46 protein-coding genes and 5 pseudogenes are annotated in these 51,940 nt (G+C 60.6%); 19 read left to right on the top strand and 32 right to left on the bottom strand.

Translation table 11 applies throughout. The annotated features are described in order from the left end of the window. On the top strand, positions 1–342 hold a 342-nt coding region (locus tag F759_RS43725; protein ID WP_209440526.1), incomplete at its 5' end, for a hypothetical protein. 118 nt (positions 343–460) lie between these two features. On the opposite strand, the gene F759_RS0128825 is transcribed toward F759_RS43725, so the two are convergent. From F759_RS0128825 to F759_RS0128795, 9 genes are all read right to left on the bottom strand, one after another. Beyond that, positions 461–673, bottom strand: coding sequence for a hypothetical protein (locus F759_RS0128825; protein WP_027802910.1), 213 nt, complete (start codon positions 671–673; stop codon positions 461–463). After that, a complete protein-coding gene (locus tag F759_RS44435; protein WP_244438943.1) occupies positions 674–775 on the bottom strand; it encodes a hypothetical protein in 102 nt (33 codons plus the stop codon). Between the two features lie 133 nt (positions 776–908). Beyond that, positions 909–1,313: a hypothetical protein gene (locus tag F759_RS40245; protein ID WP_244438942.1), complete on the bottom strand. Its 405-nt coding sequence runs from the start codon at positions 1,311–1,313 to the stop codon at positions 909–911. 99 nt (positions 1,314–1,412) lie between these two features. Further along, positions 1,413–2,288: a TniB family NTP-binding protein gene (locus tag F759_RS41435; protein WP_244438941.1), complete on the bottom strand. Its 876-nt coding sequence runs from the start codon at positions 2,286–2,288 to the stop codon at positions 1,413–1,415. Next, on the bottom strand, positions 2,236–2,862 hold the full coding sequence (locus F759_RS41430; protein ID WP_244438940.1) for a hypothetical protein: 627 nt from the start codon (positions 2,860–2,862) through the stop codon (positions 2,236–2,238). The genes F759_RS41435 and F759_RS41430 overlap by 53 nt, the downstream gene beginning before the upstream one ends. A gap of 10 nt (positions 2,863–2,872) precedes the next feature. Next, entirely contained in the window at positions 2,873–3,850 is a 978-nt protein-coding gene (locus F759_RS0128810) for an ATP-binding protein (protein WP_027802909.1), read from the bottom strand. 41 nt (positions 3,851–3,891) lie between these two features. Then, entirely contained in the window at positions 3,892–5,877 is a 1,986-nt protein-coding gene (locus F759_RS0128805) for a DDE-type integrase/transposase/recombinase (protein WP_027802908.1), read from the bottom strand. Further along, complete coding sequence (locus tag F759_RS0128800; protein WP_027802907.1) at positions 5,874–6,506, bottom strand: hypothetical protein; 633 nt, start codon at positions 6,504–6,506, stop codon at positions 5,874–5,876. Before F759_RS0128800 ends, F759_RS0128805 begins: the two co-directional genes overlap by 4 nt. A 546-nt stretch (positions 6,507–7,052) precedes the next feature. Next, positions 7,053–7,943 (bottom strand): LysR family transcriptional regulator, encoded by an 891-nt coding sequence (locus F759_RS0128795; protein WP_027802906.1) that lies wholly within the window; start codon positions 7,941–7,943, stop codon positions 7,053–7,055. Between the two features lie 98 nt (positions 7,944–8,041). On the opposite strand from F759_RS0128795, the gene F759_RS0128790 reads away from it, so the two are divergent. From F759_RS0128790 to F759_RS44430, 8 genes and pseudogenes are all read left to right on the top strand, one after another. Beyond that, complete coding sequence (locus tag F759_RS0128790) at positions 8,042–9,595, top strand: AMP-binding protein (protein WP_027802905.1); 1,554 nt, start codon at positions 8,042–8,044, stop codon at positions 9,593–9,595. Positions 9,596–9,606: 11 nt separating this feature from the next. Next, positions 9,607–10,788 carry an acyl-CoA dehydrogenase family protein gene (locus F759_RS0128785; RefSeq protein WP_027802904.1) on the top strand — a complete coding sequence of 394 codons (1,182 nt, stop codon included), beginning with the start codon at positions 9,607–9,609 and terminating at the stop codon, positions 10,786–10,788. Positions 10,789–10,802: 14 nt separating this feature from the next. Then, entirely contained in the window at positions 10,803–11,942 is a 1,140-nt protein-coding gene (locus F759_RS0128780; protein ID WP_244438939.1) for a CaiB/BaiF CoA transferase family protein, read from the top strand. 68 nt (positions 11,943–12,010) lie between these two features. Beyond that, complete coding sequence (locus tag F759_RS0128775) at positions 12,011–13,315, top strand: MFS transporter (RefSeq protein WP_027802902.1); 1,305 nt, start codon at positions 12,011–12,013, stop codon at positions 13,313–13,315. A gap of 102 nt (positions 13,316–13,417) precedes the next feature. Further along, entirely contained in the window at positions 13,418–14,476 is a 1,059-nt protein-coding gene (locus tag F759_RS0128770; RefSeq protein WP_027802901.1) for a porin, read from the top strand. Between the two features lie 60 nt (positions 14,477–14,536). Further along, positions 14,537–14,902: a BON domain-containing protein gene (locus F759_RS0128765; protein WP_036025454.1), complete on the top strand. Its 366-nt coding sequence runs from the start codon at positions 14,537–14,539 to the stop codon at positions 14,900–14,902. 21 nt (positions 14,903–14,923) lie between these two features. Further along, positions 14,924–16,264 carry a serine hydrolase domain-containing protein gene (locus F759_RS38870; RefSeq protein ID WP_084534372.1) on the top strand — a complete coding sequence of 447 codons (1,341 nt, stop codon included), beginning with the start codon at positions 14,924–14,926 and terminating at the stop codon, positions 16,262–16,264. Between the two features lie 92 nt (positions 16,265–16,356). Next, positions 16,357–16,642, top strand: a pseudogene (locus tag F759_RS44430) (aromatic ring-hydroxylating dioxygenase subunit alpha); the annotation flags it as partial. Between the two features lie 200 nt (positions 16,643–16,842). Here F759_RS44430 and F759_RS0128755 read toward each other — a convergent pair. Further along, entirely contained in the window at positions 16,843–17,670 is an 828-nt protein-coding gene (locus F759_RS0128755; RefSeq protein ID WP_027802899.1) for a response regulator transcription factor, read from the bottom strand. Between the two features lie 130 nt (positions 17,671–17,800). Here F759_RS0128755 and F759_RS0128750 point away from each other — a divergent pair, with 130 nt between their 5' ends. From F759_RS0128750 to F759_RS0128740, 3 genes are all read left to right on the top strand, one after another. After that, positions 17,801–18,646: a carbon-nitrogen hydrolase family protein gene (locus F759_RS0128750; RefSeq protein WP_027802898.1), complete on the top strand. Its 846-nt coding sequence runs from the start codon at positions 17,801–17,803 to the stop codon at positions 18,644–18,646. Positions 18,647–18,733: 87 nt separating this feature from the next. Beyond that, a complete protein-coding gene (locus F759_RS0128745) occupies positions 18,734–20,077 on the top strand; it encodes an APC family permease (protein ID WP_027802897.1) in 1,344 nt (447 codons plus the stop codon). A 656-nt stretch (positions 20,078–20,733) separates the two neighbouring features. Then, positions 20,734–21,273 carry a hypothetical protein gene (locus tag F759_RS0128740; RefSeq protein ID WP_027802896.1) on the top strand — a complete coding sequence of 180 codons (540 nt, stop codon included), beginning with the start codon at positions 20,734–20,736 and terminating at the stop codon, positions 21,271–21,273. A 14-nt stretch (positions 21,274–21,287) separates the two neighbouring features. On the opposite strand, the pseudogene F759_RS38865 reads toward F759_RS0128740, so the two are convergent. The 8 genes and pseudogenes from F759_RS38865 to F759_RS38855 all read right to left on the bottom strand — a co-directional run bounded on the left by F759_RS38865 (position 21,288) and on the right by F759_RS38855 (position 30,641). Continuing rightward, a pseudogene (locus F759_RS38865) lies at positions 21,288–22,533 on the bottom strand (acyl-CoA dehydrogenase family protein). Positions 22,534–22,600: 67 nt separating this feature from the next. Next, positions 22,601–23,380 (bottom strand): annotated as a pseudogene (locus F759_RS38860) (SDR family oxidoreductase). 31 nt (positions 23,381–23,411) lie between these two features. Next, a pseudogene (locus F759_RS0128725) lies at positions 23,412–23,714 on the bottom strand (phosphotransferase family protein); the annotation flags it as partial. Between the two features lie 74 nt (positions 23,715–23,788). Next, a complete protein-coding gene (locus F759_RS0128720) occupies positions 23,789–25,240 on the bottom strand; it encodes an aldehyde dehydrogenase (protein WP_027802894.1) in 1,452 nt (483 codons plus the stop codon). Between the two features lie 60 nt (positions 25,241–25,300). After that, the gene (gene mdlC / locus F759_RS0128715) at positions 25,301–26,899 is read right to left on the bottom strand and encodes a benzoylformate decarboxylase (protein WP_027802893.1); all 1,599 of its coding nucleotides are present in this window, start codon (positions 26,897–26,899) and stop codon (positions 25,301–25,303) included. Positions 26,900–26,976: 77 nt separating this feature from the next. Further along, positions 26,977–27,828, bottom strand: a complete 852-nt coding sequence (locus tag F759_RS0128710; protein ID WP_027802892.1) for a dioxygenase family protein — start codon at positions 27,826–27,828, stop codon at positions 26,977–26,979. A 42-nt stretch (positions 27,829–27,870) separates the two neighbouring features. After that, the gene (locus F759_RS0128705; RefSeq protein ID WP_027802891.1) at positions 27,871–28,929 is read right to left on the bottom strand and encodes a maleylacetate reductase; all 1,059 of its coding nucleotides are present in this window, start codon (positions 28,927–28,929) and stop codon (positions 27,871–27,873) included. Then, complete coding sequence (locus F759_RS38855; RefSeq protein WP_152530731.1) at positions 28,926–30,641, bottom strand: FAD-dependent oxidoreductase; 1,716 nt, start codon at positions 30,639–30,641, stop codon at positions 28,926–28,928. The genes F759_RS0128705 and F759_RS38855 overlap by 4 nt, the downstream gene beginning before the upstream one ends. Positions 30,642–30,802: 161 nt before the next feature. Between F759_RS38855 and F759_RS0128695 the strand changes: the two genes are divergently transcribed. Continuing rightward, entirely contained in the window at positions 30,803–31,366 is a 564-nt protein-coding gene (locus F759_RS0128695) for a MarR family winged helix-turn-helix transcriptional regulator (RefSeq protein ID WP_244438938.1), read from the top strand. A gap of 418 nt (positions 31,367–31,784) precedes the next feature. Here F759_RS0128695 and F759_RS0128690 read toward each other — a convergent pair whose 3' ends face one another. The 8 genes from F759_RS0128690 to F759_RS38840 form a co-directional block, all read right to left on the bottom strand. Beyond that, positions 31,785–32,090: a Dabb family protein gene (locus F759_RS0128690; RefSeq protein ID WP_027802889.1), complete on the bottom strand. Its 306-nt coding sequence runs from the start codon at positions 32,088–32,090 to the stop codon at positions 31,785–31,787. A gap of 298 nt (positions 32,091–32,388) precedes the next feature. Further along, positions 32,389–32,823 (bottom strand): GlcG/HbpS family heme-binding protein, encoded by a 435-nt coding sequence (locus F759_RS0128680; RefSeq protein WP_027802887.1) that lies wholly within the window; start codon positions 32,821–32,823, stop codon positions 32,389–32,391. Positions 32,824–33,033: 210 nt separating this feature from the next. Then, entirely contained in the window at positions 33,034–33,780 is a 747-nt protein-coding gene (locus F759_RS0128675) for a cupin domain-containing protein (RefSeq protein WP_027802886.1), read from the bottom strand. Between the two features lie 13 nt (positions 33,781–33,793). Next, positions 33,794–34,606 (bottom strand): 2-keto-4-pentenoate hydratase, encoded by an 813-nt coding sequence (locus tag F759_RS0128670; protein ID WP_036025449.1) that lies wholly within the window; start codon positions 34,604–34,606, stop codon positions 33,794–33,796. Between the two features lie 124 nt (positions 34,607–34,730). Further along, positions 34,731–36,053, bottom strand: coding sequence for a DUF3500 domain-containing protein (locus F759_RS38850; RefSeq protein WP_152530730.1), 1,323 nt, complete (start codon positions 36,051–36,053; stop codon positions 34,731–34,733). Between the two features lie 23 nt (positions 36,054–36,076). Further along, complete coding sequence (locus F759_RS0128660; RefSeq protein WP_027802884.1) at positions 36,077–36,889, bottom strand: fumarylacetoacetate hydrolase family protein; 813 nt, start codon at positions 36,887–36,889, stop codon at positions 36,077–36,079. Positions 36,890–36,910: 21 nt separating this feature from the next. Further along, on the bottom strand, positions 36,911–38,170 hold the full coding sequence (locus F759_RS38845) for a Rieske 2Fe-2S domain-containing protein (protein ID WP_051377490.1): 1,260 nt from the start codon (positions 38,168–38,170) through the stop codon (positions 36,911–36,913). A gap of 40 nt (positions 38,171–38,210) precedes the next feature. Then, the gene (locus tag F759_RS38840) at positions 38,211–39,323 is read right to left on the bottom strand and encodes an LLM class flavin-dependent oxidoreductase (protein WP_051377489.1); all 1,113 of its coding nucleotides are present in this window, start codon (positions 39,321–39,323) and stop codon (positions 38,211–38,213) included. Between the two features lie 655 nt (positions 39,324–39,978). Between F759_RS38840 and F759_RS0128640 the strand changes: the two genes are divergently transcribed. After that, positions 39,979–40,734, top strand: coding sequence for a TetR/AcrR family transcriptional regulator (locus tag F759_RS0128640; protein ID WP_027802883.1), 756 nt, complete (start codon positions 39,979–39,981; stop codon positions 40,732–40,734). A gap of 294 nt (positions 40,735–41,028) precedes the next feature. Here F759_RS0128640 and F759_RS40240 read toward each other — a convergent pair whose 3' ends face one another. Beyond that, the gene (locus F759_RS40240) at positions 41,029–41,904 is read right to left on the bottom strand and encodes an alpha/beta hydrolase (RefSeq protein ID WP_152530729.1); all 876 of its coding nucleotides are present in this window, start codon (positions 41,902–41,904) and stop codon (positions 41,029–41,031) included. Between the two features lie 29 nt (positions 41,905–41,933). After that, positions 41,934–42,890 (bottom strand): SDR family NAD(P)-dependent oxidoreductase, encoded by a 957-nt coding sequence (locus F759_RS38830; protein WP_051377487.1) that lies wholly within the window; start codon positions 42,888–42,890, stop codon positions 41,934–41,936. A 171-nt stretch (positions 42,891–43,061) separates the two neighbouring features. Between F759_RS38830 and F759_RS38825 the strand changes: the two genes are divergently transcribed. The 5 genes from F759_RS38825 (at position 43,062) to F759_RS0128605 (ending at position 46,962) form a co-directional block, all read left to right on the top strand. Then, the gene (locus F759_RS38825; protein ID WP_051377486.1) at positions 43,062–43,622 is read left to right on the top strand and encodes a nuclear transport factor 2 family protein; all 561 of its coding nucleotides are present in this window, start codon (positions 43,062–43,064) and stop codon (positions 43,620–43,622) included. Positions 43,623–43,678: 56 nt separating this feature from the next. Then, positions 43,679–44,644 (top strand): PDR/VanB family oxidoreductase, encoded by a 966-nt coding sequence (locus F759_RS0128620; RefSeq protein WP_027802882.1) that lies wholly within the window; start codon positions 43,679–43,681, stop codon positions 44,642–44,644. Between the two features lie 34 nt (positions 44,645–44,678). Beyond that, positions 44,679–45,329 carry an NAD(P)H-dependent oxidoreductase gene (locus tag F759_RS44425; protein WP_051377484.1) on the top strand — a complete coding sequence of 217 codons (651 nt, stop codon included), beginning with the start codon at positions 44,679–44,681 and terminating at the stop codon, positions 45,327–45,329. A gap of 41 nt (positions 45,330–45,370) precedes the next feature. Continuing rightward, positions 45,371–46,165 carry a class I SAM-dependent methyltransferase gene (locus tag F759_RS40235; RefSeq protein WP_051374121.1) on the top strand — a complete coding sequence of 265 codons (795 nt, stop codon included), beginning with the start codon at positions 45,371–45,373 and terminating at the stop codon, positions 46,163–46,165. 290 nt (positions 46,166–46,455) lie between these two features. Continuing rightward, positions 46,456–46,962 carry a flavin reductase family protein gene (locus tag F759_RS0128605; RefSeq protein WP_244438937.1) on the top strand — a complete coding sequence of 169 codons (507 nt, stop codon included), beginning with the start codon at positions 46,456–46,458 and terminating at the stop codon, positions 46,960–46,962. A 55-nt stretch (positions 46,963–47,017) separates the two neighbouring features. Here the strand turns inward: F759_RS0128605 and F759_RS0128600 are convergent, their stop codons facing one another. The 4 genes and pseudogenes from F759_RS0128600 to F759_RS38810 form a co-directional block, all read right to left on the bottom strand. After that, entirely contained in the window at positions 47,018–47,791 is a 774-nt protein-coding gene (locus tag F759_RS0128600; RefSeq protein ID WP_027802880.1) for a crotonase/enoyl-CoA hydratase family protein, read from the bottom strand. After that, on the bottom strand, positions 47,788–49,947 hold the full coding sequence (locus F759_RS0128595) for a 3-hydroxyacyl-CoA dehydrogenase NAD-binding domain-containing protein (RefSeq protein ID WP_027802879.1): 2,160 nt from the start codon (positions 49,945–49,947) through the stop codon (positions 47,788–47,790). The genes F759_RS0128600 and F759_RS0128595 overlap by 4 nt, the downstream gene beginning before the upstream one ends. Continuing rightward, positions 49,944–51,590: a class I adenylate-forming enzyme family protein gene (locus tag F759_RS0128590; RefSeq protein WP_084534369.1), complete on the bottom strand. Its 1,647-nt coding sequence runs from the start codon at positions 51,588–51,590 to the stop codon at positions 49,944–49,946. The genes F759_RS0128595 and F759_RS0128590 overlap by 4 nt, the downstream gene beginning before the upstream one ends. Beyond that, positions 51,580–51,940, bottom strand: a pseudogene (locus tag F759_RS38810) (acetyl-CoA C-acyltransferase); the annotation flags it as partial. The gene F759_RS0128590 and the pseudogene F759_RS38810, both read right to left, overlap by 11 nt.

Below are 51,940 nucleotides of genomic sequence, written 5' to 3'. Positions count from 1 at the left end.
CGCAGTTTGTACACCCCCGTCGCCACACCCCGCCGTCATCAGCGAAACAGCTACGCTGACTATCGCCGAAATCCTGACATTCATTTGTGTCTCCGTGTCGTTTTATTACTTTCGATAAAGAGGGCAGTGCGGAAGCGCGGCAGGCGCCAGAAGCAAACCAAAGCGATCTTAAGTGAATCTGGGTTTCAGTTAACGATATGTGTCATCGCGAAGACTGTCAACCGCCACGGTGTCGGTGTTAATACCAAGCCCAAGCTGGGCAGCTGGTCGGGCCGGATCCTCGCCATTGAATGTTTTTGTAAGCTTGCTACCGACCAGATCCGTTTGCGAGATCCGCCGTAACCGAACTTAGGCTTCAGCTAGCGTCAAGGGGTCCCAAGGACGCCGTACGGAACGCGTCGCATGATGAGCAACATGCACAAAGTATTGCCGCAAGGGATGCAGCATCAGGTCCTGGGCGTCACCGCGGAATCAGATCGAGTCGCGGTGGGAGCTGGAAGCCGAAGGCGATTGGCACGATGGCAAAAAAGGTATTGTCTATTCGAGAATACATGGATCCGACGCAAATTCCCGCATAGAAATGCATTTGAGACGTGTTATATATCTCGCCGCTTTCCCAGCCGCGAAGATCGCTTCGTTGCGCACGCATCGCCGACTTGGTCACACCGGTCATTTAGCCACAGTCCGCGGGAGTAGGAACTGTGCGTTGACGCTTCATTTCCGCCCAATCGATCAGCGCCGCTATGGACGGTCCGAGCGCAAAACCGGTTTCCATTAGCTCGTATATAACCTTGGGGGGCACCTGCGGATACACCGTTCTCGGACGACGTCATCTTTTTCCAGTTGTTGAAGGTCGTTAATTCTGCTAACGGTGCGCATTAGGGCGCTAGTGTTGTCCGTTAATTTTGCTAGCGCATGTGGCCGGCAACCCGCGACAGGCGTTTTTCGCGGTAACGGCTGATCGCACGATGCGCGGCATCGAGGTGATTCGACAGCCGGAATACGGACGCTGGCACCGTTTCCAAAAGCCTGTGGTGTACGCTACAAAATTCGGCTGTCGGACCAAGCCACTCACGTTTCCAGCGAGGCGCCGACACGTCCGCTTCATTTAGCACAAAGCATCTGAAGCAGAACGGCACGCAGCGGCGATCGGTGAGCCAGCCCGCTGGCGTCTGTATGCGGCTCAACCTGTCGTCATCAAGACGCGCGAGCGTTCCAAATGCTTCCAACGCTGATTGCGAAATCGCCGGGAAAAGTATCCAGCCCGCAGTTCCCAGTACAGGCATCTCCTCCGAAACGCTGATTTCCCACAATGTCCCGACGCTGAGCTGATAGCGCGCCGCAACCCTGCCTAGCCAGCTTCCGAAGCCTCCTCATAAAATGACCTTGGAGCGACCGGTCACCGCGTCGAGCTACTGCGTGATCCGGCAGACATGCTCAAGGTGTGTCATATCGATCAATTCGTCGCCGTTACGAATCGCTAGCTCCACGGCGTTATTCAGCAGCGCAGATATATCACCGGTTAATCCCCCACTCGCGCTCAAGACAAACTGAACGATCTCGCGTCGCGCGAGATCCGACGGCTTGCGCAGCGGCAGCACCCGTTCAAATGCGGCGAGCAGCCGCCGTAGACCGTCGCTTTCGCGCCAGCGGGGGATCTCGAATGGCGTATAACGGCCGATCATCTGGGCATCGGTTTGAAGCGCCAATACCGCGTCGCGTGTTCCGACCAGAACCATGCTGATCTGTAGGTCATTGGCGAGGAACTTGAGAAGATTCAGGGACGCACGCTGTTCCCGATAGCTGCCCGCCAGCAGATGGTGGATCTCGTCGACAACAAGCATGCGTGGTGACACCCGCCTGAGAATGTCACGAGCTAGCCGCTCCAATGACGCCAGACCAGCCGCGGCATTGTGCGGAGCGCCCAGCTCGAAAAGAAGGCCCGAATAAAAGCGATGCTGGTCTGGCGTTGGCGGCATCTGCATGGAAACGACCGAACAACGTTCGACCCCAGTCCTGTCGTCAAATTTGTTGGGATGGGAGCGCCGGAATTTAGCGGTGATTTTGGTCTTGCCGATATTCGTAGAGCGAAGTAAAGTTGTCACCGAAAGCGAAGTAAAGTCGTCAACTTGGCTCTCGCTTACAAACTGACAGTTTTCAGCGCAATTCATGGACGGTTTCGCGGCGACGTCCATTGCAGTTTCTAAGAGGCAGTCAGGCGCCGCAATCATCACGTCAAAGGTTGAATCTGCCTGCCATGCGATTGTGGAAGTGCCGAGTGATGGCAATGCGATGTTCCTTGCGCATCGCCGATGTTTGTGCAAAAGCGGAAGGTGATCGGCTCGAGTAAAGGCCACCGCATTGCGCACAGCGATACGGCGAGCCGACAAGGCTTGCGTTGAGTAAGTAGGGTGTCTCCCGCCCACAATGCTGGCATCGTGTCTCGAGCCTGTGCCCGTGAGCAGGACAGCGGCCCTCACTGGACATTTGATAAGTAACGCTATGATGACCAAGCGATGTGCACTGCCTGCAATGCCTGAAGACCGGGTGATATCGCCCACGCTGGCCGGCGTCAAGCAGTGACGCGTGCAAGACCTTGCCGGGCAGTGGCAGCATGCCCTTCAGACGCCTCATGTCGACGGCATCGCGCAGCGGCTCGACACCTTCGTACGGGTCGATGTCAGCACCCATCAGCCGGACGAGCGCATGTCCAGGCAGTCTGTTTGCACGTGCAAGCCTCCACAGGATCGAGACGATTGATTCGCCCGGCAGCAGCCACCTGACATCGAATATGTAGCCGAGTGCCGGAGTCAGTCGTCGCTCATCGAGGCTGAGGATCGGAAAACGCGGAGCGATGAGCAAGGGTACCCTCCTACGCGTGAACAAGCACGCGGCCGGTTGCATGGCGCGACTGGACATAGCCGGAACGTCGCACGGCATGGGCCCATAACGATGGATCAGGGCAATATCCCGGAGCGTCGCGGAGTTCGCTGTCCTTGAGTACGACTTCGACAGCCCTTGCGAAAGATTCCATGGGGATCTCGAGCCGTCCAGGGAGCGTCGCCTTGTGATGTGCGGCCTCGAAGGCGGTCCACAGCACGAGCGCATCGCTCACAAGTCGATAACCCGCATCGAACGCCTGCGGCACATAGAATCTCGTGAAACTCCATTGTGTGCCCTCGGGATAAGCGGTCTGATCATAGCCGTTCAGACATGTGGCGACATCTTCGGCATTGCGAATGCCATGGAAGGAAAGTTCTTCGACCATCAGGCGCGCGACGATCTGGGTCTTGCCAGCGATCTGCAGGGCGCTCTTTTGCGCCAGCAACTCCTGTTGACCCACGAGAAACGTGAACACCTTGATCTGCTGGCGGTCCAGTGCATCGTGTACATCTCGCAACCACTCGTATTCGTTCTCGTTGTAGCGTTGAGCTTCATCGCAGAAAAGTAGAACTGTACCGCTGCCGGCGCGCGCTGCGGCTTCCCTGATCCGCAGCGAGAGGCGCATGCGCTTTGCCGGGTTCGTGCCCGCGTTCGGATCATGATCGCCGACGGCTTCGAGCAGGTTCGAAAAGAAGGGACCTTCTGCATGCCGAGGCTTGTGCTCACACCGGGCGTGATAGCTTGTTACTTTCGGATGCTCCCGTGACAGCAGCAAACGCACGTACTCAATCGCGCGCGTCTTGCCAATTCTCGGAGCACCATAGACCAGCGCGCCAGTCACCCGGTATCGAAGACAGCTCACCACAAGTTCGTAGAATGATTCGATAGCCGGTGTGGCGATCCGGTAGTTTCCGGTAACAAGCGGGTGCAGCGAAGGATCAACCGGACGTGGAATCTGAAGCGACATGCCCTCCTCCCTTGAATGTGAGCTGTCAGTCAAACTACCGATCAGAAAGTCTGCCCCGTCCCAATGCCAAGCGTGCGCGGGCGTACCGCCTCGGTGGGCTGTTCATCTTCGACGGCGTTGGTCAGGCCCATCGTTGGCGGTGGTAGCGTTGCTTGGATCGGGTCCGGTTCCGACGGCCCTGTCGGTGTCTTGGCCGTTGGCGCGTTGGCGAGGAGGCGCAGCGTACGCGCTGCGTCAGAGGCCGCCTTGCGTGACCTGCCCGCTGCTGCTACTTTGGCTCGTACGTAGGCGTCAATCGGATCTTCAGCCGCCATATGCCCTGACCTCCGGCTACTCCTCGCCTTGAGGATCTCCTTGCGCAAGGTCACGTTGTGCGGCATGACTCGCCACGCACCCTGGGCGTGAAGGACACCGAGCTCGCTGCCGTCTGCGAAGAATGCCCGAACGCAGCGCAGGTCGTCGGCGTTGACGTAGACGCGAAGTGGTTTTCCGATCAGTTGGGCACTGCCGGCAAGCGTCATGTTGGTGTAGCGCACGCCAAGCAGGTTAATGTGTGGACGGACACCAAGCGCAAGATAACCCCGCACGCGACAGTGCTGCGCGGACTGCATCAGACATAACGTGCGTCGGCGGACTTCCGGCAACCACGCCAGCAATTGACCCCTCTCGCGGACAAAGAACTCCATCGCTTCGAGGGGCGTCGCGCCATTCAGTCCGATATGAGACGTGCCATGGTAGGTCGCAATCGAATAAGCCATTAGCTCGTCGAGTTCATCGAGCGACACGAACAGGCGGAGATTTCCCTTTGGGTCCGCCAGCGCGCGACGAAGATCACGAGGATGCGAACCCGTATAACCTGGGAGGCGCGAGGACAGCGTGCTGGCGACCGTACCAAAGAAGCGCTCAACGTACGGGCGCTCGTCCGGACTGCGCTTCGGTCCCGCGCTAACGACGCAGCCAACGAACCCGCATAGTGCAGTCAGCGTTTCGCTGGCGAGGTTCGCCTTGGCATTGTCAAGGCGGATGCACTCCCATGCGACGTATGCAAGCTCGGGCAGGCGCTGTGAAGCAAAACCGTCCTGCGGGTGGTGGACCAGGCCCGGGATGGTGAATGCACGCATCGACCGGGGTTCGAGTGCGTTCTCGATCGTCTTGACCACATCGTAGCGGCTGTATTCACGAGTCAGGGCGAGATGATAGCCGAGCACAACCCGCGTGCAGACGTCGATGATCACAAGCAGCCAGACGCGCTCGGTTTCGAATTCGTGCTCAAAGCCGAGCGGATCACGAACGACGAGCTTAAGCCGTACATCCAGCCGGTGACCATCGAACTCAACCACCTGGTACGGACGAATCGCTGCCAGAGTCGGTGCATCGTCACTACGTGGTAGTCCCTTCAGGTGTGAAGCACCGGCGGCAACTGCGACGGTTCCGAAGCCACGCAACAGATCCGCCTTGACTCGCGAGGCTAGGGATCTGATCGCGCGACCCGCCGTGTTGAACGGATAGTCGGCGGATGTCAGGCCGATTTGCCGGCATTCCTGCAGAAATCTCTGATGCAATCCTCGAAGACCCTGCAGTCTGATCCGCATTCCATCATTGGCAGGAATCTGCCTCACTGTCACTCGACGCTGTCGGATCTGAAGGATGAGCCAGCCAGCGAGCGATGGGTAACGATCGAGCAGCAGCGAAAACGCACCGGCGGTGCCGCCCTTTCCATCACGGAGAATAACCGGCAGGAGGCGTGTGTATTCCGTCGCGCGGGCATGAACAATAAGCGCACGATAGCCGTATGGCCGCCCGTCCTCATGAACAGAAAGCGCCCTTCCGAGAAACCGGTAGAGCTGCCTGCGGTTGAGGCCGGTCGCGTCCTCAATACTGCTGACGGGTTCACCGCTCGCGTAACGTTCAATCGCGTCGATATGTCTCTGCACGCGCTCGCGAGCGGCGGTGTCAAGTTCTGTCCATGCGAGCGTCGGCCACGAGGCAAGGTCCAGTGTCTGGAATTCCGGTCTGCGGCGGTTCATGACATCGCTTCACTTGAGACAAAGGACGTATGTAACGACAGACTCTCGGTGTGTAAGCTAGACGCCTGAACGCAACCGCGATGCAGTAGCTCGAAGACAGCTGCGCGGACAAGCACTGGGTCGCCTGTAGAGAATTCACGCTCAATAGCCATCAGCGGTTGAGGTTTCACTACGAAGCGCTCGATGGCGCCGGACAGGGATGGCTTAACGAGGCCTCGCGCGGCGACAAGCACCGGCAGCATGCGCTGCCAGTTTCCAGTCCAGACGCGCGCAGCCGCCCTTTCCGCGGCATCGATGTGCCTCACAGCGAACGATTCTATGTCGAGGTCGGCACAACCTCGCGGGAGACACGCTGGTATAGCGTCCGACAGCAAGACGAGGCATTCGCGTTCAACAGAACGTGCCCAAAAATCGACGACGCAGCGTTGACCGTCGACCACCATGAAGCCCGGCCGTTCACAAAATCCGTTTGTAGCTGCGTCCGCCTCCAGCATCAGCCATGCTTCGAAGGCGCTGCGGCTATACAGAGTCAGGCGTCGCCCCAGCTTTGGACTGAACACGTCATACCGGTGCGCGCCGCGTGGACGCGGCAGCATGAGCGGCTCGAAACTTCGCAGAATGTCGACCATATGCACGCCCTGCTCAAGGATGTCATGGTCTAGGACGAACGTAAGTTGGCAGATTTAATGCGCACTCATGCGAAGTGACGACTTTACTTCGTTCAGAAGCGAAGTAAAGTCGTCAACTACGAGGCTTCGACCTCGTCCGGGCGAGCGTTGGCCGGTGACAACTTTCCTTCGTTCTACGCCAATGGCCGCGACGCGGCCGCGAAATAGCCGGATAGTTAGGTGTTCATCTGGCTCCTTCGGTCGGGCGCAAGCCGGCCTCGCCCCTGCCTAATAAGGCCGCGTGATCGGCGGAGCCGGCCGCGACGAACCGTCGGACCGGGCGCCTCAACGGTCGGCAGTACGCCATCCAATTCGAATATCCAAGGTCTCGTGCGCCTACCTCAATGGCCGGTCTTCGGCGAGCGGATCGCGGGGGGCATTGCCTCTACACGGCCAGTTTCTGCCGTTCGCCCAACCCACGAAGCCGGCGCTCGAATGGCTGGTTTGCAGCGGAAAGCTGCCCGGTAGCGGTGTCCGCTTGATGTGAGATGTCCCCCGCGCCCCGATTCACCCGCTCCGCTCCTGTAGCAGCGACACCGCGCGCTGCGCGAGCGGAGACAGGTAAGCGCCAGTCCGGAAAGTCACACCGACACGTCGGCGCAAGTCGAGTTCATCCGTGTCGAGATTGAGCGCACGCAATCCCTCGAGGCTCTCGAACGATTCGGTGCCTGCTATACAGAGCATCGTCGTGCCGCGAAGCAGATGCAGCAGCGAGGTACTGCCGAAATCAGTTTCCACGCGGAGCTTCGGCAGCCCGAGGCACTGCCGCTCGAAAGCCGCATCGACTTGCTGCCGCAGCAGAATGTTCGGTCCAGGCAGTAACCATTCCTGATCCGCCAGATCCGCAAGGCGCAGATTGCGCTTGCGATGCAGTGCATGCGTTTCGTCGGCGAGGACGGAAAGCGAGTCGCGAAAGAGCTCGACGAAGGTCACGTCGCCCATGCTGCGAGTCGGCTCGGGCGCCACGACCAGATCGAGCTCGCCTGCCATGAGCAGGTCGACAAGATCGCGCGCGAGCCGGCGCCGCAGCCGCAGACGCGCGGCCGGGCGTTCGTTCAACAACTGCCGGCAAGCGCTCAGTACCAGTGCATTCGGCACAGTCGGCGAATAACCGATGCGAAGCACACCCTGTTCGCCGCTTCGAATCGCGCGCATTTCCTTCAGTGCGTCTTCGTATTCGAGCGCAATGCGCTGCGCACGTACGATGAACAGCGCCCCTGCCTGGGTCGGCACGATGCCGCTGGCCGTGCGTTCGAACAGTCCCAACCCAACCTGCGCCTCCACGCGTTGAATCGCCTTGGTCAAAGCGGGCTGACTCATGCCTAGCGCCTCGGCGGCCCGGCCAATGCCACCGTGCTTCTCGACGGCAAGCAGATATTCCAGATCCCGCGTCTCCATGTCATTCCCATTGGCTATGGCTTTATAGCCAACGCCTCATTGTGGTGATACCGCGCATCTTACAGACTGAGAGCCAGATCGATAACGGGAGACACCGATTGGGCTTTACTTATTTTCTTCGCCGCGCCGCGCGTTATTGGGGCGACACCGTGGCGGTCATGCATCGCGAGCGCGAGCTGACGTACTGCCAACTCGACGAACGCTCGAGCCGGCTCGCGAATGCGTTACTAGGCCTCGGACTGACTAAAGGCGATCGGGTCGCAGTTCAGGCTCGCAATTGCGCCGCGCTGGTAGAAATCGAATGCGCGCTTTATAAGGCGGGACTGGTCAAGGCAGCTTTGAATCCACGCTTTACCGTGCATGAGGCCGCCGACGTGGTCGAGAATTGCGCGCCGCGCGTGATGATCGCGGGAGCAGGATATGCGACTTACGATCGCAGCTCGCCGGGTTTTAATTCGGTCGAAGCATTCATTTCTCTTGGCGAAGCAGCGAACGGATATGCCGACTACGAAACGCTGATTTCTTGCGCCACGGCGGACCTGCCCGATGTCACCCTATCGTCCGACGACCTCGCCGTGCTGCACTTCTCGTCCGGTTCGACCGGCACGATCAAGGCAGCCATGCAGACCTACGGCAATCGCCTCGCGTCGCTGCGCAAAATCCTGTTGGGCATGGATTCGCCCGCGAAACCGGGCGACCGCCTGGCGCTCATCGGACCGGTTACGCATGCGTCGGGCATGTTGATGCAGCCGTACCTCTATTCGGGGGCCACACTCGTGCTGTTCGACACATTCGAGCCTGCGCACTTCCTGCGGGAAATCGAGCGATTGCGCATTACGCACGTGTTCATGGTGCCCGCGATGATCAACATGCTGCTAAACGATCCCACGCTGGACACCGCCGATCTCAAGAGCCTGAAGATGCTCGGCTACGGCGCCGCGCCGATGGCGCCGGCGCGCATCCAGGAAGCGTGGACGCGGATCGGACCGGTGCTCTCGCAAGGTTACGGCGCGAGCGAATCCACTTCAGGCGTCACGCGCCTGAGCATCGCCGATCATGCCGACGCAATCGCACACCGTCCTGAGCGGCTGGCGTCGTGCGGCCGGCCGACCGGCGAGACCGAAGTCCTGGTGGTTGACGAGCACGGCTGCGAGGTCATGGGCGATGCGATCGGTGAGGTCGTTATTCGCGGCGCCGACGTGTTCCAAGGCTACTGGGGCGAGCCGGAACTCACGCGTGAAGTGCTCGTCGACGGCTGGCTTCGCACCGGCGATCTCGCGCGTGTCGACGAAGATGGCTTTATCTACCTCGTCGATCGCCAGAAAGACATGATCATTTCCGGCGGCTTCAATGTGTATCCCACCGAAATCGAAGCCTCGCTGTATCAGCATTCCGATGTGATGGAAGTATGCGTGGTCGGCGTGCCCGACGAGAAGTGGGGCGAAAGTGTCAAGGCGGTCGTCGTGCTGAAGTCCGGACGCAATACATCTGCCGAAGAAATCATCGCGCATTGCCGCGCCCGGCTGGCCGACTACAAGCTCCCGCGCACGGTGAGCTTCGTCGCCGATCTGCCCAAGAATGCGAGCGGCAAGGTCGCTCGCAAGCTGGTTCGCGAGCAGTACTGGCAAGGCATCTCGCGTCGCGTCAATTGAAGGGGACAACCATGTTCGATCACCTGAGCAATCCGGCGTTTGTCGAAACGCGCGAAGGCATTCGCCGCTTCATCGCCGAAGAATTGCGGCCAATGGAGCAGGAACTCGGCATCGGCAGCGAAGACGTCTGGCCGCGCGACACGCTGCGCCGTGTCTGGCGCCGCTCCGCGCAACTCGGCTTCTACGCGGCGTGCCTGCCGGTCAAGCTCGGCGGCCGGGGGCTGTCGATCATTGAACAGTGCGCACTCAAGGCTGATCTGGCCGCCTCAGGTTCCGCACTCGCGCCTCACGTGCTCGGCGACCTGGGCGGTCCGCCGCGCGTCGGCAATATGCTCAAGTACGCGACTCCGGATCAGCTCGTGCGCTATTTCGAACCGGTGATCCGTGGTGAGAAATCGACCTGCTTCGCGCTGACCGAACCCCATTCGGGCTCAGATGCGCAGAGCATCACCACCTCGGCCGTGGTGGAGGGCGACGACCTCGTGATCAATGGCGTCAAACACTACATCAGCGGCGCGCCGTTTGCCGATTTCGCGATTGTCATGTGCGTGACGGATGCCAGCACGACGCCACCTGCCATTACTGCGGTACTCGTTGACTTCGACCTGCCTGGCGTGACGGTCGAACAGCAATACGTGCCGATGTCGGGACAGCACATCGACGCGGACATCCGCTTCGTCGACGTGCGCGTGCCTCGTGCAAACGTGTTCGGCGGCGAGGGCAACGGCTTCAAGCTCGGCATGTCACGTATCAACGTAAACCGCCTGCTGCACTGCCCGACGATGCTCGGTCTCGCCACAGCCGCCTACGAGGCGTCATTGGACTACGCGCGCACGCGCCGGCAGTTCGGCGGCCCGATCGCGCGCTTTCAGGCGATCCAGCACATGCTCGCCGACATGGCCGCCGCACTATGGGCCTGCGAAAGCATGATCGCGCAGACCGCCGCGCTCGCCGACGCCGGCGCCGATCTTCGGATGAAGGCCGCGGCCTGCAAGCTGTTTGTGTCGGAACGCTGCTTCGAAGTCGCGGACAAGGCCGTGCAGATTCACGGCAACGTTGGTGTCACGCGCCATCACCCAATCGAGCAGACGTTCCGGAAACTGCGCATGTTCCGCGTTTTCACGGGCACGAGCGAGATTCAACGAAATACGATCGCCCGCGTCATTCTCGACCCGGCCGGCTCGCCGGCCTGAAAGAGGGAGGCAACATGCGCACGAATACTGGCGGCCTGGAAGAGGAAACGACTCCGATCAAACCAGAATGGTCCTGTCTGAACGGCGTCAGGGTTGTCGATTTAAGCCAACTGCTACCGGGACCGCACGCCACGTCGATGTTGATGCATCTGGGGGCGGACGTGGTCAAGGTCGAGCCGCCGGGCGCCGGCGATCCGGCGCGCCAGCTGGGGCGCGAGATATTCGCCCAACTCAATCGAGGCAAACGGTCCGTCGCGCTCGACCTGAAGAGTCCCGCCGGCAAGGCGGCCATGCTCGAACTGGTGCGTGGCGCGGATGCGGTGGTCGAAGGTTTCCGGCCCGGCGTCATGAAACGGTTTGGACTCGACTACGCGACCCTCGCCGAAGTGAATCCGCGCATCGTCATGTGTTCGATTTCTGGATTCGGGCAGACCGGCCCGTACGCGGCCCGGCCTGGCCACGATCTCAACTACCTCGCGCTCGGGGGCTTCTGGTCGATTCCGGTTCAGGTCGACGACCGGGTCACGCGTCCGCGTGTTCGGCTGGCGGACTATGCCGCGTCGAGCCACGCCGCGCTCGCGCTGGCCGTGGCAGTCATGAGTGCGCGCCAGAATGGTCGTGGCCAGCATCTTGACGTATCGATTCACGACTGTGTGTTGGCGTGGACTGCATCGGCCGCGTGGACCTCGCGCGCATATGCGGACCGCCCGCTGGCATCGCCCAACGTCATGCCCGAGAACGATATTTTCCCGACGCGGGACGGCCGGCACCTTGCGTTGGGGATTATGGAGAACAAGTTCTGGTTGAACCTATGCGAAGCGCTCGGCGCCGACTATCCCGCGTTGACTGACGATCGCTTCGCGTCACGCCTTGGCAGGCAGCAGTTCAAGCGCGAGGTCAACGCGCTGCTCACGGGGATCTTCTTGCAGCGCACGCTTGCGGAATGGCTCGACACGCTCACGTCTTTCGATCTACCGGTGTCGCCGCTGCTCGACGCGCACGAACTGTTCGACGATCCACACGTGCGCGAACGCGGCATGATCCGCGAACTCGCTAACGAGGCAACCATGGCGGTGCGCTTTCCCGTGAAATTTTCGGCGGGGTTGCCCGATGCCGGGGACACCGTCCCGCTGCTCGGTCAGCACGACAGCTGAAGCCGTCCAACAGCAACAGCCATAGCAGGGACGCGGAAGACGTCCCCACCATCACGGAGACAACCCGAATGACAAACGAACACAACCGGTACCGACCGGCGCGCGCATGGTCTATCGCAATCATGCTCGCGCTGATGATGCTGGTGAATTTTCTGGACAAGGTCGTGCTCGGCCTCGTGTCCATCCCGATGATGCGTGAGCTTCACCTGTCGCCCACACAGTTCGGGTTGATCGGCGGCAGCCTCAACTGGTTGTTTTCGATTTCCGCCGTGCTGGGCGGCCTCGCGGCGAATCGCGCTTCGACAAAATGGCTGTTGCTGCTGATGGCTGGCTCATGGACCCTGCTGCAATTACCGATGCTGGTCGCAAGTTCGATCTGGAGCATCATCGCATCCCGTGTGCTGCTTGGCGCGGGAGAGGGGCCCACGTCACCGGTCGCGGTGCATGCGCTCTATAAGTGGTTTCCGGACGCCAGGCGCAACCTGCCCGTCGCCGTGCTGCATCAGGGGAGCGCGCTCGGTCTGCTGGTCGCCGGGCTGAGTATTCCCGCCATCACTGCACACTGGGGCTGGCGGGCAAACTTTCTCGTGCTGTCCGCGCTTGGCTGCCTCTGGTGCATCGCGTGGTTCGTGTTCGGCGCGGAAGGTCGTTTGTCGAGTCCCGTGCGTACGGGTCGCACGGCGCGCGTCCCGTACGCTCTGCTGCTGACCGATCGGACCGTACTGGGCGTTTTTGCCGGGCACTTCGCCGCCAACTGGATTCTTGCCATGACGCTCACCTGGACGCCAACCTGGCTGCAACAGGGAATGGGTTATGAACCGCATGTCGCGGGCAGAATGTTTGCGTTATTCGTCGCCATTACTGCGCCCCTTAGCCTCGGGCTTGCCTGGCTGTCGCAGCGCCTGTTGGCGAACGGGGTGCCGTCGAGAGTCGGTCGCGGCGGCTTCCTTGCCGTCACACTGATCGTGGCAGGCGCACTGATTGCCTTGCTTGCGTGGCCAGGCGTCTCGCCCATGATGAAGTTCATCCTGCTCACGCTGGGCAGTGGCATGACGCTTGCCATGTATTCGATCGGACCTGCCATGTTGGGCGAAGTCACCCCCGATTCACAACGGGGCGGCGTCCTGGCATTGAGCAACGGATTTTCATCGCTCGCCGGACTCGCCGCGCCGATCGTCACCGGGCTGTTGATCGACGACGCCGGTCGGTCGCCCGCACGCGGGTTCGAACAGGCGAGCGTCGCCTGCGGCGTGGTGCTGCTGGGATGCGGCCTGCTCTGCGCATTCTGCCTCGACCCGCAGCGCTCGCAACGGCGCCTCGCCGGTGGAGTGTCCGGCGCCCCAGTGCCGGGTAGCGTCGCCGATCCCAGCTAAAACACTGCGCATCATCGTTTTTGAGTACGTTCCGCGACACGTCCGGACGGACGCCATCAATTAGTTATCCGTAATAATACCAATAGAAAACAAAGGAGACGTATGAAGAAGGTACTTGGTGCGACGCTGATAAGCCTGCTCTCGGGAGTGGCCTGTGCGCAGTCAAGCGTGACGTTGTATGGCAATGTCGGCGGCGGTCTTCGCTGGACGAACGGCGCCAGGGCCGGCAGCGCGGTCGGTTACAACAACAACATCATTGCTGGCGACCAGTTCGGCTTGACCGGCAAAGAAGACCTGGGTGGCGGCCTGAAGGCCATCTTTAAGCTGGAGGGCGCGTTCAACAGCGGTACCGGCGCGGTGAAGACCTCGGGCAACTTGTTTTCGCAGGCTGCGTTCGTCGGTTTGACTGGCAATTTTGGCCGGCTGACCTTTGGCCGGCAACTGAACGCAAACGAAGATCTCGGCATTCTCATCGATCCGGCGGGTGGGCGCGGACAGTCCATTGCAATCGAACCAGGCGTGGTATATAGCGCTAACTATTTCACACTGGACTCGCGTTTCAATAACACGGTCAAATATATCGGACAGGTAGGCGGCTTTCGCATGGCCGCGAGCTATTCTCCCGGCGGCGTCGCGGGCAATTCCCGCGCGGCGACGAATTTCTCGGGCGCGGCCTTGTACCAGTGGGGACCGGCGCTCGGCGGCGTGTCGTATCAAAAGACGTGGAACGCGACGGCGACACAATGGGCGCAGACGTTCCAGACTGGCGGTACGCTCCAGATCGGACCAGCGCGCCTTTACCTGAACTATGCCGATCTCACCGTTACTGGCGCTAAGCCCACTGCGCCCCGGCGTCGCGACACAATTCCGGGCGGTGGAGTCGTCTGGTCGGTCACGCCAGCGTTACAGCTCACGGCCGCTTTCATTGATGATATTGCCAGTAATCTTGGCAATGTCGCGTCGGCCAGCGGCCATAAAGTCACAACGTTTGCAATTGCCGAGTATTTTCTGTCGAAGCAGACCGAAGTCTACGCGGAGTTCGATCGGAACGGATTTTCGGGCGCCTATCGTTACGATCCCGCCAACATCACGGCACTCGGCCTGAATCCCGGTGGCCATACGATGACCGGCGTGTCACTCGGTCTCATGACACGTTTCTAGAAGGGAGGCGCCAGCCTACGCCTGGCCAATCCCACCCGTTCACTCTATTGAAGAAATCGCATGACGATCCGTATTCGAATTCTCCGCGCTCTGCTCATGGGTGCGCTTATCGGCGCGTCCGCCGGCGCATTTGCCCAGTCCGGGGCCGCATCCGCGGGCGGCGCCACCACCGCCGCTGACGCGACGTCCGTCAAGGCAAGGAAGGCCGCGGACAGGAAGCTCGCTCGCCGGGTTTCGACTGCACTAGCTCGCACCCGAGGGCTCAACGCCGCACGCATCTTCGTGAAGGCACAAAGCGGCCACGTCACGCTTTCCGGCTCGGTGTCGGATAACGAGCAGATTCCACTGGCCGTCGAAGCGGCAAAGCAGGTCGTCGGCGTCTCAAGCGTTGAGAATTTTATCCACCTGTCCGGGCCATCTCTGTAATGCCTGCTTTCCGGGAAAAAAATGAAAAATACTCGAAATCGTGACCTCACCACTGGCCCTGTCGCGACCGCCGTGGCGCTTGTCATTGGCGCACTGCTGCCGCTGGCCACGTATGCTCAGGAGGTCGGGGTATCTCGCGACCCCGTCGAAATCGGCATCATGCAGGGCTTTCCTCCGCCTGCGGACAAGCTTGTGACCAAGGCCAACTCCCTGCGCTACCCGAACCTTGCCTGGGCGCTACGCAATACCCGTCTGATGACCCCTACTGCTAAAGTCGAGCACGCGCACACGCCGTTGCCACTACCTGCCGGTGCCGCGCTCGACCCCGACAAGGTGCAGTTCACTGTCGACGGAACGACGCTAACCCTGACCGACTATCTGCGACGCACTTATACCGACGGTTTCATCGTCGTTCACGACGGCAGGGTGGTGCTTGAGCGCTACTTCAATTCCTTTACGCCCCGGCAGACGCACGCGTGGGCATCGATGACCAAATCCGTAACTGGGCTCGTCGCGGCGCAACTGATCGACGAAGGCCGACTGGACCCACAAGCGACACTCTCGACGTACGTTCCCGAACTCGCGGGCACGCCGTTCGGCGACGCGACGGTCCAGCAAAATCTGGATATGGAGGTGCCGGTCAGCTACCCGGCCGATCTTCCACCAGATCTGGGACTCTTCGGCGCAGTGGGCATCATTCCGCGCCGCAGCGGCGCGCCGGACAGCATCTACGACTTCCTGAAAGTGGTAAGCGCCACGCCCGGCGCGACGGCGGGAAACGTGTGGTTCTATCAGAATGGCTCGCCCGAAGCTGTGGCATGGGCGATACGGCGCGTGACTGGGCTGTCGTGGAGCGGACTGGTCTCCCGCACGATGTGGCAGAAGATCGCCGAAGACGACGGCGACGTTGTGGTCGATCGTTTAGGTACCGAGATGGCAAGCGGTGGTTTCAACACGACGCTTCGCGACGCGGCACGTTTCGGTGAGTTAGTGCGGTTGGGCGAAGCGGGACGGACGACTTTGCTCCCGGCTTCTACCGCCCACATCACATTGATGCCATCGGATAACGCCGGCGCCTTCGCGAAGGGCAATCTTGCGTCCGGCCGCCCGGGCTACTCATATCGGGACTACTGGTATCAGGTGAACGATGGGCACGGCTCGTTCGCGGCCGGCGGCCGGTTCGGGCAATCGATCCTGGTCGATCCGAAGACGAAGCTCACCATCGTCAAGTTCTCGTCATCCCCCGATCAGGCCGCGCGACCGACCAGTGCCGAAGGGGGCCGGGCGATCCCGCGAGCGCCGCTCGAAACAGCAGCGGCCCTGAATCAAGCGGCGCGCTCAATCAGCGCCGCGATCCGATAGGTCATCTCGTAGCGCAGCCCTAAGAGAAGCGGCGCGAAGCGCTTGTTTGTCGAAGTAGGTGGCCTCATCGGGTATGTCGGGCTGCGAGCTAGACCTTACAGATCTGCTCGGGCGATGGCACGTTGGTGATGGAGCTGTGGATCGATATGTGCCGCTGGATGCGGCGCTGGGCACCGACCGCACTTGTGGCCTGCTTTCCATCCGCAAGCCCGGCATTCCGTTTGCGCCGAACTTGGCATGGCCGCTGCTGGTCTGGTTCACAGCACGCCGAGCAGAAGGCCCACGACAAGCAGGCGCGGATAGGAATCACGGGTGTTTCCCGTCATCAATGAGTTCCGCGACCTGTTGAGCAACTGCGGCGCCCGCGCGCGACCCTAATCCGCGAGGTGGGCGAGCTGACGCTGAGGCCAACGGGAACTAGGGTCCCGACACCATCCGCGCCGAAAACTCCTCGATCGGAGGTCCGGCGCTTGTGGGCGGCGCGCCAGGTCGACAAGTAAGGGCGAGCACGGCGTGCGGCGAACAGATGCAAGCGTTGCCGGACATGCGTTTCACGCGAATTCACGCATGCATGGCCGTCACGAAGATGTATCCACCTCAGTACGCCCAGGCTCGTAGAACATCGCGAACAGTTCGGACTGGGACCCGATGCCGAGCTTTGCGTAGATGTGCTTTTTATGCGCGCGTACGGTCTCGAACGAAATCGACAGCTTTTCCGCGATGGCGCGAGACGAAAATCCGCTTAGCGTCAGCATCGCCACTTCGATCTCGCGGGCAGTGAGCTCGGCTCGCCCGCTCTTTTCCGTCAGCGCGCCGAAGCGCGCCGGAAAATCGGGCCGTGCGCTCCCGGCTGCATGTGTATCGTGGCGGCCTGCACCAAAATCCTCGTAACGCAGCCGCTGCTGCATCAGCGCGAGGACCCATGGCGAGAATAGCGTGAGCAACGCGATTTCGCGCTCGTCGTAGCGGCGCCTGTTGCCCAATGAAAACCCCATCGTGTGATTGCCGTCGATCACGACGTTGAAATGCACCTCGTCGCCGATGATGTTTTTCTTGAAGTAGCGCTGATAATACTCAGTCATCCGGAAGTTGTCGGGTGCCACATCGGCGAGCGTGTAGAAGCCGGACGCGCGTTGTTCGAATGCGGCGAGATAGAACGGATCGAGTTGATAGAGCGCCGCGAGATAGTCCTGAAACATCAGGTCGACCTTACCGTCCGGCATCGCCTGCTCGGCGCACACGAGGGGTGGCGCGTCGCGCGCGAAGCGCAACGCGACCCAGCTGTCGAAGCCGATATGCCGCTCCAGCACGCGCGTCAGACGGGCCCAGAAATGCGGGCCATCGAGGGCGTCGATGGCCGAGCCGATCTCCCGATGAAACGCGAGATCGCGCCATTCGAATTCCATCTCATTCTCCGGTGGGGTAACCCTTGTGGGTAATTTCTGGACAAAAATAATACCCTGATAATGCCTTCGGACGAAAACACGGCGGCATGGCATCCCGCCACTGCACGGTATCTAGAAGGAGACAATTCATATGCAGGTAGAACTCGCGCAGCTCGCGCTCTCGGACGGCAACGTCGAGCACAACGCGCGCAAAGTGATCGAGATGATTGGCCGCGCCGATACTGGTGGCGGCACGAAGCTCGTCGTCTTCCCGGAGGCCACGCTGTCGGGATTCCCGACCCGCGACAATATCACCGACGTCGCGCAGCCGATCGACGGTCCAATGCTTACCGCCGTGCGCGACGCCGCACGCCGCGCTGGCGTCTCGGTTGCGGTGGGCTTGGCTGAACGTGACGGCGCAAGGTTCTACAACACGACGGTACTGGTGGACGAATACGGCGAAATCGCACTGCGCTATCGAAAGACGCATCTGTGGGCGTCGGATGTCGGCGTGTTTACGCCTGGCAACCGCTTCGAGACGTGCGTGTGGAACGGCATTACGGTGGGCCTGCTGATCTGCTACGACATCGAGTTTCCTGAAACGGCCCGCGCGCTCGCAGCGCTTGACGCGGACCTGCTGATCGTCACCAACGGCAACATGGATCCGTTCGGTCCGGTGCACCGGCGCGCGATCGTCGCTCGCGCGATGGAAAACCAGCTGTTCGCGGTGATGGTGAACCGCTGCGGTTCAGGCGACGACAATCTGACGTTCCCAGGCGAATCCACGCTCATCGATCCGTTCGGCGAAGTCGTGGCGTTAGCAGACGCGCAGGAAGCGCTGGTACGCGCGCGCATCGACCTGGCGCGGCTCGAAGCGAGCCGTGAGCACTATCGGTATCTGCACGACGCGCGCGTACCGCTGGGGCTCACGCGCGTCGATATGGCGAACGGCTCGCGCGCCTTGGAGATCGAAGCGCCGCGCCTCCGTATCGATTGACATCGTCGACCTTCGTTAGCACGACACGCATGCGCAGCGTCCGCTGCGCATCCGACCGTTCTACCTGTATCAGGGCCTGGAGACATCATGGAAGACGCAAAAGAGCAATCTCACCTGAAACGCACACTCGGCCTGCCGTCCGTGCTGCTGTTCGGCCTCGCCTATATGGCGCCGCTGATCGTGTACGGCACGTATGGCGTGCTCGCGAAAGCCAGCCACGACACCGCCGCTCTCGCCTACCTGCTCGCCCTCGTCGCGATCGCGTTCACAGCGCTAAGCTACGGCAAGCTTGCCCGGCGCTATCCGGTCGCGGGTTCCGCCTATACCTACACGCGGCAGACCTTCAATGCGCAGCTCGGCTTCATGATCGGCTGGGCGACGCTGCTCGACTACTTCTTCCTGCCGATGGTGATCTGGCTAATCGGCGCCGCGTATCTTAATTCCGCATTTCCGCACGTGCCGACGTGGATCTGGATCGTCGCGTTCATCGTGCTGACCAGTGCGCTGAACATCGTCGGGATCGAACTGGCAGCGCGCTTTAACATCGTACTGATGGTCGTTCAACTGGCGATCGTCGCGCTGTTTGTCGCGCTCTGCTGGCACTACGCGACAGCGGCCGCCGGTCCAGGCGGCATCGCGATGGCCGAACCTTTCTTCAAACCGCACGTGCCGTTCGCAGCGACCATGGCCGGAGCGGCGATCGCCGCGTATTCGTACCTCGGGTTCGACGCCGTATCGACGCTCACTGAAGAAACTATCGATCCGAAGAAGAACATGCCGCGCGCGATCCTGTGGATCGCCTTGATCGGCGGCGCTATCTTCGTGCTGGCCGCGTACACGATGCAGCTCGCGCATCCGGGCGTCGAGTTCAAGGACGCCGATTCGGCTGCGTTCGAAGTCGCGAAGATGATCGGCGGCGATATTTTCGTCAGCGTGTTTCTTGCCGGGCTGATTCTTGCGCAGTTCGCTTCGGGCATCTCGGCGCAGGCGAGCGTCGGGCGCCTGCTCTATGCGATGGGCCGCGATCAGATTCTGCCGCGCAGGATCTTCGGCTTCGTTCACCCGAAGTTCAAGACCCCGGCGATCAACATCGCGATTGCGGGCATCGTCGGCCTAGTCGCGCTGAAGCTTGATGTCGCGACGTCGACGTCGTTCATCAATTTCGGTGCATTTCTCGCGTTCACCGCAGTCAATCTATGCGTGATCCGCCTGTATATGGCAAGCCGGCAGGATGCGCAAAAAGGGGAACGGATGGGTTTCGTCGGCGGATTGATCTTTCCGTTGATCGGCGCGGTCTCGGATATCTGGCTGCTGGCGAGCCTGGAAAAAACCGCCCTCGTACTCGGCGCGATCTGGTTCGTGATGGGGCTCGCGTATCTATGCTGGATCACGCGACTGTTCCAGCAGGCACCGCCGGAGGTGGCGATCTAGCCGGTCGGCGGGCCTAAACCCCGTTTGGCGGGACGTTCAATCCTGTCATCCTGTTGAAGTGGATCAGCGGCACAAAAGTCGCCTGACCAGTCCGGCCGCATTTCACGTCTGGAAGCCGGCCTTGACCCGGCGCCGTATCGTCCGCCGATACCAGCTTAGGCCGGGGGCTGGCCGCCTAACACGACAACACGAATGGCCGTTGTACCTTCAAAGCAGCCCTCCGTCTGGAGGTGGACCGAACGGCCGAGTTGGGTCGGGAGTGTGAGTTCGCCGATCTGAGAGTCGCCAGCTCCGGATTCGGCTCCGGCGAACGGCCGGTTAGCAGCGTGCAGCCGCCCGATGAGGGACGATAGCTGAGCGTCTGCAATGGCCGAATAGACGCCTTATCCCCTCCCCTTCTCTCGTGCTTTTCCCGTCGCGCCTCTTCGCCGTGATAAGGCGCGGGTTATCCCGCTACACCCCTGGCAACTCCGCGGCGTCTCCCTACGTGCTGACTCGTATGGTTCGGATGGGACGCAGGTTTATAAAACATCCGCATCTATGCCAAGCAGTCCTACTTAAAACCGGTGGCAACTTTAATTATGTCAAATTATTGGGAGACGGACGGAGCATCGCGCGTTTGTTCAGTTCGTCGGTGCGGCCGCGCCCAAGTGTTGATGGCGGCGCAAAGCTCACGAAAGCTCGAACTCACGCGCGAGCTGGTCGCGGACGGTGCGCGCCTCATCGACGAAGACCGTCAGGCAGTGGTGGACAAACTGGAGGCGGACAGCGTGCTGAGCGTGCGCGCGGTATTGGGGGCGTTGCTCTTTCCGATGCCCGAGCTGGCCCGATCGAACAGGCCAGCGACCTACATCCGCATGATCGCCAACCTGCAGTTGAACGATCACGCGTTCCCGCGCGAGGCGCTGGAAAACAAGTGGAACATGAGCTATCAGCGATGCTGCGGGATCTGCTGCCGGACATCGACCCGGCGATCGTCGATCACCGGCTTTCGCTCGTCGGCATCTATGTCAATGCCGCGCTGGCCGCCTGGGAGGCGGGCGGGGACAGCGGCGAGCCGGCGCGGCTCGGGGCCCCGGGGCTACGCGGTGTCGAACTTGATGGATACGTTTGAAGGCATGCTCGTCGCACAGCGTTCGGAACAAACGCGATCGCTCCTCGACGAGTCCGAAAGCAGTCGCGAGACGTCTCGCTAACGCGCTGGCGTTGCTTACACTGCCGGAGTCAGATAGGGACTCTCGTGGCCCGGTTCGTAGGGCCGCGCCTTGATCTCCTTGCGCGCAATGCTCTGGAGATGCACCTCGTCCGGGCCATCGGCGAACTTCAACGCACGCCCCCACGTCCAGCTGTCCGCCAGCGGCGTGTCGGGGCTCAGGCCCATCGCGCCGAAGGTCTGTATCGCCCGCTCGCATACGGCGGTGTGCACGGTCGGCACGAGCGCCTTGATCATGGCGATTTCCTGGCGCGCTTCCTTCGCGCCCACGTTGTCGATCATCCAGGCGGCCTTCAGCACGAACAACCGCGCCTGATCGATTTTGATGCGCGACTTCGCGATCCACTCCCCAACGGAGCCGTACTGGTAGAGCTTTTTGCCGAACGCCGTACGCGCCTGCGCGCGTTCGATCATCAGCTCGAGCGCCAGTTCGGCGGCGCCGACCGAGCGCATGCAGTGGTGAATGCGCCCCGGGCCAAGGCGCGCCTGGGCGAGCGCAAAGCCGCTGCCTTCCTCGCCGAGCAGATTCGAACGCGGCACGCGCACGCCCTTGAATTCGATCTCGCAGTGGCCTTCCGGCGCCGTGTGATCGATCACCGTGATATCGCGGACGATCTTCACGCCGGGCGTGTCGCGCGGCACGAGAACCATGCTTTGCTGACGGTGCGCCGGCGCGTCCCGGTCCGTTTTGCCCATGACGATGAATTGCTGGCAATTCGGGTGCGCCGCATTCGGGATGAACCATTTGCGGCCATCGATCACATATTCGTCGCTATCGAGACGAATGGACGTGGTGATGTTGGTCGCGTCCGAAGAGGCAACCGCGGGTTCCGTCATCGCGAACGCCGACCGGATCTTGCCGTCGAGCAGTGGCTCGAGCCACTTCTTGCGTTGCGCGGGCGTAGCGAACATGTGAAGCAGCTCCATGTTGCCCGTGTCGGGCGCATTGCAGTTGAATACTTCGGTGGCCTAGGAAACACGTCCCATGATTTCGGCAAGCGGCGCGTACTCGGAGATTGGTCAGCCGGGTGCCCGGCTCGTCGTCGCGCAGATGCGGCAGGAACAGGTTCCAGAGGCCTTCCGCGCGCGCCTTCTCCTTCAGATCCTCCATGAAGGAAACGGGATACTGTCCGGCGTTCACTTTCTCGTGCCATTGATGGATGCGCGGCACGATATGCGTGTCCATGAACGCGCGCACCTGCGTGCACAGCGCTTCGACTTTCGGGCTATAGGCAAAGTCCATTTTGCTCTTCCTTCAATTCTGGTGAATGTCGCGCGGCGCAAGCGCCGATGGCGCGCCGCTCCCTTGATCAGATCGTCAGCCCACCGTCAACGACGGTGCACTCGCCGTTGGTGTAGCTCGCCGCTTCGGAGACGAGATACAGCACCGTGCCGGCCATCTCACGCGGCTCCGCGTGTCGGCGCAGCGGAATCTTCGTCATCCAGCTTTCGTACATGGCCTGGTCTTCGAACAGCGCTCCGGCGAATTTGGTCTAGGTGAGGCCGGGCAGCAAGGCAATCACGCGAATGCCGAGCGGCCCTCACTCCTTGGCGAACGCGCGCGTCATATTGACCACTGCCGCCTTCGTGATCGAATAGATGCCTTGCTTGTCGCCGGGCTGCAGCGCGTTGACGGAAGCGGTGCTGACGATCGCGCCGCCGCCGTGCTCGCGCATCAGCTTGCCCGCCTCGACCGACATGAAAAAGTAGCCACGCAAGTTGACCTCCACCGTCTTTTCGAAGGACGAAAGACCGGTGTCGAGAATGTGGCCGAAATACGGATTCGCCGCTGCGTTGCTCACGAGGATGTCCAGCCGGCCATGTATCGAGCGGATGTGCTGGAAAACGCCCTTAATGTCGTCGAGACGCCCCACGTGGCACGGATACGCTTCGGCGCTGCCGCCTGCTTCCCTGATCCCGCGCGCGACGCTCTCGCAGTCCTCGAGCTTGCGGCTCGACACGATCACATGGGCGCCCTGCTCTGCGAGCAGGTTCGCGATTTCTTCGCCAATGCCGCGGCTCGCGCCCGGGATCAGGGCAATCTTGCGGCGCAGATCGAACAAATTAGTAGTCGAAACCGTCTCCTTCATATATCCGGATGTATGCGTCAAATGCCAGGCGTCAGATGAGGTCGACGCCCATTTTTGCGAGCGCACCGGCCGTTTCGCCTACCTGGCGCGCTTTTTCATTCGATGCATTGCCGCCACGCGCACGCTTTTTCACGCCCTGCGCGATGGCCGCGAGCCGGAAGAAGCTGAACGCGAGGTAAAAATTCCAGTGCTCGATCGATGCAATGCCGCGCAAGCTGCAATACCGCTCGACGATCGCGGCCTCGTCCGGCACGCCAAGCGCGGCTCGGTCCAGCCCCGCGAGACCGCCGATATGGCCTTTGGGCGGAAGCCGCAGGCACATGCAGAAGTACGCCGTTGCGCGTTCAATTGGTTTTCGTTGGCGATTACAGCGTCTGCGAGCTGGTGCTTCGATATTTCAGATCCCTGTCAGAAGGGATAGTGACGAGGCGTTGTCTGCACGGTAATCCAGCGAAGATCGGTGAATTCCGCTATCCCGGCGCGTCCACCAAAACGGCCGATGCCGCTTTCCTTGACGCCGCCGAAAGGCATTTGCGCTTCATCGTGGACCGTCGGACCGTTGATATGGCAAATGCCTGACTGGATGCGACCCGCGACCTGCATTGCCCGCGCGACGTCGCGGCTGAAGACCGCGGCAGACAAACCATAAGAATTGTCGTTTGCACACGCGATCGCCTCCTCATCGCCGCGCACCCGCACGATCGGCTTGACAGGGCCGAACGATTCTTCACTGAAGATCTTCATTGCGGGAGTTACGTTGTCCAGCAACGTCGCTGGCATCAGCGTGTCCGTAGCACGGCGGCCACATACAAGCGTCGCTCCCTTCTCCAGCGCATCGTCAATAAGCGCGTTGCATCGATGTACGGTTGACATGTCGAAGACCGAGCCCAGCACGACCGGTCCGTTGCGCGGATCGCCCAGAGACAATGACGATGCCTTGAGACGCAGACGTTCCACGAATGCATCGGCAATGCTCTCGTCGACGATAATCCGCTCCGTCGACATGCAAACCTGACCGGAATTGATAAAGGCCCCAAATGCCGCGCCTTCGACGGCCGCGTCGATATCCGCATCCGCGAGGACAAGCAGCGGGGCCTTTCCCCCGAGCTCGAGCACCGCAGGCTTCAGTGCGTCAGCGCAAAGTCGGGCGATGACTTTTCCTACACGCGTCGAGCCGGTAAAGTTCACGCGCCTCACAGCCGGCGCCGTAATCAGGATTTCGACGATCGAAGCTGCGTCCTCTGGCGCGTTCGTGACGAAGTTCACCACGCCTTTGGGCAAGCCAGCCTCGTGAAGCGCGTCGACAATCAGACCGTGCGTCGCCGGACACACTTCCGAACCCTTGAAGATGACCGTATTACCGCATGCGAGTGGAGTCGCGATCGCCCTGACCCCGAGAATGATGGGAGCGTTCCACGGGGCGATGCCCAGGACTACGCCAGCGGGCTGGCGCACGCCGAGAGCGAGGCTCCCTGGGATATCCGAGGGAATGACTTCACCAGCGATCTGCGTTGTCATTGCCGCCGCTTCGCGCAATGACTCGACACCTAGATGTATGTTAAAGCGCGCCCAGACTTCGGAGGCTCCCGTCTCGGCCATCATGGCCGCCACAAGTGCGTCGGATTTTGCTGCGAGGACCCGTGCGGCCCCATCCAGAAGCGAACGCCGCTTTCCAGGCCCCACGGCAGCCCATGCGGGGAATGCCTGCGCAGCACTGCGCACGGCAGCCTGTGCATCGGACACGGAAGCAGCAGCAGCGCGGGTTGCCACTTCGCCGTCGAGAGGATTGCGGCGGTCGAACGTTGCTTTCCCAGCGGCTGGAATGTGGCTTCCGTCTATAAATAGAAACGTCTCTTTCATTTAGGATCCCATTTTGTGATGTTGTATCAAGCTCGGTCCATGATTCACGTAAAGCGGCTTTCAGGCGACCGTAATTTCGACCAGGTTCGGCTTGCCTTCAGCGAATGCCTCTTTCAATGCGTTCGGAAGCATGTCCGCACGGTCCACTCTAATGCCGCTGCACCCCATGGCTGTTGCCAGGCCCACAAAGTCGATATCCGGGAGGGCCGTGCCCTGCACCACATCCTGTTTGTCGAAACCGAAGTGAAGAGCGAAATCCCGAAGCGCTTCATAGCGCCCGTTATTAAGGATTACGAATGTCACTGGAAGGCCGAGCTGCGATGCGCTCCACAGTGCCTGGATCGAGTACATGCTGGACCCGTCACCGATCAGACCAATGACCTTTTTTCCCGGACTGGCCAGAGCGACGCCGACGGCTGCAGGCATCCCGTAACCTAGCCCTCCGCTTGCCATCGTAAAGAAAGTGCCCCTTTGCGTGAACGGCAGATAATTCTGCATCGTCCGCCTCGAACTGGGCGCTTCCTCCACCACAATGTGCGACGGGTCCCGCGCCTCAGCCAGCGTCTGCAACGCGAATGCCACCGACATCACCTCTTCCGCCTCGGCGCGCGGGAGGGCGACACGAGGCTCGGGGGCGGGACGCTGCGATACCTGCGGGCGTGAGAGCAGGTCCGCAAGACCAAGGCAGACATTGCCGACCACCGACAGTCCAGACGGAGACGAAGCGGCCACGGAAGCGTCATCCACGAGCTGGCACAGGGCGGACCCAGGAGGAATGTGAGGGCCGTTTCCTTCAACGTGGTATGTGAATGCGGGGGCCCCCACCACGAAGACCAGATCATGCTCTGACAGGGCCTGCACGATCCGCTCTCGCATTGGCGGCAGGAACCCACCGAACAGATGATGATTTTCAGGAAAGCTGCAACGAGCAGACATCGGGGCGACGTACACCCGCGCATTGTGCCTCTCCGCCAGCAATACAATTTCGTCCCAGGCTCCCGCCTGATCGATCGCGGCACCGACAACAAAGGCGGGGCGACTGCACCGGTCCAGTGCGGCGCCGATTCGGTCAATGCCGTCCGGGTCCGGGCGCACGCGACTGCTAACATCGGCTAACTCAACTCGCGCGGCCGGCCGGTCCCAGTCGTCCACCGGAATCGAGACAAATACCGGGCCGCGCGGTTCCTGCATCGCAATGTGGTAAGCGCGGGCGAGCGCCAGGGGAACATCTTCTGCCCGGGCAGGCTCAATGCTCCATTTCACATACGGTCTGGGCAATTCGGCCGCCTGCATCGACCCAAGGTACGGATCAAACGGCAGAATCGACCGGGCCTGCTGTCCCGCAGTAATGATCATTGGCGTACGATTCTTGTACGCCGTAAAGATATTGCCCATCGCATTTCCGACGCCCGCGGCAGAGTGCAGATTGACCAGCGACGCATTACCGGTCGCCTGCGCGTATCCGTCAGCCATACCCACCACCACAGCTTCCTGGAGGCCGAGGACGTATTGAAAATCCGACGGGAAATCCCGGAGCATCGGCAACTCGGTCGATCCGGGATTGCCAAAGAGTTTCTTTATGCCAAGGCGACGCATCAGATCAATGACGGCATCGCGCACAGTAATCCGGTCTTCGGCGGTCGATATCTGGGTATTCATAAACTGCATCTCGTCGTAATTGCCAGTAGAAGGTCCCGGTTCACCCTTTGGTCACCTGGGGACAAGAAGAAAAAATGTCACGAGCAGACATCAATCGGCGTCAGCACGAAATCAAATGATGAACGCCAGATCGTCTCGACGCCGTTAATGTGCTCGAAGGGTGCTACCAGCGTTTCCTTGACACCAAATACCGCATCACCAGTGATGTATGCGTCGTCGCCGACGAACGTGTGGGTGACAAGCTTCTGGAAGCTCTCTGCCGTCACCATAAAGTGCATATGCGCAGGACGGTACGGGCCACGGCCGAGCGCAGCCAGCATTTTCCCGACAGGTCCGTCATGTGGGATCGGGTATGAAACGGGCTTGATGCCGACGAAGCGGTATTTTCCGTCCTCGCCGGTTGTGAAAATGCCGCGGTTGTTCCACCTGGGCTGAATGCCCGGCTGCTGCACGTCGTAGAATCCTTCTGAGTTGTCGGACCACACGTCGAGGCGGGCGCCGGCGACAGGATTGCAGTGCAGATCAACTACACGCCCCTCGAAAAGACAACTCTCGCCCTTTCCGTCGAACGATATCTGTGCCCCCATTTCACGCTCAGGCGCACCCATCACATGGAATGGCCCCATCACCGTGTTTTCGGTCGCGCCACGCGGGCGGCGGTTGTTGATCGCGTCAACCAGCATCGACACGCCCAGCGTGTCGCTCAACAGGATGAACTCCTGCCGCTCTTCGCTACAGATCTGCCCGGTCCGGGTCAGGAAGTCGATCGCGACCTCCCATTCCTGTTGCGTGAGATGAACATCTTTCACGAAGGCATGAAGGTGGGCCACTAGTGAAGTCATCACCTCCTTCAAGCGGGGACGGGTATCCGGCGCGATACGGGAATTGACGACTTCAACAGAACTACTTTCTTTAAAAAACTCGGGCATAGTCGATTTCCCTTGATGGACGATCTTGCATGTCGACAACCGTCACTCTGGCCGTGCGCCTTCCCAGGCGCGCTGCAGCAGCGAACGCACCGCCTCCCGCTCGATGGGACGCGGATTCCAGTACGGGTTCTTCACCGCCAGATCCGCCGCGGCGTCCAGCTGCGCCTCCTTCAGGCCGAGGTCTTTCAAGGCTAGCGGCGCCCCAAGCGACCTGGCGAAGTCGTAGAGCCCGCCGCCGATCTCACCACCAAACAGGTCACCCAGCGGTTGCAGTTCCCGGGCGGCGGCCTGCGCGTTGTACGCTGCCGAATGCGGCAATACGATCGCGTGGGTTTCCGCGTGCGGCAGATCGAAGCTCCCACCCAGCGTGTGGCAAAGCTTGTGATGCAACGACATGCCGACGGTCCCCAGCACCGAGCCGCACAACCAGGAGCCATAAAGCGCTTCGGTCCGGGCTGGCAGATCGTCCGCACGCTCAACGATGACGCGTAGCGCATCGCGCAATGCGCGCACGCCCTGCACCGCCATCAGCGACGAAACCGGATTGCGGTCGCGTGCGTATACGCCCTCCACCGCGTGGGCCATCGCGTTCAGACCGCTGGTCACGCTCATCGCCACGGGTAGGTCGATGGTCAGCGTCGCGTCGTAGATCACGACTTCGGGCAGGATCTTTGGATCGCGGACGGTCGTCTTGACCCCGTTCTCGGTCTGCCCCAGGATCGGAGTCGCCTCGGAACCCGCGTATGTTGTAGCCACGACGATCTGCGGTGCGTCGTTGCGCCACGCGATGGCCTTGCCCAGGCCGATGGTCGAGCCGCCGCCTAGCGCGACCAGACAATCCGCGCCCGAAGCCTCGAATGCCTCCATGGCTTTGAGTGTCACGGCCACCGGCGTGTGCGTGGCGGCTTCGCTGAACACGCCGGCCGCCAGTGAACCTATTCGCCCAGCCAGTTTCTGCGCATCGGCGCGCTGGAACGGCGTGGACAGGATCAGCGCGCGCTTCGCGCCCAGTCGCCCGATCTCGTCCCCAACGGCTTCCAGTATCCCCGGGCCAAACAGGATGCGGCCCGGGTTGATCTGGTATGTAAAGCTCGCAGTCATTGACGAACTCCCGAATCACGCATTTCACTAGGTAAAACCGTGAACTCACCTTCCCGCGCTTCGTCGCGGTGACCCAGTACCCGGTTCACGATACGGTTAGCTTCCGACGCTGTACTTCCACGCCATGCAACGATCTGGTCCGGACGGATAAGAACTAGCGGTGCTTCGTAAAGCGCAGATATTTCGGGATCGGATATCCGTACGACCCGCAGATCGACATTGAACCGATTCATCGCCGACGCGAACGGCGTTGCATCCTCAGCGGCCGGACCTAACACCAGAAGCGTCCAATCAAATCCAAAGGCGTCAAAAAGCGACGATCCATCTTCAAGCCACGCATGAGGTGGCCGTCCACCCGGACAGGCAGTTGGGGTATAAGCATTCGGAGCGTCGACGGGTGCGCACGAGCCGTCCGCTACGATGGCCGGCGAGCCATCGTAGCGGCCGCCAAACGTAACACCGGGAATATTGAACTCGGCGCGGCCATGCTCACCGAGATACCTTCCAGCCTCCGCCCGGGCTGCGTCGCCCTGTGGGCCGTGCTCCTCGATTTCCGCTACGGGAGTGAACAAGCCCAGGGAATCGGCGAACGCACGGGCATAACCAGTGTTTCTGATGGCAAGAGGCCGACGCTCGAACTCATACGTGTCGAGCAGACTGGCGCCCGCCTTCCCCTTTAACACCGAGGCGAGCTTCCAGCCTAGATTGACGGCGTCCTCCACCGCCGTGTTGTACCCGAGCCCACCGGTCGGCGTGAACAGATGTACCGCATCGCCGCCGAGGAAGATGCGCCCCCGCTGGAAGTGCTCCGCGACCAACGAGTGTCCCGCTGTCCATCCGCCTTTGGAAAGTACCTCCACATCGAGATCGTCGATGCCAACAGCTGATGTGAACATTGCCCGCGCATCTGCATCGGTGATCGCATGCTCTTTCTCATGCGCCCGTAACTGCGTATGAAACGCGAACTCGCCCTTTCCGTCTACAGCAGCCATGAACGCACGACGGTCCTGGTTAAAGGTCACGTTCATCCATGCGGGAGCGTGCGGAACGCGCCGATAGAAATCCGGGCACCGCAGGTAAACCGCAAACATCCGACCGCCCATAAAGTCACGGGAAACGCCAGTCTCGCCCGTGTAGCGGAAACCCAGCCGCTCCCGGACGAGACTGCGAGGCCCGTCTGCGCCGACGAGATATCGGCTCGCGACAACGAAAGGAGCTCCGCCGTTGCGGGTTTGAACCGTGGTCCGCACCCCGTCCACACTCTCGTCGAAGTCGAGAACCTGGTGTCCGTACTGAACGGTCACCCCAGGCAGCCGTTCGGCCTGGCGTCGGAGCACCGCCTCCACATACTTCTGCGAGACCCGATGCGGTAGCTCGGCCGCGCTCCACGAGCCTCTCAGTTCTCTAGCCTTGAGCTTTGCCTCCTGGGCGGACGGCAGCCTGAAGCGTGCAAGTTCGCGCTCCGCATAGCGGGTGAAGTACGCTATATCGGTCGGAAAGTCTGAGGGCAATCCCTGAGCCCGGATTTCCTCTGAAAAGCCCAACCGTCGGAAATGTTCCATAGTGCGAGCCTGGGTGGCGTTGGCCTGGGGATTGAACGCCGTGCTCTCCTTTTCATCCGCCAGAAACACCGAGACACCACGACGCCCAAGTTCATTGGCCAGCATGAGGCCGCACGGGCCGCCACCGCAGATCATCACATCGACTTCCATCGTTTCCGTACTCATAGCTGATATTGGGGTTGGTTTATCGCAAGCCTTTCTGGCATGATTGATAGTAAGGCTGCCTGACCATATCGACAAGTAGGGGTTTTCACCGTCAGGGTTCAAACCCGGCTCGCAAGCTAGCGATATACTTTCGTGCAGCAAGGCTTATGGGCGATTTGCAGCCAACCATTCATTTGAAAACAGCAACTGACATGGCCGTGACACACGACATAACCAGCGACCGAAAGAAGATGACAGAACGGCGTGCAATGCACGATGACGTGGCGCGTCCTGGAGCGAGCAGTGCGTGGCGGACGTCAAATATAGGAAGGCTGCTGAACGAGGCAGTTCACCGGTTTGAGGCCAGCGTACTGGAGAAGATGGCTATCGCGGGCCACGACGAATGTACGCTCAGCCATATCAGTGTCACCCGAAACCTCGATCTTGAGGGAACCCGGGCGGTTGAGCTTGCGCGTCGGGCGGCAATGACCAAGCAGTCACTTGGAGAACTCATCACGCAGCTTGAAACTCTCGGAATCGTGAAGCGGGAACCGGACCCCACCGACGGACGTGCCAAGGTTGTACTGTTCACTGAACGAGGCCGGAACTGGCTCGACCAGTTCCACACCGCGCTGGAACAGACCGAGGCAGAAATGGAAAGTGAACTCGGCCCTACGCTCTACAAAGCCCTAAAGCGTGGGCTTCAGAAATATTCCCATGGAACCGGTTGAGTATCAGCTCTCGCTTCGGCTGGACGACTTCTCAAGAAAAAAAGCTGACCATCCGGTCGGCACGACCCGCTGACCTCGGGATGAGATGTTGCTGTGTCATGGCTGACCGACATGCGAATTCTGTCACCCAACTTGGAGCCTGGCTGATTCAAAGGAGGGCTCTTGACGAAAGTGGCAGACCGCGAAGATCGGCGCCAACATTCTCGGCGCTAGTTCGAAGACATCGACCCTGGCAATGAAAAAGCGGGCAGCCGCCCGCGGAGAACGCGTCAAGTTCCGACAGCAGACGGCGTATCGGTCACAGCGTGAACGAAAGCGCCTCCAACGTCGTGTCCTCTACTCTCGCCAGCATTGCTTCGGGCAGGTTGCGCGCTGAGCCTGTTCCGGACGGCGCGCCATCGCTCACTTGCTCACTTGCTCACTCGCTGGTCGCGTAATCCACCTGGTACCGGTCGGTGCGCACACCCGCAAGTTCGTCCCGTACACGCAGATGCTCAGGATGAGTCGCATAAGCCTGTAGTGCTTCCCGACTGTCGAACTCCGAATGAAGTACGACGTCGCAAGCGTAGTCGATACGGCTGATGTCGATTCCGATTTCGAGCTTGCGCATCCCGGAGATTTTCCCGTTCAAACCTTCGAACGCGCTCTTGACAAGATTCGCCGCTTCGGCTTTTTGCGCAGGCGATTCGCCACGAACGTTCCACATCACGATGTGCTTTATCACTATTTCACCTTGAGCTGTGCGCCTTGGGCTTCGGCGCGAACGATAAATATTACGGACGCGGCCAATCGGGCTCGATACGATGTTCGCCCACGGGTTTGCCGGATGGCAAATGCAACTGTCATCGCGAACCCGGATATCGAACTCGATCTGAGCCGTTCCGCGGCGCGCGCGATCTTTCGCTCATCAAGCAGCACATCAACGGCCGCCGAGAAATTCAGGTCCAGAAGGACCTTTGCGCCCAAATAGGCGGCCAGACTGGTCGGTACGATGTGTCCGCAGTGCTATCTCACCTGAGAAGTCACGGCTCCCCAGCAATGTAAAGCGCCGCGGCGCGAACGCCCTCGATGCAGATCTGCTCGTCTTCGTCACCGGTGCCTCCACTCGCACCAATTGCACCGAGCACAGCCCCGCTTCTGGACGTGATCAGAATCGCCCCCGTCTGCGGCACGAACTTTCCTTCGCTCGCTGCGCCGATCGCGCCGAAGAACACTGGATTGTCTTTTGCGCGCTCCAGCAACGTTCGCGACGAGACGCCCAGTCCAAAGGCCGCAGCAGCTTTTCCATGCGCAATGTTGATCCGCAAAGCAGTAGCGCCGTCCTCGCGACTCGTCAACTTAATGAGTCCCGCCTCGTCGAGCACGACGAGCGCCATCGGCCGAAAGCCGTTGCGCCGTGCACTAGCGAGCGCCTCGACAACGATCCGGTTGGCAACGTCCAGGGAAAGTGTTTCCATTTCTAAGCCTTAGTTTCTGTTAGTGGTTGGATGGGTGCCATGATCGGGCACCCCCTTGCTGCGGTATTGCACTACGGTATGTAAGACGCGCTGCAGACTGAGAGGCACACTGCCCCCCTACAATCGACCCACGCTACGCAGTCGATCCCCGGTTGCCTTATCGGTAACTGTGAAGGTTCCTGCATATGCCGCATCCATATGCAAGAGCGATTAGTCGGGTAGCTGCTGAAGTAACTCAGCTTCGCGATCATGGATGGTGACAGCGAAGTCGAAGATCTCACCGTCATCGGGCTCGGGCACGAGAAGGCTGACGTGGCGCTCGATAGTGTTGCCAGCGTTGAAGTTTCGGTGGACGACGCCGGCCGGCAGGAAGACGAGGGAGTTGACTGGGGCGGCAACACGTTGCTTACCGATGTCCAATGTCATTTCGCCTTCCTGAATCAGGTAGATCTGCGCAAACGCATGGATATGGAAGTCGGGGCTACCCGCTCCAGGTTGCACCTGCAGCACATTCATCCGCATTGTCTGCGCGCCCTGTTTGCGGTCGATGAGACTCTGGTAGGCGAAGCCCCCACCTTCGAAGCGGGACTGATCAATGGGGATCACTCGTGCGGAGGACGCCGGCACTGCGGCGCGTGAGAAGCCAGATGGCACCATAGTTTCGATCTCTGCCCAAACAGCCCCTCCGTCCCCGCTGACCGAGCCCGAGATACCCGTCGGGATGAAGGCAAGTTCGCCGATGCTCAAATCTTGAGATTCGCCGTGAGCATGCAGAAATGCAGAACCGGCAAGCAGAAGGGCGAACTGCTCGACATCGTCGCGGGAATACACTGCCCTCGGCACCCCGCCTCGGTGCAGCCGCACAGTGCAACCGACGCCGTCTTCCGGGCCGAGAAGCCATTCGCTCGCAGGGCCAGCCGACAGCCCATCGATCAGAAAGGGTCTTACGTAGCGCATTGTAGATTCCCGTTCAGTGGTCGCCGGCTACTGGTTCGCGCAGGCGCACGCTTACGCTGCCCAAGGTAGCGAAGTCGAGTTGTGCGAAGCGGTTCTGTGGTGTGATGCGCTGAGGCGGCGCCAGGCTGCCGGTCATGAGAATCTGACCGGCGTGCAACTTCTCGCCAATCTTGTGCAGGCCGGCGGCCATCGCCGAGATCACCTGGAGCGGGCTGCCCATGGCCTCAAAGCCAGCGGCCGCGGCACGGGCCTCGCCGTCAATGCTCACCAGACAGGCCTCCAGTCGCGCGTCGATTCCGCGCGCGGATGTGATCCGGGAACCGAAGACAACGTAGCCTCCAGCGGCCTTCTGCACGGCAATCATGTGGGCGAAGCTGTAGCGCTGCTCAAGCACGCCGGGGCGCAGCGGTGCCACCTCAATCGCAGGAAGAAAGCCATCGATCGCTCGCAGCACTTCGGTGTGCGTAAGCTCAGGGCCCTCCAGGCCGCTACCCAGCACCACCGCCAATTCGCTTTCGATAAAAGCAGCGTCGCAGTCGAGTGCGACTTCGTCGCCGTCAGCGCGAGCGAGCGACGAAAGCAACGTGCCGATCATCGGACGAGGAGCATCCGGGAACATCTTTCGAATGCCAGCAGACGTGAACGACGCCTGATGACCGATGATGCGATCACCCGCTGCCACACGACGGCGCTTTACAGCCAGCTGCACAGCCAGCGCCTCCTCGTGGGTAATATCAGGCTTCAGTTTGATAATGTCTTGCTCGGGATCACTATCGATACCGGGCTGATCAATGTGCGACACAAGTTTGTCGAACGTCGTACTCATTAGCATTCCTCTGTTCCGTTTCCGTTGTCGGGGAGTGCATCATCCACGAACATCTCCGTCATAGTGAGTTGCGCTTCACTTGGTCCCCGAATATCGCGTTCACCCCTGGTCTTCAGGCCACCACCTAATCATGTCGGTGAAAAGTCTTTCCTCCGTCGTGGCTGTGAGCACCGTGCCTCCGGTGGTCGTCGTGTGCCTGATCATGGCCTGCTTGACGCCCGGGCACAGCGCGATCGTGGGCGCTGGACGCGTAATGTTGCTGCAGCAGGTCTTTACCATAGTCACCGCCGTTCGGCGAGCGCACGATGGTGTGAACATGGAATCGCGCCGGCTCTTCGTTGGCCAGAAAGATGCCGCTGTGGTGATCAAATTCGAACAACGCAACGGGGCTATGGATGCGGAAGTAAAACGGGCTAACCTCATCGACCGGGCCAATCCATGCGAAGTGTGTCTGTTCGAGATAGCGTTCAATCTCGCGCATTCGCGCCTCTGCTGGTCCGCCGGGGAGATTTTCGACAAACAGCTCCGCCAGCGATAGTAGGTTGCGTCGGGCTCTCAGGCCCAGACTACCTACAGGCACCCCTTCATGCGGAACGACCCGGTTGTCCTGGAACGCACCACCCACTTGCCGGCCATCGTCAGGGTGGTAACGTCCGGGCTGCTGCTCTGAAGTCAGCATGGAGCCGTACAGCACCGCACGCGACCGCTCGGCGTCACCTAGCGAGCGCATCAGGCGCAGTGCGCGCTCCTCATGCGGTCTGAACAGCCTCCGGCTTTCCTCGCCATGCCCGTGGTCGGGTTCAAGTCCAATGAACACCGGTGAAAGCACCATCCTTCGGCCCACGAAGATACAGTTCAGCGCCAGATGATGTCCGAACAGCTGCCATCCCCACGGCTGCTCTACCGACGGCGTGCCAAAGATCGACATCGTGAACGACCACTCGTTGAGGAGCTCTGTCAAATCGATCAGTCGGCCGAGGAACAGATTGTTAGACATGACATCGCGCACGCGCTGATGGCCGCTCGACGACAACGAGGCCCGCACGATTTCCAGTGCGAGCTCCCGCTGCGGCATCGGCAGCTCCAACAACTCGACCTGCGGATCGCGCAGGATGAGCGGTGTGTTCTGCCAATGCCGCCACAGGTCCGAATCGAGGGAAAATGACACCTTGTCTCGGATGCTGGAATCGAGCGCTGCGAGCCAGTGAGCTGCCGCCTTGGCGGCAGCTTCCACCGGTGCGCCATCGGGCTCAGTGGAAAAGAGGCCCTCTATTCGATGTCCGTCAGTGGTCAGCCCATGAAACTCCTGGGTAGACAATGGCCCCCAGACCCCAAGCAGCCGATCAAGGAAAGGCGGGTAATCGGTCAGGCTCATTCTGGCGTCGCTTTTTGATAGCCGCGGCACCTTCGCGGGGTCGACGTATTGTGAGAAATCAGCCGTGCTCATCTGTGCGCTCCCGTTGGTCACCTTTACTGCGGCCGTTCCACAATCGGCGTGATCACGGCGCCCAGACCTTCTACTTCCACGCGCACCACGTCCCCTGGTTTGAGATAGCGCGGCGGCTTCATGCCGATGCCCACACCCGAAGGCGTGCCGGTGATCATCAGATCACCGGCGCTCAGCGTCATCGAACGCGAGACATACGCCAGCAACGTAGGCACGTCAAAGATCAGGTCCGAAGTGATGCCATCCTGAACCCGCTCACCATTGACATCGGTTGTGACGCGCCAGCCATCCGCCGGATCGCCCGCTTCGTCGGCCGTGACTATCGGCCCCATGGGGCCGCTGCGATCGGTGTTCTTGCCCAGCGTCCATTGGGATGTTTCCAGTTGCAGCGTCCTGGCACTGAGGTCGTTGAACGTGCAGTAGCCAAGAATGGCTCGACGCGCGGCTTCCGGTGTGGCACCGAACAGCGTATCCCCGATCACCACCCCGAGTTCGGCTTCCCAGTCGTACGCCGTGTCCATCGTCGGCGATTCATCGCCGTCGCATATGACAGTCTCGGCCCAGCGTGAGAATACGACCGGCCGCTCCGGAATCGGGCTGCCAGTCTCGATTGCGTGGCTACGGTAATTCAGGCCGATGCAAACCACCTTCGCGTCCGAACGCAGCGGGGAGCGCAAGCGAAGCCCCTCGCGAGGCAGTCGCTCTCCGCCGCCAGCAGAAAAACTCGCCCACGGAGTGCGCCAGAACGTGTCCCTGTCGGCAAGGCGCACCACCTCGGCCCCATCAACGTAGCCGATCGCGAGAGCATCGCCGTCCTCATAACAGATGAGCTTCATGTATGGCCCTTTATGAGTTCGTTAGAACGTAGTCCCTTCAGTAGCCGGCGTGTACGGAATCATCCCGTGAGCGCCAATCCGCAGTGGTGGCGCGTCGGCGCCAAATTGCACCCCGGGCGGGTCACGTCCTTCCTGCACGTCCTTGACCGCTTCTGCCAGTCGCCGGCGCAGAAGAGCAAGTGGCACATCGCTCTGAGCCAGATGCTCGCGGTTGTGCGCTGGGAGCGTACCGATGCTCGACTGAGCTTCATAGTCGCCTGGCATGCTCTGACGTTCCTCTTCCGTCAGCTCCCACCACGTCTTGCCCATGTGCACCAGATCGAACTCGCCGCGCTTTTGGCCCTTCTTTGAGCGGAACAGCAAAAAATTGAAGTAGTGGGTGTTGTCAACGGGCACGAAGTAGAGGAGATCGATCAGCGTTGCCACTACCGCAATATTGGGAACAATTGCCTCGTTGGAAGCAAGGAAGAGTCCCTGCCCCGGAACCGGCATGGGAACACCCTGCTTGACGCCCAACTCCGAACGCCCGGAAACAATCTGTCCGGCGAGATTCTTGATGTGCGCATAGGGCGGCAGCTCAGCGTCATCGCCATCGACGCGCATGAGCGGGGCACCCGTAAATTGATCGCCCGAGTGGTGAAAGTGCAGCCATGGAAGATGTGCCGCGTCCAGCGAGTTCTCATACGCCTGGAGGAAATTGAAGTTGAGCGGGTTGTACGGTTGATCGTTACGCGGCCCATAACCCGGCTTCCAACGGACCTCGACGTACTCATCGTCCGCCAGGTTCTCCAGATGCTCCCACCGTGGCAACACAGGTTTCTTCTCGGGCGGACCCATATAAGCATAGGCGAGGCCATAGCGCTCCTCGACGGGATACCATGGCTGACAGACCTTGGCGCGATGGCGTCCACCATCGACTTCAGCCGGTTGGTTAAGGCAGCGCCCCCGCACGTCGAACTTCCACCCGTGATAGCAGCAGCGGATACCGTCTTCCTCAACCCGACCGAAATAGAGGCTGGTGCCGCGGTGGGCGCAACGCTCATGGACCAATCCTGCGCGCCCCTGCTTGTCGCGAAACGCGATCAAATTCTCCCCGAGCAAGCGCACCCTGCGAGGCTTGTCGGTGAGATCCTCGGAAAGGGCAAACGGCTGCCAGTATCGCCGCATGAGTTCACCCATCGGGGTCCCCCGCTCCACCTCAACCAACTCCTGCCGGTAGGCGGGCTGCTCAATGCCGTAGCCGGTGCCAGTATCAATCTCCACTGCGCGTTCGTCGCTCATATTTTGTCTCCTCTTTTTCCCTCTGATTCAAACGAACGACTTACACTTGCTCGTTCGTAGCCTCCAGTGCATGGCGCCCTTCACCGCCAACATTCGCCTGGCGCAGCAGCGGCACCACTTCCTGAGCAAAAAGGTCGAACGCGACGCGGTTCTCTGCAGGACCGCCATGATTGTCGAGCATGGCAAGCAGATGGCCCGCACCGGTAGCCTCGCACTGCGCAGCGATGAGGTCCGCAACCTCGACCGGAGAGCCAGCGATAAATTCGTCACTCGAAAGCGGAATCCCACCATGCGACTTTTGCGGCGCATCTGGCACCGGGCCGTGATTCACCTTGTCGTCATGCTTGAGGAACATGTTGCGCACCTGCTCCTCCACCTGCGCCGCCAGATCACGGGCCTTACCACCATCACGGTCGACCATGATGATTCGTCGCAGCCCTAACAAATCTTCAGACACTGCGAGGCCCGCTTTCCCGGCTTCTTCACGATAGCCGCCGAATACCTTCTGCACTTGTTCCACCGACGAGAAGCCCGTGCAAATGCGTGTGCCACGCCATGCCGCGCGGCGCGCTGACGCCTCGCTCACCACCGTCGTCCAGCGATTCGGGGACGGACGCTGCGATGGCATGGGCACCAGAGTCAGATTCTCAAAGTCCCAATACTTGCCGTGATGGGTGACGGGTTCGCCGGGATGGGCGAGTGCCCAGTCCAGGATTTCGAGCGCTTCGAGGTTTCGCTCATTCGCCTCGACAACACCGAGACCCACTTTCGCCATTTCGGGCGGAATACCCGCAGCGGTTCCAACCTCCAGCCGGCCTCTTGTCAGGTGATCGAGCATACCGATCTCCTCGATGACCCGCCAAGGCTGATAGTACGGCAGCACCATGCCCATGACGCCGAGCCTGAGCTTGCTTGTGACTGGCGCCAGTGCGGCGATCAACAGATTGGGCGAGGGGCTATAGCCAGGACCAAAATGGTGCTCGCTGAAGAAGATGCCTTCGAAGCCATAGCCTTCGGCGCGGGTCCACATCTCCCAGAAACTCGCAAACTGGTCCGCTACGTCCGCAGGCGTCACGCCAGCGCGCGGACTCTGGATTAATACGCCCTTTTCGGTCGGCGCGCGAAAAAATTCGAAAAGCCAAGGTTTGATCATTCAATGTCTCCATCTTGCCGAAACAGGCCGGCGGTCTTCACCACGTCGAGCGGCAGCTCCTCCGAGCTCGCGTACGCCCCCACAGTCGACGCGAGTAGTTCATGTCAACTGAGAACGGATGCTACAATTTATATTGTCCATTTGCACTAGATACTTTCCATACCCATGAGGGGCGGGCGATATACTCACGGCTCTGAGATGCCGCTGAAATAGCTTCCGCCATCGTCGTCCGATGCCTCGCCACGTGCTGGGGCGGAGCCCCCGTCTGGCAGGCAATGGACAACGCGTCGCCGGATAACTCGCCTTCAGCGAGAGACTTAGCCGGTCAGCCATGGCAAAGGCATTGAGCGGCCGTTTAGCTGGGATAGGCCGTCGACCAGGTTCGTCGGAATCGATCCCGCGCGCGCCCTCGCCGAGAAAGCGGTATGTCAGCGCAAACTGGTTAAGGGATACCATTGGTCCAGTTGCAGAAGTTCAGCAACAAAGTTGCACGGACTGGACCAACGCGACAGGTTGGCGCAAGGATGTCGGGCATCGACGAAGCAAGCCAGAACGGCTCACCAGGACGCAGCCACGCAGCACGAAGTGAAGTGGCCGGTGGGGATACGAGAACGAGTCGCACGAACAAAGGAGGCTCGTACCATAGGATCAGAGCATGCGCAGAACAACGAAACAGGCTTTCACAAGGACCATCCCCGAGCCCTCGACATCTGCGGAGGTCGACTCAGCAGACGACGACATGGTCAATGTCCGTCGTCGCCAGGGTCGCGCGGTAGCAACGCGTCGCAAAATCCTCGACGCAGCGCTTCTAGAGTTCGCGACGCAGGGCTTCGATGGCGCTACGACGCGCTCAATAGCGGACCGCGCAGGGGTGCCGCACGGACTCGTCATCTACCACTATGAGACGAAGCTAGCCGTCTGGCAGGCGGTAATGGAACTCGCGCTCGGCGAGTTGCATGATCAGTTTGTGCGAACGGTTGATCAGTTAAGGGGTAGCGATCCGGAAGTCGTCCTGCGTGCCGTTTACGGCGACTTCATACGGATGTCAGGCGCAAGACCAGAGCTCGGCTGGTTGTTTTCGTACGAGGTCGCCGGGCAGTCAAATCGTCTGCACTGGCTGCTTGACCGGATCCGCTCACAGGACCTCGAGTACACGCTTGATCTTATCCGACAGCTCCAGGCCGCCGGTCGCTTCGTTGACGGCGAGCCAGCACACCTGCACTTTCTGTTCATCGGCGCGGCGACGCGAATCTTTGGACTGGCACCAGAGATCGAGCATCATATCGGCGTATCGCCGTTCGATAAGGACTTCATCGAGCGGCACGTAGAACTTTGCTTGAGCCTCTTTTTCCGGCCGTCAACAGCAAAGCCGTCCTCTGCCCGGGTTGCACGCAAACGGTCCACCCAGTAGGGCTTCACGCCAGGTGCCCTCGATAGCGAAGCCAGCACCCTCAGTCGGAACGTCCTTGTCAACCACCGCCAATCCACGTAGTCGCTACCGTTCACACGAGACTATACGATCGGCGAGTGTGAAGCGCTTCCAAACGTTCATCGCACCCCAAGCTGAAATGACAGTGCCTCGCGGCCCGAAGGCCAGCGCTTGAATACCGTGAAGGTGCAGTCCTCAGCGAAGCCTTGGGAAAAAGAAAGACGCGGGGGGAACGCGTGCATTGCCTGCGTTCCACCCCGCGTTGTTCCACCCCACTCAGCGTGGCTGCGCTACGGCCATCATTTGCACGAATTCCCGCTTACTGGATGCACGCGCGAACGGATTTATCGCCCGCGCCTCAGCCTCCAGAGCAGCGCGATCGATCAGCGTGCGACGATAGAAGAACGCAACTTCCGCCATCACTCCATCGATCATCCCGGGGGTCATTGCGAACTCATGCCGCTGTGAATGAAGGTAGTGGAACTCGACCTCTGCTCCCGCATCGACGAATGCGCTCAGCAGATCCAGCCCGGCGTCGAGGGGCTGCATGTAATCCGCCATGCCCCCCAGGATGAGAGTGCTGGGAAAACGCGAGTTAACAAAATGGATGGGGCTCGCCGCGCGCGCCGCCTCCTCGCCGCCGCCCTGCAGAAGCAACGCGAGCGGAGGGCGTTCCATGGCGACAGGATCCGTTGCAAGGCGCGCCGGCGCGAAAAATGAGACGACCGCCGCCACCTGCGCTCCCGACGGATTGCCGGGAACAGCGCCCTCGTTGCCGGAGCCGGACTGCGTGCCCGCGACCATCAGCGCGATGTGCGCACCTGCCGAATAACCCTGTAACGCAATCTTGTCCGGGGCGATTCCCAACCGGCTGCTTTGCGCGCGTGCCCATCGCACTATGTCGCGCACATCCTCGATCTGGCTGGGCCACGGCGCCTCATGAAGCAGGCGGTATTCGGCCGCGAGCACAACGAACCCCATCTTCGCCAGAACTTCAGCGTACCCGTGCATCATCCGCCGATCGCCCGACGCCCAGCCGCCGCCATGAAGTAGGATGACTCCGACTCCATTCGTAGTCCCAGGTTTGAAGATGTCAACGGAAAGTGCTCGACGACCCTCGCCGGGCACCTGCTCGGTCCCAAAATTCGTCATGTCGTAGATCCTCAAAAGGATACGGAACCTCAAGCCTTTTCGACAGCGGCGAGCGCCTCAAGGACGGAGGGCGGCGGAAATGGATAAGGCATCGTCGCCTTCAGGCCTTGCGTGAGTCCTTCTTGCACCAGCGGCAACTCTGCCAAAGCAGTGGCCAACCCGTCAGGGGACCAGTCCTGCTCACCGTTATTCAAATGGCGGCTCACCGACCAGCCGTCGAACAGCGTGACATCGTCGCCAATAACGCCCAGCATGCGTCCAGTGAAGCGGCAGTTAGATGACGCGAGGTAAGCTACCAGCGCTGCGACGTGATCAGGCGACATGCGATCGAACCCCGCGGTAACCGGTTTCATCAGATCAGCAGCCACGCTCTCGCTGATCCGCGTGCGGGCGACAGGAGCAACTCCGTTGACGCGCACGCCCAGAGGCGCCAGCTCCATCGCGCTGCACATCGTCAGCATCGCGAGGGCCGCCTTGGAAGCGGAATACGCCGAATCGCCGGGCATCGGCGTCAGCCCCATACCTGAAGTCGTATTGATAATCCGGCGCCCCGCCTCAGGCTCTTGCCCGGCCCAATATGCAGCAGCCCAGTGGGTCAGTGCCGCGGCGCCGTTGAGATTGACGGCAATCGTCTGCTCCCAGTCCTTTCGCGTCGCCTTTGCGATAGGCACGCCGCGCGTGATCCCGGCGTTATTTACAACGATGTCCAGACGCCCAAAGGCAGCCAGCGTGGCTTCGACAAGTCCACCAACAGCGTCCCAGTCCGAGATGTCAGTGGCGTTCGCGACGGCAGATCCGCCATCACGCAGAATCTCTGCGGCCACGGCCTCTGCTGGTGCGGCGCTCGCCTTCCCCTCGCCGCTGAATTCCTTACCGATGTCATTAACGACGACGCTAGCCTCTGCACGGGCAAGCGCGAGCGCATGTGCTCGACCGATTCCTCTGCCGCCACCAGTGACGATTGCAACCTTGCCTTTTAGATTCATCAACGCTGTCTCCTTGATTTTCCGTCAACCGGCAGCCGCAACATCACACATGTGCCGGACCGTTCTACAAACTAAATTTGACGCCACTATCTTGCTCAGTTGGACAAGATTAGCTATAGTCTGTCACAGAGACGGACACGCATCAAGGCAAATCAACAGAAGGAGACAAGCATGCCCAACACTGAACAGCAATCACGCATTGACGCGCTTACACAACGAGTGAATGAGCTCGTCGCACGTGAGGACATCCGAACCTGCCTCTACCGGATTAACCGCGGAATGGACCGGATCGACGCGGAGCTCCTCGCCTCCGGCTTCTTTCCGGACGCCAGGATCCGGTGGGGCACCCCCGAGGCAGTCGATTTCGGCGAATGGTTGCAGGCCGCGCTGGCGATCCAGCAGAAGACCGAGCATGTCCAGCATTTGATCGGCAACATTCTGATCGACCTGGAGGGCGATCGCGCACGGGTGGAGTCATACGAAATCGGCCGGCATCTGACCCCGATGGGCGATGACATGAAGGATCTGATCATCGCCTCTCGGTACATCGACACCTTCGAGAAACGTGAAAGCAGGTGGCGTATCGTCCGGCGCGACAAGGTGGTCGATTGGGCACGGATCATGGAGGGCAGCGATCCCGTCTACCAGCACGCGTCACTTGCTGGTCAACGCAATAGCAGCGACATTTCGTTCGAGATGTTCGGCGAAAAGCCGTTTCATTCGCTCGTTTAACACCGAACCCGGCTAACAACCGGACGTGGTGCGCCCTTCTATCAAGTAGAGATGGTATGACCGAATCAGTTCGCACCGTGCGGGTGCAAAGTATTGCCTGGGAAGCCACCGATGTCTTCTCGCTCTACCTGGCGGCAATGGATAGCGCTCCCCTCCCGCCGTTCGAGCCCGGTTCGCACATTAACGTCCACCTACCGAATGGGCTAATGCGCAGTTATTCATTGTCACGAATCTACAGTGACAAAGGCTATCGGATTACCGTTGCGCGTGATGCAGCCAGCACGGGCGGCTCTGTTTTTCTCGCCGATCAGCTGCGTCCCGGCGCGTTGATTGGCATCGGGGCAGCGTGCAATAACTTTCCGTTGGACGAAACAGCGAACCTCTCGGTATTTGTAGCAGGGGGCATCGGCGTCACCCCCTTCGTGCCGATGGCGGCACGGCTGAACGCGATTGCACGGCCGTGGCGACTGCACTACTGTGTACGCACCCGCGAACGCGCAGCGCTGCTCGATGAGCTTCAGGCGCTGGCTGCAGCCGGTGCGGGAGAGGTGATACTGAACGTCGACCATGAACCGGGTGGCACATTGCTGGACCTTGCCGCAGTAATCGGCGCGCTCGCGCCGAACGACCACGTTTACTGCTGCGGCCCCGGCGGAATGCTCGACTCGTTCCGGGCCACTTGCCGGGACCTGACGATAGACGACGCACACGTCCATTTCGAATATTTCAAAGGTGACGTTTCGGTCGCCAAGGATGGTTGCTTTGACCTCCATCTTGCGAAAAGCGGCCGGATTCTTCGCGTAGAACCTGGCAAGACAATTCTGGAAACGCTACAGCGTGAGGGCTTTGACGTCGCTTTTTCTTGTGAACAGGGGGTGTGTGGCGCCTGCGAAACCCGCGTCCTCGCAGGGACGCCTGATCACCGCGATCTGATATTGAGCGATGCCGAACGCGCCATGGGCAGGAAGATGATGATCTGCTGCTCTGGCTCGAAGAGCCCTTCGCTAACGCTCGACATTTAACCCAGCTGAAAGCTGCCGATTCGGAGGAGAACTCATGACTACCAACCTGCCCGCCTTGGACCAGGCACGATTGCCCGCCCGCACGCCTGATAGCAACCCTGCGCGCTTCCTTTTGCTCTACGGTTCGGCCCGGTCAGGCTCATTCAGCCACCTGCTGGTTGAGGAGGCCGCACGGCTGTTGCGCCATCTGGGCGGCGACGTTCGCGTCTTCGACCCCGTGGGACTTCCGGTGCCCGGGACCGTGCCCGCAGACCACGAGAAGGTGAAGGAACTGCATGAGGCAGTCTTGTGGTCCGAGGGACAGCTGTGGTGCAGCCCGGAGAATTACGGCACCTTCTCCGCGATTATCAAGAATCAGCTCGACAGCTGTCCGCCAGCGATCAAGGGCACTCCCCTGTTTGCGGCCAAGCCGCTCGCTACCGTGCAGGTCTGCGGGGCCGGCCCCAGCTATAACACATCGGGCGCGCTGGCCACGGTGGGGCGATGGCTCGGCATGTTCGTGACGCCAAGCCAGCTGTGCGTACCAATGGTGCAGGAGGCGTTCGACGCCGATGGCCGCATGAAACCGTCACCACAGTACGACAAGCTGGTGGATCTGGTCGACGAGCTCGCCACCACTACTGCGGTCCTTCGAGGCCACCGGGCAGCGCTCCTCGAGAAGTACAGCCAGGCCACCGCCCGCTGATACCACCTGCTTTTTTCTTTGATTTCCACCGGAGAACTATTGTGACGCAGCCGTTCAGCGCCGCCGACCCCGATGATGACTATCAACAGCTCGCCACTGAACAAGCGCTCGCGACAGAGCGACTGATCGCGGAGCTAGGCTTTTCCGCCGGCACACGGGTGCTCGACATTGCCTGCGGTACCGGGCACGCCGCGCTTGCCGCGGCCCGCCGGCGCGCACAGGTGACCGCAGTTGACATCGACGAAACCTCGCTTGCGCGTGCGCGCCGGCGCGCTGAGGCCGAGGCGCTGGACGGCATCGATTTCCAAAGCGCCGATGCCCGCGCAATACCGTTTGCCGACGGCAGTTTCGACGTTGCGCTTTCGACGCTCGGTCTCGTGTTCCTGCCTGATCAGGAGGCCGCAGCGTGCGAACTGGCGCGCGTCGTGCGACCAGGCGGCGTCATCGCGCTGACCGCCTATACCGCGCAGAGCATCCCTGCGCAGGTGTATGAAATGGTTCAGGAGCTCGTGAAGCCCCCGGGTCGCCCCGAGCACCCGCATTACGCCTGGTCGCATGGGCCACGCGCCGGAGCGCTGCTGAATCCATGGTTCGACCTTGTGCGCGTGCGCTATCAAAGCACCGACACCTGCTTTCCGTCGGCCGCAGCATCGTTCGGCCACGTCTCGCGCTGGAACCCCAACATCCGTGGGCTCCTCACGCGTCTTACCGCGCCACAGCGTCAAACGTTTAGAGAAGGCTATATCACGATCCTTGAGCGCCACAATCGCGCAACCGACGGTACGTTCATCGCAAGCATGGACTATGCGGTGATCACAGGCGTGCGAAAAGCGTAAAGCCGATGCTGTTTCTCGTCCTACGCTCCTATTCGTGGTCGAATCCGGCTTGAATTGAAGGCCCGCCTTAAACAGTATGTTCAATCAATGGTGTCCGGCTTCAGGGCATTCAGGCTGAACAGCCAGCGCGGGACGCCTCCGATGAGATGACTTGAATCATCTCTGAGCCGTTTTAACGAGGCAGAGTGCAAGCCCTGCTGGGCGACAACAGGCCGCACGGGCCATAGTTTAAGGGACATCATATGTCGAGCTGCAGCACTCCCGAGGTCTGTAATGCGACTTCGAATTCAATGTGGTCAAACGCTGAACTTGAACGAGGAGCGTTGCGCAAGCTCTTCGGCACTTACCCAACGGGCGTGGCCATCGTTACCACGCGCACGCCCGAGGGGCGCTCCGTCGGCTTGACCATCAATTCCTTCGCCACGCTCTCGCTCGAACCACCACTCATTCTCTGGAGCCTCGACAATCATTCGCCGAATCTTGCAGCGTTTCGCCACTGCTCCCATTTTGCGATTAATTTTCTTTCGTGCGACCACGAGCATTTGGCGCGTCGTTTTGCCAGCTCCGGCGTTGCAGACAAGTTTATCGACGTGGAATTAATCGAAGCACCCGAATGCGTCCCAGTTATTGATGGGGCGATCGCAACGCTCGTCTGTGCGCATGATGACTGCCGGGACGCAGGCGATCACCTGCTCTTCGTTGGTCGAGTTGTGCGCACGGCAAGCCGGGATGGTGCACCATTGGTGTTTCACGCGGGGCGATTCACTTCACTCGATTGCGACAACGAACCGACGTAGAAGACGCGAGCGAAATGCACATTACGCACCGGTTCCTGGTGTCCGCTGTCAGCTGCTAACGTCCAACCCACACAGGTTCGCGCTTCTGCACGAATGCACGGGCACCCTCGATCGCGTCCTGCGATGCGAGTACTGCATCGGCTGCAGGCTTCTGGCGATCGAACATATCCGACTCGGCCCACGTCCTTCCGTGCAATATCAGGTTCTTGCTGGTCGCGACCGACATCGGCGCACCCGATGCGACATTACGCGCAATGTCGAGCGCCGCGGGAAGCGCCCCTCCGACATCTACCAGCCGATTCAAAAGTCCCGCTTCCCACGCCTCTTCTGCAGTCAGGCTGCGCCCCGTGAGCGCGAGCTCCATCGCAAGATTCCGAGGGATAAGGCGCGGCAAACGCAACAGCCCCCCCGCAGCGGCGATCAATCCACGCCGAACTTCTGGCAGGCCAAACTGCGCATTACGCGAAGCAACCAGCATGTCGCAGGACAACACGATTTCGAAGCCGCCCGCGAGGGCGTAGCCTTCGACCGCAGCAATGAGGGGCTTGGTCGGAAGCTTTTCTACCAGTCCGGCAAACCCTCCTTCCTCCAGGAACGGCCGCTCGCCCTGAGCGAACGCCTTCAAGTCCATCCCGGCGCAGAAATTTCCCCCCGCTCCTGTAATGACCCCCACCCTCAAATCCGACCGATGGTCCAGTTCCCGGATCGCAGCCGAGAGCTGTTTCGACATTTCAGTGTTGACTGCGTTCAAAACCTCTGGCCTGGACAGTGTAATGATCAAAACCGGACCGTCGATATCCAGCCTGACCGCGGCATTGGCTTCGCTCATGCCACCCCCGCTTTGGAGGCCGTGAGACGATTGATCGTGGCACCCTGCTGTGCAAGCTCCACGAGAAGTTTCGCTGGTGTCCAATATCCGAAGCGATTTCCTAATGTGCGTTGATAGTGCTGGATACGATCAAGCACGTTAGGCAGGCCCCATGCGTTTGCCATCCACATCGGACCACCACGGTGAGCCGGGAACCCGTAGCCCGCGGTCCAGACCACGTCAATGTCACCCGGGCGCATTGCAATTTCCTCTTCCAGGATCCTGAACCCCTCGTTTATCAGTGGCAGCATCAGGCGCTCACAGATTTCCCCATCGCTGATTGTGCGCCCACGGCGGATATCGAACTCATTTGCCAACATCTCACATACCTCGGAAGTGAGCGGTTCGGGCTCACGAGCGCGCCCCACATAGCGGTAATAGCCGCTGCCGGTCTTTTGCCCCCAACGCCCGTCGCGAAAGAGCCGCTGGCAAACAACCCTATAGGATGGGTCGGGCGGGAGCCCGCCTTGTTTGCCCAGTTCGATCAGCGTCTTCGCACCAACATCAATGCCCGCCAGGTCAAGCATGCGACACGGCCCCATTGCCATGCCAAGCCGCAATACATCTTCCACCGCGTCGTCGATCTGTTGCGGCGTGGCGCCTTCCAAAAGCAGGAACTCGGCTTCACGCATGTAGGGCTCTGCCATGCGGTTACCGATGAATCCGTAGCAGACACCGCTAACCACCGGTACCTTTCCGAGCCGCCCGGCAAGCGCAACGGTGGTGGCGAGCACGTCAGGCGATGTGCGGGCACCCCGTACTACCTCTAGCAGCCGCATGACATGTGCGGGACTGAAGAAGTGCAATCCAACGACGTCAGACGCTCTTCCGCTTGCCAGTGCGATCGCGTCGACATCAAGTGTGGAAGTATTGGTGGCGAGGATCGCTCCTTGCCTGCAGATGCGGCCCAGCCGCCGCATGAGCGATTGCTTTAGCTCAAGATCCTCGAACACGGCCTCAATGACAAGATCGCAGTCCGCCAGATCGCCCTCTTGCAACGTGCCCTCCAAACACTCAAGGCGTCGGCGGGCGGTCGTTTCATCGAGCCGACCTTTCTTTACGCCGGAATCGTAGGTGGCGCGAATGTTTGCGAGACCCTTGTCCAGCAATTCCTGTCGTGTTTCGAGGAGGACTGTTGGTATGCCGATGTTCATGAAGTTCATCGCAATGCCGGCTCCCATGGTGCCGGCCCCAACCACTCCTATCTTGCGGAGCACCCTCTGGTCGGTGCCTGCTCCAATTCCTCGAACCTGCCGCGCCTCACGCTCGGCAAAGAACACATGTCGCATCGCGGTAGACTGCTTCGACTTGCGGCATTGGTCGAAGCGCAACGCCTCGAGTTGCTGCCCGACATCGAAGCTATCCTCCACCGCCGCCTGGACGCACTCAACGATCGCGCGCGCGGCGGGAACCGGGGACTTCTCCGCTTCTGCCAGTTTTTTTGTGAAGTAGTCGCGCGGAAGACCGTCCGCCTTGACCGGGAGAGCCCGCGTAGGGCGAGCGCCCGCGCCCCTGGAAAGCTGCGCTTCCGCAAACCGCACGCCGGATTCCAGAGCGTTGGAATGTACCTCGTCAATCGAATCGACCAGGCCGCTCTTGAATGCCGCCCTCGCGTCGATAGCTTGACCGCTTAACATCATCGAGATAGCGTCCTGAGCCGGAATAAGCCGGGGCAACCTCTGAGTTCCCAAAGAGCCAGGGAGCACACCGATCTTGATCTCCGGCAGGCCCAAACGGGTTTCGACCAGCGCGACTCTGTAGTGACACGCCAGCGCAAGCTCGAGTCCCCCGCCCAGTACATTGCCATGCAGGGCACAGAACACAGGCCGATCACAGGACTCCAGGCGGGCAAGGATGTGGTTATAAGGTGCGGACGTGAACTCCGGCGAATCCAGCGCGTGCAGGTCGCCGCCTACGACAAATGTCCGCCCCGCGCAACAGACAACAAGTGCCCGTAGTGATCGGTGGCGCTCGAAGTCATCCAAGGCATCGGCAAGTCCAGCGATGACCTGCCCGGTGAGCACATTCAAGGGCGGAGAATCGATCAGCACCACGCCCAGCGTTTCGCGCGCCTCAAAACGTACGACGTCGGACGGCCTTTTTTGAGTTGAGTTCATCGCAATTCCCTCCGTAGGATCTTGCCAGTTACCGTCTTCGGCAGATCGGGGATGACCTCGACGATACGAGGATACTTGTAAGCCGCCATGCGCTCCTTGCAGTAGGCGATGAGTTGCTCCGGTTCCAAGGAGAATCCGGGTTTCAGGCTGACGACGGCCTTCACCGTCTCGCCCCGGTACGCGTCCTGCGCACCGACCACAGCCACCTCCCGGATCGCCGGATGTCCGTAGATGACATCCTCGACTTCTTTCGGCCATACCTTGTAACCGGAAGCGATGATCACATCCTTCTTTCTGTCAACAACGAAGACCCAGCCATTCGAATCCATATACCCGACATCACCGGTGCAGAGCCAGCCGCCACGGAAGGTTTCGCCCGTCTCCTGTTCGCGTTGCCAATAGCCCGAGACGATTTGGGGACCCCTGATCCGTATCTCACCAACCTCTTCAGGGGGCACAGGGTCACCGTCATCTCCGACGATGCACACGTCTGTGTCCCAAACGGGAACGCCTATCGAGATCGAACCGAGCGCACCGATGGGAGCGGTCGCCGTCGGCGGAACCCCGATTGCCAGCGAGGTGCTCTCGGTTAGGCCGTAACAGTTCCTGATCCTCTGACCGAATTTGCGCTCGAAGTCGTCTACCACTGTCGCTGGCACAGGCGCTCCACCGGTGTACACATTCGTTAGCGACGCCAGGTGCTCGCGGGTGATGTCTGGATGATTCAGCATTGCGATGAAGGCAGTGATAGCCCCTACGACAAACCGCGCGTTCCACTCCGTGGCTGCATCGGCCGCTACTTGCGGATGAAAGCGCATACAAAGAATGACCGGAGAGGCTGCGGCCCAGCACAGGCCAAGATGCGCCATCAGCCCCGTGATGTGGAACAGCGGCGCCATACCGAGCACGGGAGCTCCGTCCGGCAAGCTGATCCAGCGATGCCAGATTTCGGCACCGTACGCGAAGTTCAAATGCGAGACGACGGCGGCCTTCGGCATACCCGTCGTGCCGGAGGTGTAGACCAGCATTGCGCTCGACTCTGGCGAAACACCCACTGAATGGAGGGCATGCCCCGAACGGGCCAGCACGCTTTTGAGATTCAGCGTGCCTTCACAGCAATCAATTCCGCCCTCAGTAAAAATCCTTTCGTCGTCGCGCGCCTGAAAATCGCGCGCCGACGTCGTCACGGCAGTGACATCGGGGAAGCTCCGAAGCACTTCGCGAGCCGTCTCCTCGAAAAGCTCCGGATGCAGAACCAGCACCTTCGATCCCGAATCAGCAAGCAGGAGCGATAGCTCCCGGGAGCGATTCATCGGGTTGATACTGACGCCGACTGCTCCCACCTTCCATGCGCCCAGAAGACAGATGAGAAACTGCGGGACGTTTTGCAGGTACAGCGCTACGCGATCACCCACGCCCACTCCGCACGAGTGCAGCCACGCCGCAAACTTTCCCGAGAGCTCGTCGAGCTCCCCGTAGCTGATCGTCGCGTCGAAGTAGTGAATGGCTGCGCCGCCGGAATTCCTTCGAACTGCCTCGCGGAAAATGGCCAGGCCGTTGTCCTTCCGAAGCGCGAATTGTGCTTCCGGATCGCTGTAGTATCGCGCCCAGATAGGACGGGAGATTGACTTCTCATTTCGCATCACAGGCAACCTCAAAAAGCGCTGCAGCACCCATGCCACCGCCCACGCACATCGATACGACCACATACCGGACCTTTCGCCGCCTTCCTTCGAGCAACGCGTGTCCGACGAGCCGTGCACCGGTCATGCCGTAGGGATGCCCGACGGAAATGCCTCCGCCGTGAACGTTGTAGCTGAGCGGGTCAATACCAAGCCGGTCGCGGCAGTAGAGAGCCTGGCACGCAAACGCCTCGTTCAATTCCCACAGGCCCACGTCCTGAACTCGCAGACCGTGATGGGCCAGAAGTTTCGGGATGGCATAGACTGGGCCAATGCCCATTTCCTCCGGCGCACAACCAGCCACGGCCATG

This window comes from Paraburkholderia dilworthii, assembly GCF_000472525.1.
Classification (GTDB): Bacteria; Pseudomonadota; Gammaproteobacteria; order Burkholderiales; family Burkholderiaceae; genus Paraburkholderia; species Paraburkholderia dilworthii.
Note: the sequence above shows the minus strand (reverse complement) of the source record. Positions and strands in the feature narration are given on the sequence as shown.

Bases quoted from the DNA above. Each gene is read 5' to 3' on its own strand.
- F759_RS0128745 (WP_027802897.1), top strand. From the start codon at position 18,734: ATGGAAGACGCAAAAGAGCAATCTCACCTGAAACGCACACTCGGCCTG.
- F759_RS0128740 (WP_027802896.1), top strand. From the start codon at position 20,734: ATGGCGGCGCAAAGCTCACGAAAGCTCGAACTCACGCGCGAGCTGGTC.
- F759_RS0128590 (WP_084534369.1), bottom strand. From the start codon at position 51,590: ATGCGAAATGAGAAGTCAATCTCCCGTCCTATCTGGGCGCGATACTAC.
- F759_RS0128680 (WP_027802887.1), bottom strand. From the start codon at position 32,823: ATGGAAACACTTTCCCTGGACGTTGCCAACCGGATCGTTGTCGAGGCG.
- F759_RS0128605 (WP_244438937.1), top strand. From the start codon at position 46,456: ATGTGGTCAAACGCTGAACTTGAACGAGGAGCGTTGCGCAAGCTCTTC.
- F759_RS0128620 (WP_027802882.1), top strand. From the start codon at position 43,679: ATGACCGAATCAGTTCGCACCGTGCGGGTGCAAAGTATTGCCTGGGAA.
- F759_RS44435 (WP_244438943.1), bottom strand. From the start codon at position 775: ATGGAAACCGGTTTTGCGCTCGGACCGTCCATAGCGGCGCTGATCGAT.
- F759_RS0128755 (WP_027802899.1), bottom strand. From the start codon at position 17,670: ATGGAATTCGAATGGCGCGATCTCGCGTTTCATCGGGAGATCGGCTCG.
- F759_RS38825 (WP_051377486.1), top strand. From the start codon at position 43,062: ATGCCCAACACTGAACAGCAATCACGCATTGACGCGCTTACACAACGA.
- F759_RS0128595 (WP_027802879.1), bottom strand. From the start codon at position 49,947: ATGAACTCAACTCAAAAAAGGCCGTCCGACGTCGTACGTTTTGAGGCG.
- F759_RS38850 (WP_152530730.1), bottom strand. From the start codon at position 36,053: ATGAGCACGGCTGATTTCTCACAATACGTCGACCCCGCGAAGGTGCCG.
- F759_RS38830 (WP_051377487.1), bottom strand. From the start codon at position 42,890: ATGAATCTAAAAGGCAAGGTTGCAATCGTCACTGGTGGCGGCAGAGGA.
- F759_RS0128780 (WP_244438939.1), top strand. From the start codon at position 10,803: ATGCGCACGAATACTGGCGGCCTGGAAGAGGAAACGACTCCGATCAAA.
- F759_RS0128765 (WP_036025454.1), top strand. From the start codon at position 14,537: ATGACGATCCGTATTCGAATTCTCCGCGCTCTGCTCATGGGTGCGCTT.
- F759_RS0128705 (WP_027802891.1), bottom strand. From the start codon at position 28,929: ATGACTGCGAGCTTTACATACCAGATCAACCCGGGCCGCATCCTGTTT.
- F759_RS0128710 (WP_027802892.1), bottom strand. From the start codon at position 27,828: ATGCCCGAGTTTTTTAAAGAAAGTAGTTCTGTTGAAGTCGTCAATTCC.
- F759_RS0128675 (WP_027802886.1), bottom strand. From the start codon at position 33,780: ATGCGCTACGTAAGACCCTTTCTGATCGATGGGCTGTCGGCTGGCCCT.
- F759_RS0128805 (WP_027802908.1), bottom strand. From the start codon at position 5,877: ATGAACCGCCGCAGACCGGAATTCCAGACACTGGACCTTGCCTCGTGG.
- F759_RS0128785 (WP_027802904.1), top strand. From the start codon at position 9,607: ATGTTCGATCACCTGAGCAATCCGGCGTTTGTCGAAACGCGCGAAGGC.
- F759_RS0128810 (WP_027802909.1), bottom strand. From the start codon at position 3,850: ATGTCGCTTCAGATTCCACGTCCGGTTGATCCTTCGCTGCACCCGCTT.
- F759_RS0128800 (WP_027802907.1), bottom strand. From the start codon at position 6,506: ATGGTCGACATTCTGCGAAGTTTCGAGCCGCTCATGCTGCCGCGTCCA.
- F759_RS0128795 (WP_027802906.1), bottom strand. From the start codon at position 7,943: ATGGAGACGCGGGATCTGGAATATCTGCTTGCCGTCGAGAAGCACGGT.
- F759_RS0128750 (WP_027802898.1), top strand. From the start codon at position 17,801: ATGCAGGTAGAACTCGCGCAGCTCGCGCTCTCGGACGGCAACGTCGAG.
- F759_RS38845 (WP_051377490.1), bottom strand. From the start codon at position 38,170: ATGAGCGACGAACGCGCAGTGGAGATTGATACTGGCACCGGCTACGGC.
- F759_RS38840 (WP_051377489.1), bottom strand. From the start codon at position 39,323: ATGATCAAACCTTGGCTTTTCGAATTTTTTCGCGCGCCGACCGAAAAG.
- F759_RS0128770 (WP_027802901.1), top strand. From the start codon at position 13,418: ATGAAGAAGGTACTTGGTGCGACGCTGATAAGCCTGCTCTCGGGAGTG.
- F759_RS0128720 (WP_027802894.1), bottom strand. From the start codon at position 25,240: ATGAAAGAGACGTTTCTATTTATAGACGGAAGCCACATTCCAGCCGCT.
- F759_RS0128670 (WP_036025449.1), bottom strand. From the start codon at position 34,606: ATGAGTACGACGTTCGACAAACTTGTGTCGCACATTGATCAGCCCGGT.
- F759_RS38855 (WP_152530731.1), bottom strand. From the start codon at position 30,641: ATGGAAGTCGATGTGATGATCTGCGGTGGCGGCCCGTGCGGCCTCATG.
- F759_RS0128600 (WP_027802880.1), bottom strand. From the start codon at position 47,791: ATGAGCGAAGCCAATGCCGCGGTCAGGCTGGATATCGACGGTCCGGTT.
- F759_RS0128660 (WP_027802884.1), bottom strand. From the start codon at position 36,889: ATGAAGCTCATCTGTTATGAGGACGGCGATGCTCTCGCGATCGGCTAC.
- F759_RS0128825 (WP_027802910.1), bottom strand. From the start codon at position 673: ATGACCGGTGTGACCAAGTCGGCGATGCGTGCGCAACGAAGCGATCTT.
- mdlC (WP_027802893.1), bottom strand. From the start codon at position 26,899: ATGAATACCCAGATATCGACCGCCGAAGACCGGATTACTGTGCGCGAT.
- F759_RS0128640 (WP_027802883.1), top strand. From the start codon at position 39,979: ATGCGCAGAACAACGAAACAGGCTTTCACAAGGACCATCCCCGAGCCC.
- F759_RS0128695 (WP_244438938.1), top strand. From the start codon at position 30,803: ATGGGCGATTTGCAGCCAACCATTCATTTGAAAACAGCAACTGACATG.
- F759_RS0128775 (WP_027802902.1), top strand. From the start codon at position 12,011: ATGACAAACGAACACAACCGGTACCGACCGGCGCGCGCATGGTCTATC.
- F759_RS40240 (WP_152530729.1), bottom strand. From the start codon at position 41,904: ATGACGAATTTTGGGACCGAGCAGGTGCCCGGCGAGGGTCGTCGAGCA.
- F759_RS38870 (WP_084534372.1), top strand. From the start codon at position 14,924: ATGAAAAATACTCGAAATCGTGACCTCACCACTGGCCCTGTCGCGACC.
- F759_RS44425 (WP_051377484.1), top strand. From the start codon at position 44,679: ATGACTACCAACCTGCCCGCCTTGGACCAGGCACGATTGCCCGCCCGC.